General features: G+C 64.0%; 54 protein-coding genes (1 of these 54 only partly in view). 18 read left to right on the top strand and 36 right to left on the bottom strand.

The features are described 5' to 3' along the window. From PH586_RS21950 to PH586_RS21940, 3 genes are all read left to right on the top strand, one after another. Positions 1–913: the 3' portion of an ornithine carbamoyltransferase gene (locus PH586_RS21950; protein ID WP_271349937.1), read on the top strand. It extends 98 nt beyond the left edge of the window; only the last 913 of its 1011 coding nucleotides appear in the window; its start codon lies off the left edge, out of view; it ends in the stop codon at positions 911–913. A 110-nt stretch (positions 914–1023) separates the two neighbouring features. Further along, positions 1024–1953 (top strand): carbamate kinase, encoded by a 930-nt coding sequence (gene arcC / locus PH586_RS21945; RefSeq protein WP_271349936.1) that lies wholly within the window; start codon positions 1024–1026, stop codon positions 1951–1953. Positions 1954–1987: 34 nt separating this feature from the next. After that, positions 1988–2341, top strand: coding sequence for a DUF5064 family protein (locus tag PH586_RS21940; protein WP_271349935.1), 354 nt, complete (start codon positions 1988–1990; stop codon positions 2339–2341). 175 nt (positions 2342–2516) lie between these two features. Here PH586_RS21940 and PH586_RS21935 read toward each other — a convergent pair whose 3' ends face one another. The 10 genes from PH586_RS21935 to PH586_RS21890 all read right to left on the bottom strand — a co-directional run bounded on the left by PH586_RS21935 (position 2517) and on the right by PH586_RS21890 (position 11066). Further along, positions 2517–3395 (bottom strand): F0F1 ATP synthase subunit gamma, encoded by an 879-nt coding sequence (locus tag PH586_RS21935; RefSeq protein WP_271349934.1) that lies wholly within the window; start codon positions 3393–3395, stop codon positions 2517–2519. Continuing rightward, positions 3392–4987: an alternate F1F0 ATPase, F1 subunit alpha gene (locus PH586_RS21930; protein ID WP_271349933.1), complete on the bottom strand. Its 1596-nt coding sequence runs from the start codon at positions 4985–4987 to the stop codon at positions 3392–3394. The genes PH586_RS21935 and PH586_RS21930 overlap by 4 nt, the downstream gene beginning before the upstream one ends. Beyond that, on the bottom strand, positions 4984–5763 hold the full coding sequence (locus PH586_RS21925) for a F0F1 ATP synthase subunit B family protein (RefSeq protein ID WP_271349932.1): 780 nt from the start codon (positions 5761–5763) through the stop codon (positions 4984–4986). Before PH586_RS21925 ends, PH586_RS21930 begins: the two co-directional genes overlap by 4 nt. 4 nt (positions 5764–5767) lie before the next feature. After that, positions 5768–6049 (bottom strand): F0F1 ATP synthase subunit C, encoded by a 282-nt coding sequence (locus PH586_RS21920; RefSeq protein ID WP_271349931.1) that lies wholly within the window; start codon positions 6047–6049, stop codon positions 5768–5770. 29 nt (positions 6050–6078) lie between these two features. Further along, on the bottom strand, positions 6079–6768 hold the full coding sequence (locus tag PH586_RS21915) for a F0F1 ATP synthase subunit A (RefSeq protein WP_271349930.1): 690 nt from the start codon (positions 6766–6768) through the stop codon (positions 6079–6081). After that, positions 6758–7078, bottom strand: a complete 321-nt coding sequence (locus PH586_RS21910) for an N-ATPase subunit AtpR (RefSeq protein WP_271349929.1) — start codon at positions 7076–7078, stop codon at positions 6758–6760. Before PH586_RS21910 ends, PH586_RS21915 begins: the two co-directional genes overlap by 11 nt. Further along, positions 7065–7418 carry an AtpZ/AtpI family protein gene (locus PH586_RS21905; RefSeq protein WP_271349928.1) on the bottom strand — a complete coding sequence of 118 codons (354 nt, stop codon included), beginning with the start codon at positions 7416–7418 and terminating at the stop codon, positions 7065–7067. Before PH586_RS21905 ends, PH586_RS21910 begins: the two co-directional genes overlap by 14 nt. A gap of 21 nt (positions 7419–7439) precedes the next feature. Then, a complete protein-coding gene (locus tag PH586_RS21900) occupies positions 7440–7844 on the bottom strand; it encodes a F0F1 ATP synthase subunit epsilon (RefSeq protein WP_271349927.1) in 405 nt (134 codons plus the stop codon). Beyond that, positions 7819–9321, bottom strand: coding sequence for a F0F1 ATP synthase subunit beta (atpD, locus tag PH586_RS21895; RefSeq protein ID WP_271349926.1), 1503 nt, complete (start codon positions 9319–9321; stop codon positions 7819–7821). Before atpD ends, PH586_RS21900 begins: the two co-directional genes overlap by 26 nt. A 107-nt stretch (positions 9322–9428) precedes the next feature. Further along, a complete protein-coding gene (locus PH586_RS21890; RefSeq protein ID WP_271349925.1) occupies positions 9429–11066 on the bottom strand; it encodes an acyl-CoA synthetase in 1638 nt (545 codons plus the stop codon). Positions 11067–11310: 244 nt separating this feature from the next. On the opposite strand from PH586_RS21890, the gene PH586_RS21885 reads away from it, so the two are divergent. Next, entirely contained in the window at positions 11311–13221 is a 1911-nt protein-coding gene (locus tag PH586_RS21885; protein WP_271349924.1) for a beta-ketoacyl synthase, read from the top strand. Positions 13222–13378: 157 nt separating this feature from the next. Here PH586_RS21885 and PH586_RS21880 read toward each other — a convergent pair whose 3' ends face one another. Next, a complete protein-coding gene (locus tag PH586_RS21880; RefSeq protein WP_271349923.1) occupies positions 13379–14383 on the bottom strand; it encodes a DUF481 domain-containing protein in 1005 nt (334 codons plus the stop codon). A 342-nt stretch (positions 14384–14725) separates the two neighbouring features. Here PH586_RS21880 and PH586_RS21875 point away from each other — a divergent pair, with 342 nt between their 5' ends. Together PH586_RS21875 and PH586_RS21870 are read left to right on the top strand one after the other, a co-directional pair. Next, positions 14726–15118 (top strand): MGMT family protein, encoded by a 393-nt coding sequence (locus tag PH586_RS21875; protein ID WP_408637032.1) that lies wholly within the window; start codon positions 14726–14728, stop codon positions 15116–15118. A 46-nt stretch (positions 15119–15164) separates the two neighbouring features. Further along, the gene (locus tag PH586_RS21870; RefSeq protein ID WP_271349922.1) at positions 15165–16715 is read left to right on the top strand and encodes an AmpG family muropeptide MFS transporter; all 1551 of its coding nucleotides are present in this window, start codon (positions 15165–15167) and stop codon (positions 16713–16715) included. A gap of 87 nt (positions 16716–16802) precedes the next feature. On the opposite strand, the gene PH586_RS21865 is transcribed toward PH586_RS21870, so the two are convergent. From PH586_RS21865 to bioB, 10 genes are all read right to left on the bottom strand, one after another. Then, positions 16803–18581 carry an acyl-CoA dehydrogenase C-terminal domain-containing protein gene (locus tag PH586_RS21865; RefSeq protein WP_271349921.1) on the bottom strand — a complete coding sequence of 593 codons (1779 nt, stop codon included), beginning with the start codon at positions 18579–18581 and terminating at the stop codon, positions 16803–16805. Between the two features lie 167 nt (positions 18582–18748). Then, positions 18749–20545: an acyl-CoA dehydrogenase C-terminal domain-containing protein gene (locus PH586_RS21860; RefSeq protein WP_271349920.1), complete on the bottom strand. Its 1797-nt coding sequence runs from the start codon at positions 20543–20545 to the stop codon at positions 18749–18751. Positions 20546–21030: 485 nt separating this feature from the next. Next, a complete protein-coding gene (locus tag PH586_RS21855) occupies positions 21031–22836 on the bottom strand; it encodes a phenylacyl-CoA dehydrogenase (RefSeq protein WP_271349919.1) in 1806 nt (601 codons plus the stop codon). 270 nt (positions 22837–23106) lie between these two features. Then, positions 23107–23874 (bottom strand): putative metalloprotease CJM1_0395 family protein, encoded by a 768-nt coding sequence (locus PH586_RS21850; RefSeq protein WP_271349918.1) that lies wholly within the window; start codon positions 23872–23874, stop codon positions 23107–23109. A 45-nt stretch (positions 23875–23919) separates the two neighbouring features. After that, entirely contained in the window at positions 23920–24219 is a 300-nt protein-coding gene (locus PH586_RS21845) for a hypothetical protein (RefSeq protein WP_271349917.1), read from the bottom strand. Positions 24220–24315: 96 nt separating this feature from the next. Beyond that, positions 24316–25005: a dethiobiotin synthase gene (gene bioD / locus PH586_RS21840; protein ID WP_271349916.1), complete on the bottom strand. Its 690-nt coding sequence runs from the start codon at positions 25003–25005 to the stop codon at positions 24316–24318. A 1-nt stretch (position 25006) separates the two neighbouring features. Beyond that, positions 25007–25816 (bottom strand): malonyl-ACP O-methyltransferase BioC, encoded by an 810-nt coding sequence (gene bioC / locus PH586_RS21835; protein WP_271349915.1) that lies wholly within the window; start codon positions 25814–25816, stop codon positions 25007–25009. Further along, entirely contained in the window at positions 25809–26540 is a 732-nt protein-coding gene (locus tag PH586_RS21830; protein WP_271349914.1) for an alpha/beta fold hydrolase, read from the bottom strand. The genes bioC and PH586_RS21830 overlap by 8 nt, the downstream gene beginning before the upstream one ends. Continuing rightward, entirely contained in the window at positions 26533–27705 is a 1173-nt protein-coding gene (gene bioF / locus PH586_RS21825; RefSeq protein ID WP_271349913.1) for an 8-amino-7-oxononanoate synthase, read from the bottom strand. The genes PH586_RS21830 and bioF overlap by 8 nt, the downstream gene beginning before the upstream one ends. 91 nt (positions 27706–27796) lie before the next feature. Beyond that, positions 27797–28852: a biotin synthase BioB gene (gene bioB / locus PH586_RS21820; protein WP_271349912.1), complete on the bottom strand. Its 1056-nt coding sequence runs from the start codon at positions 28850–28852 to the stop codon at positions 27797–27799. Between the two features lie 79 nt (positions 28853–28931). Here bioB and PH586_RS21815 point away from each other — a divergent pair, with 79 nt between their 5' ends. The 3 genes from PH586_RS21815 (at position 28932) to rarD (ending at position 32006) form a co-directional block, all read left to right on the top strand. After that, the gene (locus PH586_RS21815) at positions 28932–29666 is read left to right on the top strand and encodes a ComF family protein (protein WP_271349911.1); all 735 of its coding nucleotides are present in this window, start codon (positions 28932–28934) and stop codon (positions 29664–29666) included. A gap of 84 nt (positions 29667–29750) precedes the next feature. Next, positions 29751–30725: a serine/threonine protein kinase gene (locus PH586_RS21810; protein WP_271349910.1), complete on the top strand. Its 975-nt coding sequence runs from the start codon at positions 29751–29753 to the stop codon at positions 30723–30725. Positions 30726–31118: 393 nt separating this feature from the next. Further along, positions 31119–32006, top strand: coding sequence for an EamA family transporter RarD (gene rarD / locus PH586_RS21805; protein WP_271349909.1), 888 nt, complete (start codon positions 31119–31121; stop codon positions 32004–32006). A 336-nt stretch (positions 32007–32342) separates the two neighbouring features. Here the strand turns inward: rarD and PH586_RS21800 are convergent, their stop codons facing one another. Together PH586_RS21800 and PH586_RS21795 are read right to left on the bottom strand one after the other, a co-directional pair. Then, the gene (locus PH586_RS21800) at positions 32343–32861 is read right to left on the bottom strand and encodes a glycine cleavage system protein R (protein ID WP_271349908.1); all 519 of its coding nucleotides are present in this window, start codon (positions 32859–32861) and stop codon (positions 32343–32345) included. Positions 32862–32929: 68 nt separating this feature from the next. Further along, the gene (locus tag PH586_RS21795; protein WP_271349907.1) at positions 32930–33391 is read right to left on the bottom strand and encodes a GNAT family N-acetyltransferase; all 462 of its coding nucleotides are present in this window, start codon (positions 33389–33391) and stop codon (positions 32930–32932) included. 364 nt (positions 33392–33755) lie between these two features. Here PH586_RS21795 and PH586_RS21790 point away from each other — a divergent pair, with 364 nt between their 5' ends. Beyond that, positions 33756–35933, top strand: a complete 2178-nt coding sequence (locus PH586_RS21790; RefSeq protein WP_271349906.1) for a malate synthase G — start codon at positions 33756–33758, stop codon at positions 35931–35933. A gap of 131 nt (positions 35934–36064) precedes the next feature. Here the strand turns inward: PH586_RS21790 and PH586_RS21785 are convergent, their stop codons facing one another. Next, positions 36065–36814, bottom strand: coding sequence for a glutathione S-transferase family protein (locus PH586_RS21785; protein ID WP_271349905.1), 750 nt, complete (start codon positions 36812–36814; stop codon positions 36065–36067). Between the two features lie 180 nt (positions 36815–36994). Here PH586_RS21785 and PH586_RS21780 point away from each other — a divergent pair, with 180 nt between their 5' ends. Then, a complete protein-coding gene (locus PH586_RS21780) occupies positions 36995–38926 on the top strand; it encodes a putative nucleotidyltransferase substrate binding domain-containing protein (protein WP_271349904.1) in 1932 nt (643 codons plus the stop codon). Beyond that, positions 38923–39642 carry a 3'-5' exonuclease gene (locus PH586_RS21775; protein ID WP_271349903.1) on the top strand — a complete coding sequence of 240 codons (720 nt, stop codon included), beginning with the start codon at positions 38923–38925 and terminating at the stop codon, positions 39640–39642. Before PH586_RS21780 ends, PH586_RS21775 begins: the two co-directional genes overlap by 4 nt. A 60-nt stretch (positions 39643–39702) precedes the next feature. On the opposite strand, the gene trhP is transcribed toward PH586_RS21775, so the two are convergent. The 3 genes from trhP to PH586_RS21760 all read right to left on the bottom strand — a co-directional run bounded on the left by trhP (position 39703) and on the right by PH586_RS21760 (position 43214). Beyond that, a complete protein-coding gene (gene trhP, locus PH586_RS21770) occupies positions 39703–41019 on the bottom strand; it encodes a prephenate-dependent tRNA uridine(34) hydroxylase TrhP (protein ID WP_271349902.1) in 1317 nt (438 codons plus the stop codon). A gap of 151 nt (positions 41020–41170) precedes the next feature. Then, on the bottom strand, positions 41171–42937 hold the full coding sequence (locus PH586_RS21765) for a sodium:solute symporter family protein (RefSeq protein ID WP_271349901.1): 1767 nt from the start codon (positions 42935–42937) through the stop codon (positions 41171–41173). Positions 42938–42947: 10 nt separating this feature from the next. Then, on the bottom strand, positions 42948–43214 hold the full coding sequence (locus PH586_RS21760; RefSeq protein ID WP_271349900.1) for a DUF4212 domain-containing protein: 267 nt from the start codon (positions 43212–43214) through the stop codon (positions 42948–42950). A gap of 421 nt (positions 43215–43635) precedes the next feature. Here PH586_RS21760 and PH586_RS21755 point away from each other — a divergent pair, with 421 nt between their 5' ends. Then, the gene (locus PH586_RS21755; protein ID WP_271349899.1) at positions 43636–44265 is read left to right on the top strand and encodes a glutathione S-transferase; all 630 of its coding nucleotides are present in this window, start codon (positions 43636–43638) and stop codon (positions 44263–44265) included. Between the two features lie 377 nt (positions 44266–44642). Here the strand turns inward: PH586_RS21755 and PH586_RS21750 are convergent, their stop codons facing one another. From PH586_RS21750 to PH586_RS21740, 3 genes are all read right to left on the bottom strand, one after another. Continuing rightward, positions 44643–44948 (bottom strand): hypothetical protein, encoded by a 306-nt coding sequence (locus tag PH586_RS21750; protein ID WP_408637030.1) that lies wholly within the window; start codon positions 44946–44948, stop codon positions 44643–44645. Between the two features lie 45 nt (positions 44949–44993). Further along, the gene (gene creD, locus PH586_RS21745) at positions 44994–46352 is read right to left on the bottom strand and encodes a cell envelope integrity protein CreD (protein ID WP_271349898.1); all 1359 of its coding nucleotides are present in this window, start codon (positions 46350–46352) and stop codon (positions 44994–44996) included. Between the two features lie 245 nt (positions 46353–46597). Then, positions 46598–46801 (bottom strand): hypothetical protein, encoded by a 204-nt coding sequence (locus PH586_RS21740; RefSeq protein ID WP_271349897.1) that lies wholly within the window; start codon positions 46799–46801, stop codon positions 46598–46600. A gap of 306 nt (positions 46802–47107) precedes the next feature. Between PH586_RS21740 and PH586_RS21735 the strand changes: the two genes are divergently transcribed. Together PH586_RS21735 and PH586_RS21730 are read left to right on the top strand one after the other, a co-directional pair. Further along, positions 47108–47578, top strand: a complete 471-nt coding sequence (locus PH586_RS21735; protein ID WP_271349896.1) for an OsmC family protein — start codon at positions 47108–47110, stop codon at positions 47576–47578. Between the two features lie 47 nt (positions 47579–47625). Further along, complete coding sequence (locus PH586_RS21730) at positions 47626–47952, top strand: DUF2834 domain-containing protein (RefSeq protein ID WP_271349895.1); 327 nt, start codon at positions 47626–47628, stop codon at positions 47950–47952. On the opposite strand, the gene PH586_RS21725 is transcribed toward PH586_RS21730, so the two are convergent. Further along, positions 47949–48101, bottom strand: coding sequence for a DUF3096 domain-containing protein (locus PH586_RS21725; protein ID WP_271349894.1), 153 nt, complete (start codon positions 48099–48101; stop codon positions 47949–47951). The genes PH586_RS21730 and PH586_RS21725 overlap by 4 nt on opposite strands. 127 nt (positions 48102–48228) lie before the next feature. On the opposite strand from PH586_RS21725, the gene PH586_RS21720 reads away from it, so the two are divergent. The 3 genes from PH586_RS21720 to PH586_RS21710 are packed head-to-tail and all read left to right on the top strand — an operon-like array spanning position 48229 to position 49582. Beyond that, positions 48229–48837: a DinB family protein gene (locus PH586_RS21720; RefSeq protein ID WP_271349893.1), complete on the top strand. Its 609-nt coding sequence runs from the start codon at positions 48229–48231 to the stop codon at positions 48835–48837. Next, complete coding sequence (locus tag PH586_RS21715) at positions 48815–49411, top strand: DUF6151 family protein (RefSeq protein WP_271349892.1); 597 nt, start codon at positions 48815–48817, stop codon at positions 49409–49411. Before PH586_RS21720 ends, PH586_RS21715 begins: the two co-directional genes overlap by 23 nt. Positions 49412–49426: 15 nt before the next feature. Next, a complete protein-coding gene (locus PH586_RS21710) occupies positions 49427–49582 on the top strand; it encodes a hypothetical protein (protein ID WP_271349891.1) in 156 nt (51 codons plus the stop codon). A 77-nt stretch (positions 49583–49659) separates the two neighbouring features. On the opposite strand, the gene creC is transcribed toward PH586_RS21710, so the two are convergent. The 5 genes from creC to PH586_RS21685 form a co-directional block, all read right to left on the bottom strand. Further along, positions 49660–51084 carry a two-component system sensor histidine kinase CreC gene (gene creC, locus PH586_RS21705; protein ID WP_271349890.1) on the bottom strand — a complete coding sequence of 475 codons (1425 nt, stop codon included), beginning with the start codon at positions 51082–51084 and terminating at the stop codon, positions 49660–49662. Further along, on the bottom strand, positions 51084–51767 hold the full coding sequence (gene creB, locus PH586_RS21700; protein WP_271349889.1) for a two-component system response regulator CreB: 684 nt from the start codon (positions 51765–51767) through the stop codon (positions 51084–51086). Before creB ends, creC begins: the two co-directional genes overlap by 1 nt. Positions 51768–51953: 186 nt before the next feature. After that, positions 51954–53984, bottom strand: a complete 2031-nt coding sequence (locus tag PH586_RS21695; protein WP_271349888.1) for a methyl-accepting chemotaxis protein — start codon at positions 53982–53984, stop codon at positions 51954–51956. 193 nt (positions 53985–54177) lie between these two features. Continuing rightward, positions 54178–54678: a retropepsin-like aspartic peptidase RloA2 gene (gene rloA2, locus PH586_RS21690; protein ID WP_271349887.1), complete on the bottom strand. Its 501-nt coding sequence runs from the start codon at positions 54676–54678 to the stop codon at positions 54178–54180. A gap of 88 nt (positions 54679–54766) precedes the next feature. Beyond that, positions 54767–55987: an HD-GYP domain-containing protein gene (locus PH586_RS21685; protein ID WP_271349965.1), complete on the bottom strand. Its 1221-nt coding sequence runs from the start codon at positions 55985–55987 to the stop codon at positions 54767–54769. Between the last annotated feature and the right edge of the window lie 179 nt (positions 55988–56166).

Genomic DNA, 56166 nt, shown 5'->3' with positions numbered 1-56166 from the left:
CGCCAAGTACACCGGCACCGAGCAACAGCACCTCCAGCGCAAGAACATCGCCCTGATCTTCGAAAAGAGTTCGACCCGCACCCGCTGCGCCTTCGAGGTCGCGGCCCATGACCAGGGCGCCCATGTCACCCTGATAGAACCGGGCTCCTCGCAGATCGGCCACAAGGAAAGCATGAAGGACACCGCCCGCGTATTGGGGCGCATGTTCGACGCCATCGAGTACCGTGGTTTCGGCCAGGAAATAGTCGAGGAGCTGGCCAAGTACGCCGGCGTGCCGGTGTTCAATGGCCTGACGGCAGAATTCCACCCGACCCAGATGATTGCCGACGTGCTGACCATGCGCGAGCACAGCGACAAACCGCTGCATGACATCAGCTACGCCTACCTCGGCGATGCCCGCTACAACATGGGCAACTCGCTGCTGATGGTCGGCGCCAAGCTGGGCATGGACGTGCGTATCGGCGCGCCCAAGGAGCTCTGGCCGGCGCCCGAGTTCATCGCCCAATGCCAAGCCTTTGCCGACGCCAGTGGCGCGCGCCTGACCCTCACCGATGACCCCAGGGAAGCGGTCAAGGACGTTGATTTCATCCATACCGATGTCTGGGTCTCCATGGGCGAACCCGCCGAGGTATGGGATCAGCGCATCGCCCAGCTGCTGCCCTACCAGGTGAATGCGCAGATGATGAAAGCCGCGGGCAATCCCCGGGTGAAATTCATGCATTGCCTGCCAGCCTTTCATAACAGCGAGACCGAAGTGGGCAAGGCGCTGGCCGAGCGCCACCCGAACCTGGCAAACGGCGTGGAAGTCACCGAAGAGGTGTTCGAATCGCCGGCCAATATTGCCTTCGATCAGGCGGAAAACCGCATGCACACCATCAAGGCCATTCTGGTTTCGGCTCTGGCTGATATCTGACCGCTGATGCGCCCGCGTGGCTGGCGCTGGCCAGCCACGCCGCACGGTGCACGCTGCTGGCCAGTCAGTCGCTGGCAGGCAAAAGCCATCACCTCTAGGGGACATGCACTATGCGTATCGTCGTCGCACTGGGCGGCAACGCCCTCCTTCGCCGCGGTCAACCCATGACGGCGGACAATCAACGGATCAATATCCGTATCGCCGCCGAACAGCTGGCCAAAATAGCCCCGGGTGTCGAGCTGGTCGTGGCGCACGGCAACGGCCCTCAGGTCGGCCTGCTCTCCTTGCAGGCCGCCGCTTACACCTCGCTCAACCCCTATCCGCTGGATGTGCTGGGCGCCGAAACCGAAGGCATGATCGGCTACATGATCGAACAGGAACTGGGCAACCTGCTGCCCGTCGAGGTGCCTTTCGCCACCCTGCTGACCCAGGTGGAAGTCGACCCGGCCGACCCGGCCTTTCAACACCCGAGCAAACCGATTGGCCCGGTCTACAGCAAGGCCGAGGCCGAGCGCCTGGCCGCCGAAAACGGCTGGAGCATCGCCGCCGATGGCGAGCAGTTTCGCCGCGTGGTCGCCAGCCCGCGGCCGACCCGGATCTTCGAAATCCGCCCGATCACCTGGCTGCTGGAGAAAGGCTGCATCGTCATCTGCGCCGGCGGCGGCGGTATCCCCACGTTGTACGGCACAGACGGCAAGCTCAAGGGCGTGGAAGCGGTGATCGACAAGGACCTGTGCTCGGCGCTACTGGCCGAACAACTGGACAGCGATCTGCTGGTGATTGCCACCGATGTCAGCGCGGTGTTTAGCGACTGGGGCCAGGCGACGCAAAAATCCATCAGCGTCGCCCACCCGGACGCACTGGCCGAGTTCGACTTTGCCGCCGGTTCCATGGGGCCCAAGGTCCAGGCCGCCTGCGAATTCGCCCGCCATACCGGCAAAGTCGCGGTGATCGGCTCATTGGCGGATATCCAAGCCATTGTTCAAGGCAAGGCCGGCACCCGGATCAGCACCGCGCAACCGGGCATTCATTATCACTGACATCCCCATGCCCACACTGACAGGAGCCTCACCCATGAGCGAACCCGGCCATCTGCATATCACCCGTGCGCCCTTGCAACCCAACGACTTTGGCTACGACATCCACGTCGAGTATCAGGTGGTCAATGCCCCCGCGACGGGTACAGCCATGCACTTCAGCATGCACGGTGAAATCAACGGCACAACCTTTACCGAGGCGTTCGAACTGCCCAGGGACATGGCGTGCAACTTTGCCAGCAACTGTTTCCACCTGGCGCAGAAACACGGCCTGCCGAAAACGGCGAATATCATTTCAATGCACCACAAATACGACGCCATGTTCGAAGACATCCGCCAGCGCCTCGACCTCAAGTCCGGTGAGGCGGTGCAACCCGAGCACCTGGCATAAGCGCCGGTGCCTAGCAGCCTGTCGGACTTAACACTGTCCTACTGCGGAAAAGCCGGATTTGGTCATTTTCTGCGCTCTTTTTCGTTAAATAGAGCGACTATTCGCCTCAAAAGAGCCCAAAAACTGCCTCAAACCGGACTTTCCCTCGCTACGGACGGTCAAGTCCGGCAGGCTGCTAGCGCGATGTCAGCGACTCGTACCCGGAGATCACCTCGAACAGCTCGGCATCGATGCTGCTCTGGCGCAGGCGGTTGAAGTCACTGTGCAGCTGTTCCAGCAACTCCTCGATATTTTTATCCGCCCGCTGCATCGCCGCCAGGCGGCTGGCGTTCTCGCTGGCCAGCGACTCGGCGCAGGCGCGAAACAGCGAAATGAACAGGTATTCGCGAATCAGCGCGCGCAGGGTTTGCCCGGCGTCATGAAGAATTTCCGGCAGCGCGCCGCTGGGCCAGGAAATGTGCGCCAGATCCTGCTGCCATTGCCGGTCCAGGGGCAACAGTCGCTGACTGACAGGTGCGTAGCTCATGCCGACCTGCGGACGATTATGAAACACATAAAAACGCGCCCGCTCATTGGTCAGGTGCGCCTCGCTGTCCAGCTGAATCTGCCCCACCAGCGGCGCAATGCCCTTTACCGAACTGGGCACGCGGAACAACCCCTTGAGCGGCAGACCGGCCTGCTCCAGGCAGCCATGCACACGCTCGCCCACCGCCCAGACCTGCAGGTCGCCGGGGATATCGGCGAGGGCCTGGATAGCGAACTCGGCCACCCGCTCATTGAACTGGCCCACCAGCCCCTGATCGGAGCCAAACACGATAGCGCCGATGGCGTCCTTCGCTGCGGGCGCGGGCTCGATGGCCCGGCGCGCCTGGGGCTGGCGCAGACACAGACTCAGGCCCAGCTCGACGCTGCGATAGTACTCGGCCAGGGCCAGCACCGATTGCTCATACTGGCCGATGCTGGCGCCAGCCAGGGCTTTCATCGACCGCACCACCGACTGCAGATCGCCAGCGCTGGCGATGCTGCGGCGCAGGCTGGCCGAGGTATCGCTCATGGCCGGCTCTCCACGCGGCTGTCCGGCTCAGCCGCCACCTGAGTGGCGGCCGCGGGTGCGCTCTCGGCCTGCAAGGCCCGTAGCGCCTGACGAGCGGCCGCGATAATGGCCTCGCGGTCGTCCTCACGCAGTTTGCCCGCTGCCTGCAGGCGCTCGCGCAGTTCCTCAGGCAAGCGTTCCGCCGCGGCGGCGACCGCCGCGCCTGCCGCGCGCATCCGCGCCAGGGCAATGTCATCGAACAACCCGCCGCTCAGGGCCAGCAAGGTGGCGATTTGCGCCGACACCGGCACCGGGGCGAACTCCGCCTGTTTCAGGCAGGCGCGAATCCGCCGGCCGTGCTCGATAACCAACTGGCTGTCGGCATCCAGGCGCGCACCGAAGCGGGCAAAGGTCTCCAGTTCTTCGAACTGCGCATACGCCAGTTTCAGATCGCCCGACACCGCGCGATACGCCGGCCGCTGCGCCTTGCCGCCGACCCGCGACACCGACTTGCCGACATCCACGGCGGGCAATACGCCCAGCTCGAACAGCACCGGCGACAGGTAGATCTGGCCGTCGGTAATAGAGATCAAGTTGGTCGGAATATAGGCGGAGATGTCCTGGGCTTCGGTCTCGATGACCGGTAGCGCGGTCAGCGAGCCCGCGCCGCGTGCCGGGTTCAGGTGGGTGGCACGCTCCAGCAGACGCGAGTGGATATAGAAGATGTCGCCGGGAAATGCCTCACGCCCCGGCGGCCGGCGCAGCAACAGGGACAGCTCGCGGTAGGCGCGGGCATGCTGGGTCAGGTCGTCGTAGACGATCAGCACATCGCGCCCGGCCTGCATAAAGTATTCGGCGATGCTGGTCGCCGCATAAGGTGCGATATAGGCCAGGCCAGGGGCCGCGTTGCCCTCGGTGACCAGCACCACGGTGTAGGCCAGCGCGCCTTTTGCGCGCAGGATCGTCACGGCCTTGGCCACCGCCGAGGCGCGCTGGCCGATGGCGCAATAGACACAGAGCACGTTCTGATCGTGCTGATTGAGAATGGTATCCAGGGCGATGGCGCTCTTGCCCGTCTGCCGGTCGCCGAGAATCAACTCGCGCTGACCGCGACCGATGGGAATCAGCGCATCGATGACCTTGAGGCCGGTCTGCAGTGGCTGGCTGACCGGCGCCCGGTCCATGATCGGCGCCGCCGGCCGCTCGATCGGCAGGCGCGCGCTGCAGGTCAGCGGCCCTAGACCATCCAGGGGCTGCCCCAGGGGATCGATGACCCGCCCAAGCAGCGCCTCGCCCACTGCCACATCCATCACCCGACCGGTGCGTTGGACCTGATCGCCGGCGTGCAGGTGGGCGTAATCGCCCAGCAGCACCACGCCTATTTCAGTTTCGTCGAGGTTGAAGACGATGCCGAACACGCCGCCGGGGAAACTCAGCAACTCCTCAAAGCCGGCGCCGGGCAGACCACTGACAGTGGCGATGCCGGTGGACACCTGGGTAATGGTGCCGACCTCGCTTAGCCGCAGCCGGGGCTGGAAGGCCTGGCGGGTCTGGCCGATACCGTTCAGGGTGCGCTCGAGCACCTGCTGCAGCGCTTCCAGCGGGGCATTCATGGCTGGGTCGCAGCGGTGGGTTGGGCCTGCAGCAGTTCGTCGACACCCTGCTGCAGCGCCTGCAGGTAGTCGCTGATGCTCCAGGCCAGGCGCTGGCCATTGCAGCTCAGCTCGATCCCGCCCAGCAGCTCGGCCTTGCGTTCGAAACGCAGGGCAATCTCGCCGGCAAAGCAGTGATTCAACGCGTCTTGCAGCAGCCGGCGTTGCGCGGCCGGCAACTCGAAGGCGCTGCGCAGCAGCACCGGCTCGGTACCGAGCGCAATGGCTTCGGCCAGTTGCTGCTGCGCCGACGCCTCGAGGCCCTGCAACTGCTCGATAAACACCGCGACCAGGCGCTCCTCCAGGCTGCAGTCGGCCAGGTCGGCCAGGGCCTTGCGGGCGATGGCGAAGACCTCGTGCTGGACCCGCTGCGCCAGGGCCTGATTAAGCTTGTCGGCGTCATTGCGCAGCGCTTGCTGGTGCTTGGCGCTCATGGTCGCGGCCGCTTGGCGCGCGCTTTCCAGCAGGCGCTGGCGCTCAAGCTGCACCTGCGCCACGGCCTCGCTGAGCAGTGAGGCACGTTGCGCCTCGAAGGCCTGATTCTTTGCCTCGAACTCGGCGCGCTCGCGTTGCGCTTCGGCCTTTTGCCCGGCGGCAGCGGCCAGCTGCGCGGCAATCAGCTGCTCGCGGGCGGCGATGGCACGCAGAATCGGCCGGTAGAGAAAGCGCTTCATCAACCAGACCAGCACGACGAAGTTGAGCACCTGGGCCGCGACGGTAAACCAGTCGATCAGCATGACGTCACTGACCCGCGGCCTGGGCGATGGCGGTGTTCCAGAAGGGGTTGGCAAACAGCAGGATCATCGACACCACGAAGCAGTAAATGGCGGTGGACTCGATCATCGCCAGGCCGACAAACAGGGTGCGGGTGATAGTCGCCGAGGCATCCGGCTGCTGGGCCAGGGAGGTCATGGCTGCCCCCACCGCGCGGCCTTCGGCCAGTGCCGGGCCCATGGTGCCGAAACCGGTGGTGAGCCCGGCCATGACAATTGAAACCAGGGCGATCAGGGTCATGCTGTCCATGGAGATTCCTCACTGAAGTGGAAAAAGCCTCAAGTCGAAGACTGTGGTCGCAGCTTGCGGGTCCGGGTGGCGGCGGCGATGTAGACCGCGGCGAGGATGCTGAAGATGTACGCCTGGACCATGCCGGTCAGCAGGCCGAGCAAGGTCATGACGATGGGAAACAGAAACGGGGTAATCGCCAGCAGAATGCCGATGATCATCGCCCCGCTCATCATGTTGCCAAACAGCCGGACGGCCAGGGCCAGGGTGCGCGAAACCTCGCTGATCAGGTTGAACGGCAGCATGATCCAGGTCGGTTCGAGGTAGGTCTGCAGGTAGCCGCGCAGGCCCTGATCACGGATGCCATACATGGGCACCGCCACCATTACGCAGGCAGCCAGCGCGACGGTGGTGGAGAGCGAGCCGGTGGGCGCTTCGAAGCCCGGAATCACCGTACTCAGGGTGGCCGCGGCGACGAACAGGAACAGCGTGCCGATAAAGCCCAGGTAACGCTGTGGGTGTGCCAGACCAATTTCGCCGAGCTGTTTTTCCATCATACACACGATGATTTCCAGCAGGTTCTGCCACGCCGAGCGCCGGTGACCGCCGGACAGGCGGGCGGTGATCAGTCGCGAGCCCAGCACCAGGACCAGCATCAGCGCCCAGGTATAGACGATGGTGGCATTCAGCTTGAACAGGCCGAATTGCCAGAAAATGATGTCATCCGGGCTAAGGTGCATGGCTCACCTCCCCGGGAGAAATACCCGCAGGGGGGTGTGCCGGACGAGTCAGCCGGGTCACCAGCAGGCGGGCCAGCAAGAAGCCCAGCAGACAGGCCAGCAAGCGCCGCCAGTCGTCGCCGGCCACCCAGTAGAAGCCGGCCAGGGTCAGGCTCAGACGCAGCAGCAGACTGCTGAAAAACCACAACGCCGGACGACTGGAGGCCAGGCCGCGGCGCAACGTCCACCACAGGCCGGCGAAAAACACTGCGCCGAGCACGCTGCCGGCAACCCCCGCCAGCGCCATGAAGATGATCTCATTCATGCTCATCGTGCTTGTCCTCCCGCTCTTCGCGCATGGCGCGGTCTTCCTTGGTCACCCAGTGCCAGGCATTGAAGCAGCCGAGCAGCAGCCCGGCCACCAGCAGCGCCAGGGTCCAGGAACGCGGCCCCGGATAATGGCGATCCAACCACAGGCCCAGCGCCGCGCCCAGCAGCGTCGGCACCACCACCGACCAACCGATCAAGCCCATCATGCCCAAGCCGAACCAGACACCCGGCGTAGCATTGCGCCGCGCCTTGAGTTTGCGCGCCGCCTTGCGCCCGACCTGCTCGGGAAAATCTGCCGGCGGCTTGCGCGGTGCTTCTGGTGGGTGGTCTTCTTCGCTCATTTTCAGGGTAGTTGATCTGGGTTATCTGTCTTGGAAGGTTGCGAAGCGGCGCAAAAAACCGCTTTCCAGCTTGGCCATCAAGGAACGCAAGACTTGCTCATTCTCATCCAGGGTCAGAAACTCCTGCTCCACCGCCTCGCGCAACCGACCGAGGTCGCTGCCACGCAGGGCCCGGCGCACGGAAATCAGCACCTGGTCACCGGTCTTGACCAGCACCCCTTCATCCACCGCGACGAACACCTCGCCGTCGGCGGCGGTTTCGTAGATCAGAATGCCCGGCGGCAACGCCGCCACGCAGTCGAGGCGCTGCGGCAGCAGGCCGAACGAGCCACCATGGGTCTCTGCCACCAGGCGCGACACGTCCCTGACGTCGGCGAAGATCTGGAACGGCAGCAACAGCTTAAGGTGCATGCTGGTCGCTGCCATTTTCCACCTCCCCTGATGCCTGCTGCTGTGGCGAGGCTGAGCGGCTGGGCGTGGCCGTAGCGCCACGCTGTTTGGCGTAGGCTTCATCGACCGCGCCGATCATATAGAGCGCACTTTCGGGAAGCGCCTTGAATTCGTCGGTGAGGATCCGCTCGCAGCCGTCCAGGGCATCCTCCAGGCTGACCAGCTTGCCGGCCAGGCCGGTGAACTGTTCGGTGGTGAAAAACGGCTGGGTGAGAAAGCGCTCCAGCCGCCGGGCCCGGGCCACCACATTGCGGTCCTCCTGGGACAGCTGCTCGATACCGAGCATGGCAATGATGTCCTTCAGCTGGGCGTATTGCGCCAGGGTGCGGCGGATCGCCTGGGCCAACAGATAGTGGCGCTCGCCGACGATAGCCGGGGTGGCCATCTTCGAGATGGATTGCAGCGGGTCGATCGCCGGGTACAGGCCTTCGCTGGCCCGTTTGCGCGACAGCACGATGGACGCCGAGAGGTGACTGAAGGTGTGTACCGCGGCCGGGTCGGTGAAGTCATCGGCAGGCACATAGACCGCCTGAATCGAGGTGATGGCGCCGTTGTCGGTGTTGGCGATGCGCTCTTCCAGCCCGGCCAGCTCGGTGCCCATGGTCGGCTGGTAGCCCAGGCGCGAGGGCATCTGCCCTAGCAGTCCGGAGACCTCGGAGCCGGCTTGAATAAAGCGGAAGATATTGTCGATCAGCAGCAGGACATCGCGGTGCTGGTCGTCGCGAAAATACTCGGCCATGGTCAGGGCCGCATGGCCGATGCGAAAGCGCGCCCCGGGCGGCTCGTTCATCTGCCCGAAGAGCATCACCATATTGGGCAGCACGCCAGCGGCTTTCATGTCGCGGTACAGCTCTTCGCCTTCGCGGGAACGCTCGCCAATGCCGCAGAAGATGCTGACGCCCTGCTGATGGCTGACCATGTTGTGGATCATTTCCGTCAGCAGCACGGTCTTGCCCACCCCGGCGCCACCAAACAGGCCGGCCTTGCCGCCCCGCTCCAGGGGCGACAGCACATCAATGACCTTGATGCCAGTGACGAAGATTTCCGCCTGGGTAGAGCGCTGGGTCAGGAGCGGCGGTGCCCGGTGCACGGAGCGCCACTGCATATCGTTCAAGGGTGGCTCGCCGTCGATGGTGTTGCCGAACACATCAAAGATGCGCGAGACAATGGCCTTGCCCACCGGGGCCTTGAGCGGCCCGCCGGTGTTTTCCACGCGCATGCCACGGGCCAGGCCCTGGGTCGGGGTCAGGGCGATTCCGCGGACATGCTGGGCATCGCGCTGCACCAGCACTTCTATCACGACCTGCCCGCTCGGCCCGGTACGCAGCAGCGCGTAGATAGGCGGCAAGCCGTCGGTAAAGCGCATGTCCACCACACTGCCGCGCACGGCCACCACCACACCCGATCTCGCTTCAAGGGCTTTGGCATCAGGCGCTGCAGGCCGGCTGTTCATGGGCTCGACTCGGTGGACATGGATGAACACTGTCTACTCGACGATAGCACAAGCAGCCACGGCCTCCCGCCCCTGCGCCCGGGACCGCAGCGGCGACCGGCAGACCGTTATGGCGCGGCCATTCCCCTGGCCTGCTCGCGCAGCACGAACTTCTGCACCTTGCCGGTAGCGGTTTTCGGCAGGGCGGTGAACACCACGCAACCGGGCACCTTGAAACGCGCCATGCGCTGTTGGCAGAAGGCAATCACCGCGGCCTCGGTCAGTTCGACTCCCGGCTTGGCGGTGACGAAGGCGCAGGGTGTTTCGCCCCACTTGTCGCTGGGCATGGCCACCACCGCCGCTTCCAAAATAAGCGGGTGGCGATACAGCACGTCCTCCACTTCGATCGAGGAGATGTTCTCGCCACCGGAGATGATGATGTCCTTGGAGCGATCCTTGATCTCGATGTAACCATCGGCGTGCCACACCGCCAGGTCGCCGGAGTGGAACCAGCCGCCGGCGAAGGCTTCGGCGGTGGCCGTGGGGTTTTTCAGGTAGCCCTTCATCACCACATTGCCGCGCATCATGATCTCGCCGATGCTCTGACCGTCCTTGGGCACCGGCTGCAGGCTGTCCGGGTCGGCCACCATCAGGCCGTCGAGCAAGGGCGCACGCACGCCCTGACGGGATTTCAGGCGGGCGCGCTGCTCGGGGGTTTCGCTGTCCCACTCGGCCTTCCACTCACAAGCCACGCTGGGGCCATAGGTTTCGGTCAGGCCGTAGACATGGGTGACGCGGAACTCCAGGGCTTCCATGGCCTCGATCACCGCGGCGGGTGGTGCGGCGCCGGCAGTCAGCACCTTGACCGGGCGGGTCTTCAGCGCCTTCAGCTCATCGGCGGCATTGGCCAGCATGTTCAGCACGATCGGCGCACCGCAGAAGTGGTCGACACCATGCTCGGCAATCGCCGGGTAGATGGCCTCGGCGCGCACATGGCGCAGGCACACATTGACCCCGACATAGGCCGCCAGGGCCCAGGGGAAGCACCAGCCGTTGCAGTGGAACATCGGCAGGGTCCACAGGTACACCGGGAAGCGGCTCATGTCCCAGCACATGGCATTGGACAGGGCATTCAGGTGCGCGCCGCGGTGGTGATAGACCACGCCCTTGGGGTTGCCGGTGGTACCGGAAGTGTAGTTGAGCGAAATGGCCTGCCACTCATCGGCGGGCATCTGCCAGGCGTAGTCGGCGTCGCCTTCGGCCAGCAGCGCCTCGTAGTCGAACTGGCCGATCAGCTGGCCGTCCTGATACTCCGGGTCGTCGATGCCGATGATCAGCGGACGGTTGGGCAGGTGACTGGTGGCGCGCTGCACCAGTTCGCCGAATTCCTTGTCGACCAGCAGCACCTTGGCTTCGCCATGCTGCAGGATGAAGGCGATGGCTTCGGCATCCAGCCGGGTGTTGATGGCGTTGAGCACGGCGCCGCACATGGGCACGCCGAAGTGCGCCTCGAACATCGCCGGGCCGTTCGGCGCGATCACCGCCACCGTATCGCCCAGGCCAATGCCGCGTTGCGCCAGGGCCGAGGCCAGGCGAATGCAGCGGCTGTAGGTCTCGCCCCAGGTCTGGCGCAGGCTACCGTTGATCAGTGCCGTGCGCTGCGGGTAGACACTCGCGGCGCGCTCGAGAAAACTCAAGGGACTGAGTGCCTGGAAGTTCGCCGCATCGCGCGGCATGCCATATTCGTAGGGGTTGAGGCTGTGCATTATTGTTCTCCAGCGGAACCTTGGACTGAAGAAACCTTAGCAGGAGTATGGTCTTGCCGAAGCGCTACCTTGGTCGAAGCAGTGACTCACAAGTCATAAATCACGTCAGCATAATCACCCGAACAATCGAGCCACTGCTCGCCCCATTGAATGTCCCCCGTGTTTTCGGGTTCCCTGGCGAGCGACAAGCAGGTATCGCTTCATCTGAGCTTGTCCGGCGTATTTATTTGAAGGAGTTTCCCGCGTGAAGTCTCGCTTACCCGTGATTGTTGGTTTTGGTGGTTACAACGCAGCCGGCCGCAGCTCCTTTCACCACGGTTTCCGCCGTACCGTGATCGAGTCGATGGACCTGCGCGCACGTCAGGAAACCCTCGCCGGCTTGGCCGTGATGATGAAACTGCTGCAGGTACTCGACGGCAGCTACCAGACCACCGATGGCACGGTGCTGAGCCTGGCGGAGATCGACAGCCGTTTTGCCGAACAGATTCTCGCCTCGACCCTGGTACGCCGTATCGAAAAGCAGCACCTGGACGTCGACGCGGCCCATTGGCAGAAGAACATCAGCGTCAGCGCTACGCCTGACACCCCGCTGAGCTTCATCAGCAACCGCAAGCAACTGCCCGAGCCACTGCCGGCCAACTGGTCGGTGGAAGAACTCAATGCCACCGAGGTGCGCGTCAGCCTGCACGACAGCTGCGATTTCAAGGTCGACAGTTACCGCGCCTTGCCGGTGAAGTCCGCCGGCCAGCTGCCTAGCGGTTTCGAGCCGAGCGAACACTACAACTCGCGTTTCCACCCGCGCGGCCTGAGCATGGCCATCGTCGGGGTGACCGATGCCCTGCGCTCGACCGGCCTGCCCTGGCAGTCGATCGTCGATCGGGTACAACCGGACGAAGTGGCGGTGTTCGCCAGCTGCATCATGAGCCAGCTCGACGAAAACGGCTTCGGCGGCATGATGCAATCGCGCCTCAAGGGCGGCCGGGTCACCGCCAAGCAGCTGGCGCTGGGCCTCAACAGCATGCCGGCGGACTTCATCAACGCCTACGTGCTCGGCAGTGTCGGCAGCACCGGCGCCATCACCGGCGCCTGCGCCACCTTCCTCTACAACCTGCAGAAGGGCATCGAGCAGATCGGCTCCGGCAAGGCCCGGGTGGTGATCGTCGGCAGCAGTGAAGCACCGGTCAACCAGGAGTGCATCGAGGGTTACGGCGCCATGGGCGCCCTGGCCACCGAAGAGGGCCTGCGCCAGATCGAAGGCCAGCAACAGGTGGACTTCCGCCGCGCCAGCCGCCCGTTCGGCGACAACTGCGGCTTCACCCTGGCCGAGGCCTGCCAGTTCGTGGTGCTGATGGACGACGAACTGGCCCTGGAACTGGGAGCCGACATCCACGGCGCGGTGCCGGATGTCTTCGTCAACGCCGATGGCTTCAAGAAATCCATCTCCGCGCCCGGCCCCGGTAATTACCTGACCGTGTCCAAGGCCGTGGCCAGCGCCGTGCAACTGCTCGGCCTCGATGCCGTACGCCAGCGCAGCTTCGTCCACGCCCACGGTTCCAGCACCCCGGCCAACCGCACCACCGAATCGGAACTGCTCGATCGCATCGCCGCCGCCTTCGCCATCGAGCAATGGCCGGTGACCGCGGTCAAGGCCTTCGTCGGCCACTCCCTGGCCACCGCCAGCGGCGACCAGGTGATCTCCGCGCTGGGCAGCTTCAAGTACGGCATCATCCCCGGGGTCAAGACCATCGACGCGGTCGCCGACGACGTGTTCCAGCAGCACCTGAACATCGCCACCGAGGATCGCCAGCTCGGCCAGCAGGCGCTGGACGTGTGCTTCATCAACTCCAAGGGCTTCGGCGGCAACAACGCCAGCGCCGTGATCCTGGCCCCCCACGTGGTCGACAAGATGCTGCGCAAGCGTCATGGCGCAGTGGCCTTCGAGGCCTATTGCGCACGCCGCGAACAGACCCGCGTCGCCGCCCGCGCCTATGACGAACAGGCCATGCAGGGCCAACTGGAAATCATCTACAACTTCGGCCGCGACCTGATCGACGACAAGGCCATCGAACTGGGCACCGACCAGATCAAGGTGCCGGGCTTCGCTCAGCCGCTGGTGTTCAAACAGGATGATCGCTTCGCCGACATGCTTGACTGACAACCCACCTCGGGGTTGCGGGCCTGCCCGGATCGCTCTTGGGGCTGTCGATTCATACCTTTGCCTACCAATAAAAATGCCGCTCACCTGATTCAGGTGAGCGGCATTGCGGCATATGGCCGGCGCGGATTAATTGCAGCGGAGGTGTCGCAATGGCTTACCAGCCGACACCAAAGCCCAGGCTGTAGTGGGTTTCGTCTTTGTCGCCTTCCGAGCCACTGACTATGTCTTTCTCGGCCTTCATGTTCAGCGAAGCCCAGTCGGTGACCTTGTAGCGTAGGCCCACCTCGGCATCCAGGGTGTATTCGGCGACATTGGCCAGCGGCTTGCCGACCTCACCGCTGCTGAACAGCTCGAAGCTCTTGCCAACCAGGTAGCGGTTGTAGTCCCACTTCGTGCTCACGGCATAGAAGTTGTCTTTCTCGCCATTGGCATACAGGTAGTCGGTGCGGTTGAGCAACCCGGTAACGGACAAGGCGCCTAATTCGTTATCCCAGAACTGGTAACCCGGACCGGTACCGACCGTGCGCTGGCGCCGTAGCTCTTCGATCAGATCGCGCTTGTATTCGAGACGCCCTTCCCAGAACCAGTGCTCATCGAGGAAACGATCGAGGGCATACTCGGCGCCCCAGTTATCGGTGGCCACTACGCCGTCCTGAAACTCGCGGTTGTAATCGGCCGCGGCATTGTGCCGCCAGAGCCCGTGACGCATCTGGGTCTTCAGGTCGACATCATAATCATCGGTATCAGTTTCGGCGCGCTTGTAGTCCAGCGCCGCGTCGATATTGCCCTTCCAGGTCAGGTCCTCGACCAGGGGCTTGGGCTTCATGATCCGCTCGATACTCGCCAGCTCGATGGTTCTCGGCCCTTCGCCATTGGCCAGGGTGACCTTGCCCTGCTCGGCAGCCAGCAGGGCCTTGGCCCGCTCACCGGTCAGCTTGCCTTCCTTGATCAGCAACTCCTGGTCGCTTTCGAGGGTGGCGATTTTCTTCCAGTCCAGCGCAATCGAACCCGCGTAATCGGTTTGCAGGAGCAGTTTTTTCCCTTCAAAGAATTTGATCGTACCGCTCAGCCGATCACCGTTTTTCAACCACACGGTATCGGCCAGCAGAGGACTGGCAACTGCCGAAAGGGCCAGGCATAACAGGGTTCTGAAAATCATAAGAATGCTTGAAAAGCTCTGATTGAATAAACGCCGGGCATTATGCGCAAGCCCAGACTCTGAGCAATGACTGACCGTCGGAATTAATCGGAGTTCAAGCCAGGCGACCGATGCCATCGGTGGCTCGAGCCGACCAGCCCACCCCGAGCCCCGCAGATAATGGCGCTCGCTGGGGATACGCCCCAGGCCACGGACGTGCTGCCGCCCCTCCGGCAGCGGCAGCGGGCCCAGCGGTTTGTTGCGCTGCTGGCTGGGCGACGCCATTATTCAGCCAGACCCTGCCCGCCTTACACTGGCATGGCCTAACCGACCAACGCAGATGACCACAGGGGGCGCAGCCGCATGATCGGTCGACTACCGCCACCTCAGGATGAAGCCGCCAGGCGAGCCGCTTCGCCCGGGTTAGCAGCCAGCCAGGAGGCACGACGCGAGGCGCTGTATATGGCGCTCGCACAGGTTCCTCCGGGCAGGGTGGTCAGCTATGGCCAACTGGCCGAGCTGGCGGGCCTTGGCCGTGCCGCACGCTGGGTCGGACGCAGCCTCAGCCAGCTGCCGCAGGGCACCACGCTGCCCTGGCATCGGGTGATCGCCGCCAGCGGACGCCTGAGCCTGCCGGCGGGCAGTGTTTCCGGCGCGGAGCAACGGCAGCGCTTGCGGGCCGAAGGGGTGCTGGTCATCCATGATCGCGTGGATATCCGACGGCACGGCTGGCGCCCGATGGAGCACAGCGGTTAGAGTGCGCCCAGAATCCTTTTTCTCTTTGCAGACAGATACCCGCTCAATGCCCCGTAAAAGCTGGCGCGAAGCCATCGCCGCCTACTCAAGCCCCTCCACGCTGGTGCTGTTGCTCCTCGGGTTCGCCGCCGGCCTGCCCTATATGCTGGTGTTCTCCACGCTGTCGGTGTGGTTGCGCGAAGCGGGCGTGGCGCGTGAAACCATCGGTTTCGCCAGCCTGATCGGCCTGGCCTATGCCTTCAAATGGGTCTGGTCGCCACTGCTCGACCAGTGGCGCCTGCCGCTGCTCGGCAGGCTCGGCCGGCGCCGCTCCTGGCTGGTACTGGCCCAGGTGCTGATTGCCATTGGCCTGGCCGGCATGGCGTTGTGTGACCCGCAGACCAAACTGACCTGGCTGATCTCCCTGGCGGTGCTGGTGGCCTTCGCCTCCGCCACCCAGGACATCGCCGTGGACGCCTATCGCCTGGAGATCGTCGAGGACACCCGCCAGGCGGCTCTGGCCGCCAGCTATATGGCCGGCTACCGGGTCGCGGCACTGCTGGCCACCGCCGGCGCGTTGTATGTTGCCGAAGGCTTCGGTTCCACCGTGCAGCTCTACCAGCACAGCGCCTGGTCCGGTACCTACCTGGTGTTTGCCCTGCTGATGCTGCCGGGCCTGCTGACCAGCCTGTGGATGCGCGAACCGGCGGTACCACTGCAAACCCAGTTGGCCGCGGCGCGCTACGGCTTCAGCCATCAGATCGTCTCGGTGCTGGTGTTGATCGTGATGCTGGTCTCGGTGCCGGCGATGTTCACCCAATTCTATTACACCGACTTTGCCAGCCTGGTGCGGGGCGAAATCAGCCTGTTCGATCTGCTTCTCGTGGATCGCGCCTTTCTGCGCGCCTTGCTCTACACCATCCTCACCACGCTGTGCCTGTCGAGCATGGGCCGCCGCGGCCTGGCACCGGTGCTGACCCCGATCAACGACTTCATCGTGCGTTATCGCTGGCAGGCCTTGCTGCTGCTCGGACTGATCGCGACCTATCGCATGTCGGATACCGTGATGGGCGTGATGGCCAACGTGTTCTACATCGACCAGGGCTTTACCAAGGATCAGATCGCCAGCGTCAGCAAACTGTTCGGCCTGGTCATGACCCTGCTCGGCGCCGGTTTTGGCGGCCTGCTGATCGTGCGCTTCGGCATCCTGCCGATCCTGTTCATCGGCGGCCTGGCCTCGGCCGCGACCAACCTGCTGTTCCTCATGCTCGCCGGCATGGGCGCCGACCTGCAGATGCTGATCGTCACCATCTCCGCCGACAACTTCAGCGCCGGCCTGGCCACGGCGGCGTTCGTCGCCTACCTGTCGAGCCTGACCAACCTGCAGTTCTCGGCCACCCAGTACGCCCTGCTCAGCTCGATCATGCTGCTGTTGCCGCGGCTGATCGGTGGCTATTCCGGCGTGCTGGTGGAGAACCTCGGCTATGCCGAGTTCTTCCTGATCACCGCCCTGCTGGGGATTCCGACCCTGATTCTGATCGCCCTGCAATGGCAGCGCGAACGCCCGCAGGCCAATGGCTCGACGCCAGCCGAAGCGCTCGACAGCCCGCCGCTGTAGAGCGAAGCCAACCACTAGCAGCCCAGCGCCAATAGATGTAAAAAAGCCCCGGTACAAGACCGGGGCTTTGGCGTTGCAGGGTGTGGCTTAGAACTGCGCCGCATCCAGCAGGTACAGGCTGTCGCTGCCGGCCTTGACCGACGCGGTCAGCGAGTGGATCCGCGGCAACAGGCGGGCGAAGAAGAAACGCGCGGTGCCCAGCTTGCTGACGTAGAAGTCGTCCTGATCCTGCTTGGCCAGCGCGGCCCGTGCCATCAACGCCCACATATAGGCATAGGCGGTGTAGCCGAACACCTGCAGGTACTCGACCGAGGCGGCACCGACTTCGTTGGGATTGGCCTTGGCGCGCGCCAGCAGGTCGCTGGTCATCAGCTCCAGGTTGGCGATGGCGTCTTTCAACGGCTCGGTGAACTCTGCCAGGGAGGCATCGGCCGAATCGGTGAACGCCTTTATCTCGTCGGCGAAGTGCTGGTAGAAGGCACCGCCGCTGCCGACCACTTTGCGCCCGACCAGATCCAGGGCTTGGATGCCGTTGGTGCCTTCGTAGATCTGGGTGATGCGGCAGTCGCGGATCAGCTGCTCCTGGCCCCACTCGCGGATAAAGCCATGACCGCCGAAAATCTGCTGGCCGTGCACCGTGGTTTCCAGCGCCATGTCGGTGAGGAAGGCCTTGGCCACCGGTGTCAACAGGGCCACCAGCTCTTCGGCGCGCTTGCGCACGGTCGGTTCTTCGCTGAACTTGGCGGTATCGAGCTGCATGGCCACGTAGCTGGAGAAGGCACGACCGCCTTCGTTCAGCGCCTTCATGGTCAGCAACATGCGGCGCACGTCCGGGTGCACGATGATCGGGTCGGCGGCTTTGTCCTTGGCCTGCGGGCCGGTCGGCGCACGGCTCTGGATACGCTCCCGAGCGTATTCGACGGCATTCTGGTAGGAGCGCTCGCCCAGGGACAGGCCCTGGATGCCAACGCCCAGGCGCTCGTAGTTCATCATGGTGAACATGGCCGCCAGGCCCTTGTTCGGCGCATCGACGATCCAGCCGGTGGCGCCATCGAAGTTCATCACGCAGGTGGCCGAGGCCTTGATGCCCATCTTGTGCTCGATCGAGCCGCAGGACAGCGCATTGTGCTCGCCCAGCGAGCCGTCGGCGCCCACCATCAACTTGGGCACCAGGAACAGCGAGATGCCCTTGGGTCCGGCCGGCGCATCCGGCAACTTGGCCAGCACCAGGTGAATGATGTTCTCGCTCAGGTCGTGCTCGCCGCCGGTGATGAAGATCTTGGTGCCACTGATCTTGTAGCTGCCATCGGCCTGCGGTTCGGCCTTGGTGCGGATGATGCCCAGGTCGGTGCCGGCGTGCGGCTCGGTCAGGCACATGGAGCCGGCCCAGGTGCCGGCGTACATGTTCGGCAGGTACTGCTCTTTCAGCGCTTCACTGGCGTGGGCGTTGATCGACAGGCAGGCGCCAGCGGTGAGCATCGGGTAGAGGCCGAATGACAGGTTGGCCGAGTTGACCATCTCTTCCACTTGCGCGGAGATCACCTTGGGCATGCCCATGCCGCCGAACAGCGGGTCACCACCGACTCCCACCCAGCCGCCTTCGGCGTAGGTCTTGTAGGCTTCGGGAAAGCCGGCCGGGGTCTTCACCGCGCCATTGCTCCAGGAACAGCCTTCCTCATCGCCGCTGCGATTGAGCGGGGCAATGATGCCCGCGGTGACCTTGCCGGCTTCTTCGAGAATGGCGCTGGCGGTGTCTTCATCCACCACGTCGGCCAGGGCAGGTAATTGGGCCCACAGCGTGGAGACGTCGAACACTTCATTGAGCACGAAGCGCATGTCGCGCAGGGGAGCTTTGTAGTCAGCCATGGAAAATCCTCGAGCGGAGCAACAGGGTTAAATCGGCCTTGGGAGTTTAACCGAGCAACGACATAGACACGTAGCGTCATGTTGTGACCATAAATTCACAAAAGGTCCGCATTCGCTTGAAATGCAAAGACCCGCCAGCGGCGGGTCTTTTTTCACACTACCGCTCGTCAGAGCGCGAAATGCTCGGCTGGCAGACTCATCATGCACTCGCTGCCGGCCTCGGCCGCCGCCAGGTGGGCGGCCGTACGCGGCAGCAGGCGCTGGAAGTAGAACGCGCAGGTGGCCAGCTTGGCCTGGTAGAAGGCCGCATCGCCGGCACCGGCGTCGAGCTTCTCCTGGGCCACCAGCGCCATGCGCAGCCAGAAGTAGGCCAGGATCACGTAGCCGGAGTACATCAGGTAGTCCACCGAGGCGGCGCCTACCTCGTCGGGATTCTTCATCGCCGCCAGACCGATCTTCTGGGTCAGTCCGCCCCACTGGGTGTTCAGCGTCGCCAGCTGCGCCACGTAGCCCTTGAGCTGCGGATGCTCGGCCTGGGCCTCACAGAACTTGTGCACGATCTTGGTGAAGCCGCTCAGCAGCTTGCCCTGACTGCCGAGCACCTTGCGCCCGAGCAGGTCCAGGGCCTGGATACCGTTGGTGCCTTCGTAGATCGGTGCAATCCGGCAATCGCGAACCAGCTGCTCCATGCCCCACTCGCGGATATAGCCATGGCCGCCGAAGATCTGCATGCCGTGATTGGTCACCTCCAGCCCGGTGTCGGTCATGAAGGCCTTGCAGATCGGGGTGAGGAAGGCCAGCAGGTTTTCCGCTTCCTCACGCTGCTCGGTGGTTTCGCTGAGGTGCGCGACATCCAGCAGCTGGGCGGTGAAGTAAGCCAGGGCACGATTGCCCTCGTTGAGCGCCTTCATGGTCAGCAGCATGCGCCGCACATCGGGGTGCACGATGATCGGGTCGGCCGGCTTATCCGGCGCCTTGGGCCCGGTCAGTGCGCGCATCTGCAAGCGTTCGTTGGCGTACTTGATCGCCCCCTGGAAGCTCGCTTCACCGAGGCACAGCCCCTGCATGCCAGTGCCCAGACGCGCATGGTTCATCATGGTGAACATGCAGTTGAGGCCTTTATTGGCCTCGCCAATCAGAAACCCTTTGGCGCTGTCGAAATTGATCACGCAGGTGGCCGAGGCCTTGATACCCATCTTGTGCTCGATCGAGCCGCAGCTGACCGCGTTGCGCTCACCGGCCTGGCCGGAAGCGTCGGGGAGGAACTTGGGCACGATAAACAGCGAAATGCCTTTGGTTCCGGCGGGCGCATCGGGCAGCTTGGCCAGCACCAGATGAACGATGTTCTCGCTCATGTCGTGCTCGCCGGCGGAGATGAAGATCTTGCTGCCGGTGAGCGCATAGCTGCCGTCGGCCTGGGGCACGGCACGGGTCTTGATGATGCCCAGGTCGGTGCCGCAATGCGCTTCGGTCAGGCACATGGTGCCGGTCCAGAGCCCCTCGGTCATGCGGGTCAGGTAGGTCTGCTTCTGCTCTTCGCTGCCGTGGGCATGGATCGCCGACATGGCGCCATGGGTCAACCCCGGGTACATGCCCCATGAGGTGTTGCTGGCGCCGACCATTTCACTGTTGAGCAAACCCAGCGAATGCGGCAGGCCCTGACCACCGTAGGCCGGGTCGGCGGCCAAGCCCATCCATCCGCCCTCGGCATACTGGGCAAACGCTTCCTTGAAACCTTTGGGCGTGGTCACCACACCGTTATCGAACTGACACTCTTCTTCGTCACCGGAACGGTTCAACGGCGCCAGCACCTGCTCGCAGAACTTGGCACCTTCTTCGAGGATTGCACCGACCATGTCCGGCGTCGCGTCACTGGCGCTGAGTGCGGCGTAGCTGGTGTGGAAGTCGAAGACATCGTCGATCAAGAAGCGCATGTCGCGCAGGGGAGCCTTGTACTCGGGCATGGTCGTTCTCCGTCAGCAGGCGCGCGAGGCGCGGGTCAATTGCCCTAAGCTACCGCCGAAGTCGGCTGATTCACAACAACCGTACGCCCGCTGAATGCGCCGTCATAAATGACCGGGCCGCAGCCTGCGACGCAGTGGCGACGGCCGCGGCAAGCCGGTAAATAGGGGCAATACCCCTTATGTGTCGCACCTGGCTTTTGTAAGGTGGGGGCGAGCCGCGCAGGTTAGCGGCGCCAACCTCCGAGCGATCAGGCGCCGCCATCGTGGCGCGCCGCGTAACCCACTGAGCGATATCCCTCGTTGCGCCGATGGCGGGTTACGCCGCAACGGATCTTGCTGGATCTTCGCTGTCGGCAGTGTGCGCCTAGCCCACCCGAAAGGCCGCTTGACCGCAGGTCGATCTGTGACGCGACACTGCCCTCATACGAAAAAAAGCCGCTACCCCGAGAGGTAGCGGCTTTCTTGAGACGGAGTCGCGGGACGGCTTAGTAGCCCAGCGCGAAATCGTCTTCGTGCATGTCCATCAGGTTGCCGGCGCCGGACAACATGGTGGCCACGTGGGTGCGGGTCCGCGGCAGGATACGGGCGAAGTAGAAGCGCGCGGTCTGCAGCTTGGCCTTGTAGAAGGCTTCGTCGGCAGTGCCGGCAGCGATCTTCTCGGCGGCCAGGCGCGCCATATCGGCCCAGAAATAAGCCAGGCAGACGTAACCGGAGTACATCAGGTAGTCCACCGACGCAGCGCCGACTTCCTCGCGATCCTTCATCGCCGCCATGCCGACCTTCATGGTCAACTCGCCCCACTCCTTGTTCAGCTGGGCCAAAGGCTCGACGAAGGCCTTGACCGCCTCGTTGCCCTCGTTGGCCTGGCAGAACTTGTGCACGATCTTGGTGAAGCCTTTCAGCGCCTCGCCTTGGGTCTGCAGTACCTTGCGGCCGAGCAGGTCGAGCGCCTGGATGCCAGTGGTGCCTTCGTACAGCATGGAGATACGGCTGTCGCGAACATTCTGCTCCATGCCCCACTCGGCGATGAAGCCGTGGCCGCCATAGATCTGCACGCCATGGTTGGCCGCTTCGAAGCCGACTTCGGTCATGAACGCCTTGGCGATCGGCGTCAGGAAGGCCAGCAGTGCGTCGGCCTGCTTCTTCTCGGCTTCGTCCTGGCTGTACTTGACGATGTCGACCTGCTTGGCGGTGAAGTAGACCATGGCGCGATTGCCTTCGGCGAAGGCCTTCATGGTCAGCAACATGCGGCGCACGTCGGGGTGCACGATGATCGGGTCGGCAGCTTTTTCCGGCGCTTTCGGGCCAGTCAGGGAACGCATCTGTAGACGTTCGCGAGCGTACTTGAGGCCGCCCTGGAAGCCGATTTCAGCGTGAGCCAGGCCTTGCAGTGCGGTACCCAGGCGAGCGGTATTCATAAAGGTGAACATACAGTTCAGACCTTTGTTCGCCGCGCCGATCAGGTAACCGGTGGCACCATCGAAGTTCATCACGCAGGTGGCGTTACCGTGGATGCCCATCTTGTGCTCGAGCGAGCCGCAAGTTACGGCGTTACGCGCGCCAGCAGTACCGTCCTCGCTCACCGTGAACTTAGGCACGATAAACAGCGAGATACCCTTGGTGCCTTGCGGCGCGTCGGGCAGGCGGGCCAGCACGATATGGACGATGTTGTCGGCCATGTCATGTTCACCGGCCGAGATGAAGATCTTGGTGCCGGAAACCTTGTAGCTGCCATCGGCCTGGGGCTCGGCCTTGGTGCGCAGCATGCCCAGATCGGTGCCGCAATGCGGCTCGGTCAGGCACATGGTGCCGGTCCACTCGCCGGAAACCAGCTTGGTCAGATAAGCATGCTTCTGCTCGTCGGTGCCGTGCTCGGCAATGGTGTTCATCGCGCCATGGGACAGGCCGGGGTACATGCCCCAAGACCAGTTGGCGGTACCGACCAATTCGCTGACCACCAGACCCAGCGACTCCGGCAAGCCTTGGCCGCCGTGGTCGACGTCATGGGCCAGGCTCGGCCAGCCACCTTCGACGTACTGCTTGTAGGCTTCCTTGAAGCCGGTCGGTGTCTTAACGCCGGACTCGCTCCAGGTGCAACCTTCGGTGTCACCCACACGGTTCAGCGGCGCCAGTACCTGCTCACAGAACTTGGCGCCCTCTTCGAGGATGGCGTCAACCATGTCCGGGGTAGCGTCTTGGCAGCCGGGCAGGCTCTGATAATGCGCTTCGTAGCCGAGCAGTTCGTCACGGACGAAGCGAATGTCACGCAAGGGGGCCTTGTAGTCAGGCATAGCGGATAACCTCTGCGGTGGACTCATAGTGTGTTTGGGTGACCGAATACATGGTCGCTTGGGGGATCACTCCCGACTGCACGGCGACGTCTTGGCCACCCAGCAATCAAACAAGTGTTTGAAACATACGTTTACCCCAGAACCTTGTCAAGCACTGTGGCAATTGCCGCCTGTCGGATTCGGCCGTGCGCCGCGAAAAAAATCCGCGCGCAAGCTCAGGAATCGGGCTGGAGGCTTTGACGAAAAAGCAGGAAGGGCTTGAGCCGGTGATCAGCCAAGCAGGTCGATCAGTGGCGCGGAGTCCGGCAACCCGGCGGTGCGCCGATACAGCTCGAGTTCGGCTGCTGACGAACGTGACGGCTGAGGTGACGCGGCAGGATCGCCATCGCGCTCCGCCGGTTCCGCCGCCTCGCTCGATTGCGCGCGTTCGGCTTGCGCCTCAGCGGCCTCGTTGCGCTGCAGCTCGGCCAGGTCGACTCGTGCCTGGACCATCTGCGCCTGGGCTTGCGCTGCCACACGCAGATCCTGAGCGGAGGGCTCGGCCGGCGACAGGGCTGCACGCACCACGATCTCCATCTTGCTCAGGGTCGCTTGCGGGTCGCCCGCCACCGCGCCGGTGTCGATACTGACCTCCCCTGCGACGGCATAGCGCTGGCCATCCGGACCTCGGGTATAGGTAAAACTTGGTGCGCCGGCATAGCCGCCGCCAACTGCCGCGTGGGCCTGTTCGTGGCTGCGGACTTCGCGATCACGCGTGGCCAGTTCGGCGATTTCCAGTTGTTCGAGGCGTTGTTGCTGCGGGCTGGGTTCGCTCTTGTCCTGCTTGTCGGCGGACGGGGTCGACTGCTCGGCGGGCTGATCCGCTTCTTCGCGGGCAGACGCGCGCTGTTCATCGCTCAGGGCGGGAGACGGGGTAGCCGGCGCCTGGGCGGCGCGGGTCAGGTCAGGGGAAACATCGGCCGAGGCGGCCGGCGCTATTGGGCGCGCCGGCAATGATGGTGCCGGTGAAGGATACGTTGGCGTAGCGCCGATGTGCATGCCGTACCTCTTGCTCGCGCATGTGTACTGGTCGCGGCAGCGACCTCAGGCTTTGGTGTCGATCAGCGTGCCCAGCACTTCATCGGCAGTGCGCACGACCCGCGCACCGGCTTGTGCCTCGTTCTGGCCGACACGCAACGCGACCAGGCTTTCGGCCAGGTCCGCAGGTTTTTGCCCGGCCGCCTCTGCTGACCGGTTGACCTGATTGAGTGCGGGGGTTTGCGCGGCCTGCTGGGGGACTGCGCTGGCGCTGCCGGCGATTTCGGCGGCAGCCTGATCGACCCGACGCTGCCCCGACTGAAGGCTGCTGAGGCCCGAACTGAAGGCGTTAGTGGTGATTTGCATGAACCAGCTCCCGCAGGTGTACTACATGAATGCACTGCATTGAAGCAGATAAGGGGTCGGCCGCGTACTGGCAAATAGCTATGGCAACCGGCCTGCTTATAGCTCCACCTCCAGCAGCGCCAGATCGAGACACTCGGCCACCGCCGCCGGCGTCGCCTTGGCCAGGCGCGGCACCCGCCCCAGGCAAGGCGCCGGCAAGCGCTCGGCGAGGGTCGCCAGATTCTCCTCCAGGCGCGACGTCTTGGGGTCGACCACATTGGCCACCCAACCGGCCAGGGTCAGGCCGTCGCGGGCAATCGCCTCGGCGGTCAGCACCGCATGATTGATGCATCCCAGGCGCACCCCGACCACCAGAATCACCGGTAAATCCAGGTTGATCGCCAGATCCGACAGCGCCGCCTGGCCGGCCAGCGGTACACGCCAACCGCCGGCGCCTTCGACCACGGTGAAATCCGCGCCCTTGTCGAGAATCTGCTGCACCGGCCCCTGCAGGGCCTCCACATCCAGTTGCACGCCAGCTTCGCGGGCCGCCAGATGCGGAGCGATGGGCGGGGCAAAGGCCAGCGGATTGACCTCCTCATAACGCAACGCCAGGCTGCATTCGCCGAGCAAGGCCAGGGCATCGTCGTTGCGCAGACCGGCGGCGGTCTTGCTGCACCCGGAGGCGACCGGCTTGGCGGCGGCGGTCGACAGCCCGGCCATGCGCGCGGCGTGGAGCAAGCCGGCGGCAATGGTGGTCTTGCCGACTTCGGTGTCGGTGCCGGTGATGAAGAAGGCTGCAGTCATCTCAATTCTCTTTGCGTAAAAGGCCGTAGACCACCTGATAGCTCGCCGGCAGGCCTTGCGGCTGGCGGAACTGCTCATAGGCGGCGATCAGCGCCAGCATGCGGGCGCGCCCGGTCAGGCCACCCGGGCGACCGGGGTTGAGGTTGTGGGCGCCCAAGGCCTTGAGTTCATGGGTCAGGCTGCGCAGGTCGGGGTAGTGCAGCACCTCGGCCTGGGTTTCCAGGCCGAGCAGCTGCAGGCCGCTGCCCGCACAGAGCTGCTGGTAATCGGCGAAACGACGGAAGCGGTTGACGTGGACGAAACCGTCCACCGCCTGCCAGCTATCACGCAACTCCCGCAAGGTGCCGACGCACAGGCTGCTGAAGGCCAGCACACCGCCGGGGCGCAACACGCGCCGGGACTCGCTGAGCACCGCGGCAAAATTCGCACACCATTGCAGCGCCAGGCTGGAAAACAGCAGATCGCAGGACGCGTCGCGCAGCGGCAGGCGCTCGGCATCGCCGGCGACAAACTGCTGCGCGCCGCCCAGTGGCTGGGCGTGGCGCAGCATGCCCTCGGCAATATCCAGGGCCACCCCCTCGGCAGCGCCGTAGCGCTCACCCAGGGCACGACTGAAGTAGCCGGTGCCACAGCCCAGGTCGAGCCAGCGTTGCGGGCTCAGATTGGCCGGCATGCGCGCCAGCAACTCGCCGCCCACCTTGCGCTGCAGGGCCGCGACGCTGTCGTAGCTGTCGGCGGCGCGGGAAAAGGACGCCGCCACCTGACGCTTGTCCGGCAGGCCGCTCAGCGGGTCTTGGGTCCACTCAGTCATCGCCGGCCTCGTGCAGAAAGGCCTGGATGGCCGCGGCGATCTCGTGGGGGCGCTCCAGGGCGAAGGCATGGCTGGCCGCATCGACCAGGCCGATCTCGACGTCCGGCAGCAACGCCAGCAGCGCGGCCGCCGCATGCGCTGGCACCAGCGCATCGCGGCCGGCGAACAGGTGCAGTTGCGGGCCGACGAAGGCCTGCACGGCGCTGCGGGTGTCCAGCGCGGCCAGCACATCCAGCCCGGCCAGCAGACTCTCCGCACCCGTCTGCGGCGCCGCGCCCAGCAGCAGCCGCGACAGGCCACGCGGGTCCGCAGCGCCCTGGGCACAGAGCAGGGCGAAACGCTTCAGGGTGGCCCGTGCATCCGCCGCGCAGCCCTGACGAAATACGCCGAAGGTTTCAGCCGCCATCGCGCTGGGCCAGGTCGGCTCGGCGACGAAGCGCAGGTTGCTGGCCAGGGTCAGCAGGCCGGCGCAGCGCTCGCCACGCCGCGCCGCCAGTTCGCCGGCGAGCATGCCGCCGAGCGACCAGCCACCGAGCCAGGTGTCCTGGGGCAGGTTGGCATCGAGTTCGTCCAGCCAGTCGGCGGGGTCGCTGGAGTCCAGTAGCGGCAAGGGTTCGATCTCGACCCGCAGGCGCGCATCGAGGCCTCGCAAGGCCTCGGCCAGCGGTTCCAGCGGCGCACTGCCGAGGCCCCAGCCGGGCAGCAGAATCAGGCGATCACGCATCGCTGCTCTCCAGTAATGTCCAGCATTCGGCCAAGGCTTCCAGCAGTCGTTCGAGCTGGGCACTGCTGTGCGCCGCCGACAAGGTGACGCGCAGGCGCGCACTGCCGGCCGGCACCGTCGGCGGGCGAATCGCGGTGACCAGCAGGCCACGCTCACGCAGCAGCTGCGACAGGCGCATGGCGCGGCCGCTGTCACCGATGAGGATCGGCTGGATCGGTGTGGCGCTGTCCATCAACTCAAGGCCAATAGACTGGGCACCTTCACGGAAGCGCTTGATCAAGGCGTTCAAGTGCTCGCGCCGCCAATACTCGTGACGCAGCAACTCCAGGCTCTTGAGGGTGGCGCAGGCCAGCGCGGGCGGCTGGCTGGTGGTGTAGATATAGGGCCGGGCGAACTGCACCAGGGTCTCGATCAGCTCCTCGCTGCCGGCGACGAAGGCCCCGGAAGTGCCGAACGCCTTGCCCAGGGTGCCGACCAGCACCTGGACATCGTCCTGGCACAGGCCGAAGTGCTCGACGATACCGCCACCGCTGGCGCCGAGCGGGCCGAAGCCATGGGCATCGTCGACCATCACCCAGGCGCCCTTGGCCTTGGCCGCCGCACACAGCGCCGGCAGGTCGGCCAGGTCGCCATCCATGCTGAACACCCCGTCGCTGACCACCAGGGTATTGCCGACGGCCTTGTCTAGGCGACCGGCCAGGCTGGCGGCGTCGTTGTGCAGGTAGCGGGAAAAGCGCGCACCGCTGAGCAAACCGGCATCCAGCAAGGAGGCGTGATTGAGGCGGTCCTCCAGCACCGTATCGCCCTGCCCCAGCAGCGCGGTGACCGCGCCGAGGTTGGCCATGTAGCCGGTGGAAAACAGCAGCGCCCGCGGTCGCCCGGTGAATTCGGCCAAGGCCTCTTCCAGTTCGTGGTGCGGCGTGCTGTGACCGATCACCAGATGCGAGGCGCCGCCGCCGACCCCCCAACGCAGGGCACCGGCGCGCCAGGCCTCGATCACCTGTGGGTGATTGGCCAGGCCGAGGTAGTCGTTGGAGCAGAAGGCCAGCAGCTCACGGCCGTCGACCCGCACCAGCGGCCCTTGCGGCGAGTCGAGCAAGGGGCGCTGCCGGTACAGGTTGGCAGCGTGGCGTTCGGCGAGGCGTGCGGCGAGATCGAAGGACATGACAAGACCCGGTGGATAACCGCAAGCGGGCTACCCAGCCTACAAAGGACTACGCAGGGTGGACGAGGCGAAGCTCATCCACCGCCTGACTTCAGACCGCGGCGTTATAGAACAGCTTGGAGTCGCGCTGCTCGACCAGGGCCTGCTCGATGGCCGCCTGGTGCACTTCGTCGCCATGCTCCTCGCGTTCTTCCGGCTTGATGCCGAGGCGGGCGAACAGCTGCATGTCCTTGCCGGCCTGCGGGTTGGCCGTGGTCAGCAGCTTCTCGCCGTAGAAGATCGAATTGGCACCGGCGAAGAACGCCAGGGCCTGCATCTGCTCGTTCATCGCCTCACGCCCGGCGGACAGGCGCACGTGCGACTGCGGCATCATGATCCGCGCCACGGCCAGCATGCGGATGAAGTCGAAGGGGTCGACGTCCTGCTCATCGGCCAGCGGCGTGCCCTTGACCTTGACCAGCATGTTGATCGGCACCGATTCCGGATGCTCCGGCAGGTTGGCCAGTTGGATCAGCAGGCCGGCGCGATCGTCGAGCGACTCGCCCAGGCCGAGAATGCCACCGGAACAGATCTTCATCCCCGAGTCGCGCACGTAGGCCAGGGTTTCCAGGCGATCGGCGTAGGTCCGGGTGGTGATGATATTGCCGTAGAACTCCGGCGAGGTGTCCAGGTTGTGGTTGTAGTAATCCAGGCCAGCCTCGGCCAGGGCGGCGGTCTGCTCCTTGTCCAGCTTGCCCAGGGTCATGCAGGTTTCCAGGCCCAGGGCGCGCACGCCTTTGACCATCTGCAGCACGTAGGGCATGTCCTTGGCCGACGGGTGCTTCCAGGCCGCGCCCATGCAGAAGCGGGTGGAGCCGATGGCCTTGGCCTCGGCAGCCGCCTCCAGCACTTTCTGTACTTCCAGCAGCTTCTCCTTCTCCAGGCCGGTGTTGTAGTGGCCGGACTGCGGGCAGTACTTGCAGTCTTCCGGGCAGGCTCCGGTCTTGATCGACAGCAGGGTCGAGACCTGCACGCGGTTCTGATCGAAATGCGCGCGGTGCACGGTCTGCGCCTGGAACAGCAGGTCGTTGAAGGGTTGTTCGAAGAGCGCCTTGACCTCGGTGAGGGTCCAATCGTGACGCATGTGGGCAGCGGTGGTGGCGCTCATCAGTAATTCCTTGTTAGTTGTAGCGGCTGCTAGAGTCAGCCAGCACGACACGGATGTCCGGCATATTTAAGGAAGCCTTATGCGCTGTCAACCAGACGACCGACTCCAGGTTTACAACTGGTTAAAAAACAAACAGCACTGCCTGCTCTGCGACGAGCCATCCGACAGCGCAAACAGCCTCTGCGTCAGCTGTGAAAGCGAACTGCCGTGGCTCGGCGCACGCTGCCAGGTCTGCGCCCTGCCGCTGCCGCACCCCGGAATGACCTGCGGCGGCTGCCTGCGACGACCGCCGCATTTCGATCGGGTCGAGGCGCCTTGGCGCTATGCCTTCCCCGTCGACAGCCTGATCAGCCGCTTCAAGCACCAGGCCAAGTGGCCATTGGGACGTCTGCTCGGCGAGCTTTTGTCACAACATCTCGTGCACAGTTTCGCTGAAGGCCTGCCCAGGCCCGACCTGCTGCTGCCCGTGCCTCTGGCCGAACGCCGGCAGCGCCAGCGCGGCTTCAACCAGGCGGCGCTGCTCGCCCAATGGCTGGGCAAACAGCTGCACCTGCCCTTGCAGCAACACTGGCTGCAACGGGTCATCGACACCCCGGCGCAGCAGCAACTGGACGCCGCCACCCGTAAACGCAACCTGCGCCGCGCCTTTGCCCTGGCGCCCAACAGCCAGGTCAGCGGCCTGCACCTGGCCCTGATCGACGACGTGCTGACCACCGGCGCCACCGCCGAGAGCCTGGCGCGCCTGCTGAAACAGGCCGGCGCGGCGCGGGTCGACATCTATTGCCTAGCGCGCACACCCAAGCCAGGCGACTGACGCCACCGCCGCCCCCATAGCATCCGGGCACCGCCCGACCATGCATAAGCGCTACACTCTTCGGCCCAGAGACCGGAGCCGATCATGTCCCACCCATTTGCCGCACTTACTCCCGACCTGGTGCTGGATGCCGTGGAAAGCCTCGGCTACCTCAGCGATGCCCGCATATTGGCGCTCAACAGCTACGAGAATCGCGTCTATCAGGTGGGCATCGAGGGTGAAACGCCGCTGATCGCCAAGTTCTACCGGCCGCAGCGCTGGACCGACGCGGCGATTCGCGAGGAGCACAGCTTTACCTTCGAACTGGCCGAGTGCGAGGTGCCGGTGGTGGCGCCACTGGTGCGCGATGGCGAGACCCTGTTCGAGCACGCCGGCTTTCGCTTCACCCTGTTCCCGCGGCGCGGCGGCCGCGCACCGGAGCCGGGCAACCTCGAACAACTCTATCGCCTCGGCCAGTTGCTCGGCCGCCTGCATGCGGTCGGCTCCTTGCGGCCCTTCGCCCACCGGGAGGCCCTGCAGGTAGAGAACTTCGGCCACGCCTCGCTGGCCACCCTGCTCGAGGGCAAGTTCATCCCGCCCAGCCTGTTGCCGGCTTACGAGTCGGTGGCCCGCGACCTGCTCAAACGCCTCGATGACTTGTTCGCCAACAACCCGGTGCAGGCGATTCGTCTGCACGGCGACTGCCACCCCGGCAACCTGCTGTGCCGCGACGACACCTTTCACATGGTCGACCTCGACGACTGCCGCATGGGCCCCGCCGTGCAGGACCTGTGGATGATGCTGGCCGGCGAGCGCCATGAGCGCCTCAGCCAGCTGTCCGAACTGATGGACGGTTACCAGGAATTCCACGACTTCAACCCGCGCGAACTGCCGCTGATCGAGGGCCTGCGCTCCCTGCGCCTGATGCACTACAGCGCCTGGCTGGCACGGCGCTGGGACGACCCGGCGTTTCCTCACAGCTTCCCCTGGTTCGGCAGCGAACGTTACTGGGGCGAGCAGGTGCTGATGCTGCGCGAGCAATTGGCCGCGCTGGATGAAGAGCCGCTGCGGCTGTTCTGATCGAGGGGCAACGGCAAGCGACCCGCGAACGCAATAGGGCCTGGCCCGCCAGGGTTCAGCGATCAGACTGGACGCACGCCGTCAGCGCGGCTTGTGCCGGCCCGGGCCAGGTCAGTCGGGGGTTGCAGCGGAACATGGAGTCTGGGCGGCGGTAAAGCTGGCCAGGCTGGAAGACGTCCTTTTCATCCACCATCGCGCGTGGTGGATGGATAAAGCCTCAGCCGCCCTACAAGGCGGCGGACTGCGCCCATGCCCACAGGGCCCAGGGCCGTAACGCCTGTGTTACGCCAATCAGCGTTTCCCCTGACAGGAAAAACCTGAACCTGCAGACAAGTGTCGCGCCGCACGACTAGAATCCAGGGCTTTCGTTAGCCGCCTAAGCAAGGATTCTGCATGGCCACCGTCAACCCGCGCCGCGGGTACATTCTCGGCCTGACCGCCTACGTCATCTGGGGCCTGTTCCCGCTCTATTTCAAAGCCATCCAGAATGTCCCCTCACTGGAAATCATCGTCCACCGCGCGCTCTGGTCGGCGGTCTTCGGTGCCGCACTGTTGCTGGTCTGGAAACACCCGGGCTGGCTGCGCGAGCTGCGCGCCAACCCCAAGCGTCTGGCGGTACTGGCGCTGAGCGGCCTGCTGATCGCCAGCAACTGGCTGGTGTATGTCTGGGCGGTGAACCACGAACGCATGCTCGAGGCCGCACTCGGCTACTACATCAACCCGCTGATCAATGTGCTGCTTGGCCTGCTGTTGCTCGGCGAACGCCTGCGCCGCCTGCAATGGCTGGCAGTCGGCCTGGCCGCCGCAGGCGTGGCGCAGCAGGTGTGGCAGCTCGGCAGCCTGCCCTGGGTGTCGCTGGTGCTGGCGCTGACCTTCGGTTTCTATGGCCTTATCCGCAAACAGGCGCCGGTCGCCGCGCTACCCGGTCTGGTGGCGGAAACCTGGCTGCTGTTGCCACTGACGATCGGCTGGCTGCTCTGGAATCCGGCCGCCATGAGCAGCCAGGGCGAATTCTGGAGCACCCCCGAGGCCCTCTGGTTGATCGCGGCCGGGCCCATCACCCTGATCCCACTGGTGTGCTTCAACGCCGCCGCGCGCCACCTGCCCTACGCCACCCTGGGCTTTCTGCAATACATCGCACCGACCCTGGTGCTGATCCTGGCGGTCGCGGTCTTCGGTGAGCGCTTCGATCCGAGCAAGCTGCTGGCCTTTATCTGCATCTGGGCCGGCCTGGCGCTCTACAGCGTCGATGCCTGGCTGACCCTGCGCAAGCGCGGCTGAGGTCCGCCGGAGGGGGCGGACGCGTCCGTCCCTCCCAACCCCCGCGCCAGCGGCTGCACAAAAAACAACCAGCCCGGCGTACGCCCCGGCGCGCCTGGGCTGCAGCCATCCATCCCAACCTTATCCACAGAAGCATCCCCGGCCTGTGTGCACAAGTTATTGAAATAGCTGCTTTTTCAACCAACTCCCGGAGAGTCGCGGGAGACTAGCAGGACAGCCGGGGCTCCCCAGCTTATCCACAGCGATACCCACGCCAGCTGGGGATATGTGCAGCCCCGTCCACAGGCCGGTTGTGCACATCTCGAGCGCCGTCGGCGAGCGTGATTGCAGCCGCGCTCAGGCATCGGTACGCAGATTGAGCTCCACCATCAGGTCATCGGCGAGGGTTTCCAGCTTGGCCTGCAACACATCCAGGGATAACTCCTGTGGCACCGCCAGCTGCGCTTCGGCATGGAACAGCAACTCGCTGCTCATGGGCGCCGGCGTCACTTCGGTGATCAGGCTTTCCAGGTTGACCCCGTGTTCAGCGAGCAAGCGGGTGATATCGCGGATGATGCCCGGGCGGTCATTGCCGATCAGGTCGAGATGAATCGGCTTCCAGCCACCGGAAGGTTCGGCGCCACCTTGCTCCAGGAGCACGCGGATACCCTCGGCACTGAGCCCCAGCAGCGCTTCGACCAGTTCGGCGTGGGCCTTGGCCGGCACCGCGACGCGCAGAATCCCGGCGAACTGGCCGGCCATGCGCGACATGCGACTCTCCTGCCAATTGCCGCCGTGGTCGGCCACGCACTGGGCGAGACGCTCGACCAGCCCCGGTTGATCCTTGGCGATGACGGTTAGTACCAGATGATCCATGACAAGCCCCTCGTTGTGGTTCAGCAATCAGCTAAGGGAGAACCGCGCGCACGGCAGCGGCTCCGTGTTCAGTCGCCGTCTGGCGGCGATAATTCCAGCCAGTAGGTATGGAACAGCTCGTCGCGCACATAGCCGAGCCGCTCGTACAGCGCCTGCCCGGCCAGATTGCTCTTTGCCGTCTGCAACTGCAAACCACAGGCGCCGGTTGATTCGGCATGGCGGCGGGCGCTGTTCATCAGCGCTGCGCCAAGCCCCTGACGCCTGGCGACTTCGCTGACATAGAGGTCGCTCAACAGCCAGGCCGGTTGCAGCGCCAGCGAAGCCTGAAACGGGTAGAGCTGGACGAAGCCAAGCGCCCTGTCCTGTGAGTCACGCGCCAGAAACAGCACCGAGTCGCCTCGGCTCAGGCGCGCCGCCAGAAACACCCGGATCGCAGCCAGCGGCTTGTCCTCCCGATAGAACTGCAAGTAGCCGGCAAACAACCGGGTCAGATCGTCGAGGTCGGCCGAACTGGCCGCGTGTATGTGCATAGCTCCATTCCTCCGCTCACCCAGATCGCACCACACCCCTGCTGGCGTGTGCGTTCGGCAAGTCAGTACCACAACCTTCTACCACGGTCGCCGCAGTATAGGCAGCCCGACGAGCAGGCAGCGCAAGGCTTGGTGTGATTAATGTGTACGGGTTTAATATTTTTATGAAACAATAATTGCCGTTTTTGAGAACATAACGTCCTCACCGTGACTGCAAAGCGTCTCTTGGTCGTACAACGACGCGCACCCACTGATTTTCCAAGAATCTTGATGTAGTATGCCGCGCCTTGGACTACAAGACTTTTTCCCCGGTCCGAAGCGGCTATCGAGTAGAGCTGAAGAGCTGAGCAGAGTGAGGCAAGTGATGACTGATCGCGTTCAAGTAGGTGGCCTGCAGGTCGCCAAAGTGCTGTTCGACTTCGTGAACAACGAAGCCATCCCTGGTACCGGCATCGCTGCCGACAAGTTCTGGTCCGGCGCCGAAGCCGTGATCAACGAACTGGCCCCGAAAAACCGTGCCCTGCTGGTCAAGCGCGACGCGATCCAGGCGCAGATCGACAGCTGGCACCAGGCCCGCGCCGGTCAGGCCCACGATGCAGTGGCTTACAAAGCCTTCCTCGAGGAAATCGGCTACCTGCTGCCGCAGCCGGCCGACTTCCAGGCCAGCACCGAGAACGTCGACGAAGAAATCGCCCGTCTGGCCGGCCCGCAGCTGGTGGTGCCGGTGATGAACGCACGCTTCGCCCTCAACGCTTCCAACGCCCGCTGGGGCTCGCTGTACGATGCCCTCTACGGCACCGACGTAATTTCCGCAGAAGGCGGCGCCGAGAAAGGCAAGGGTTACAACAAGGTGCGCGGTGACAAGGTCATCGCCTTCGCCCGCGCCTTCCTCGACCAGGCTGCCCCGCTGGCCGCCGGCTCCCACGTCGACGCCACCGGCTACCGCATCGAAGCCGGCAAACTGCTGGTCAGCCTCAAGGGCGGCAGCAACAGCGGCCTGCTCGACGACGGCCAACTGGCCGGCTTCCAGGGCGATGCCCAGGCGCCGATCGCCGTGCTGCTCAAGCACAATGGCCTGCACTTCGAAATCCAGATCGACGCCAGCACCCCGATCGGCCAGACCGACCCAGCCGGGGTCAAAGACCTGCTGATGGAAGCCGCGCTGACCACCATCATGGACTGCGAAGACTCGATCGCCGCCGTCGATGCCGATGACAAGGTGGTGGTTTACCGCAACTGGCTGGGCCTGATGAAAGGCGACCTGGCCGAGAGCGTGTCCAAGGCTGGCCAGACCTTTACCCGCACCATGAACCCGGACCGGGTCTACACCCAGGTCGATGGCGGCGAACTGACCCTGCACGGGCGCAGCCTGCTGTTCATCCGCAACGTCGGTCACCTGATGACCATCGACGCCATCGTCGACAGTCAGGGCTTCGAGGTTCCGGAAGGCATCATGGACGGTCTGCTGACCAGCCTGATCGCCATCCACAACCTGAATGGCAACACCAACCGCAAGAACACCCGCACCGGTTCGATCTACATCGTCAAGCCGAAGATGCACGGCCCGGAAGAAGTCGCCTTCACCAGCGAACTGTTCGGCCGCGTCGAGGACGTGCTCAACCTGCCGCGCAACACCCTGAAAGTCGGCATCATGGACGAAGAGCGGCGCACCACGGTCAACCTCAAGGCCTGCATCAAGGCGGCCAGCGAGCGCGTGGTGTTCATCAACACCGGTTTCCTCGACCGCACCGGCGACGAGATCCACACCTCGATGGAAGCCGGCGCCATGGTGCGCAAAGCCGCCATGAAGAGCCAGAAGTGGATCGCCGCCTACGAAGACAACAACGTCGACGCCGGCCTGGCCTGCGGCCTGCAGGGTCGTGCGCAGATCGGCAAGGGCATGTGGGCCATGCCCGACCTGATGGCGGCGATGCTCGAACAGAAGATCGCCCACCCGCTGGCCGGCGCCAATACCGCCTGGGTCCCCTCGCCGACTGCCGCCGCCCTGCACGTGCTGCACTACCACCAGGTCGACGTGTTCGCCCGTCAGGCCGAACTGACCAAACGTGCGCCGGCGGCGCTGGACGACATCCTCAGCATTCCGCTGGCCGCCGAGACCAACTGGACGCCCGAGGAAATCCAGAACGAACTGGACAACAACTCGCAGGGCATCCTCGGCTACGTGGTGCGCTGGATCGACCAGGGTGTCGGCTGCTCCAAGGTGCCGGACATCAACGACATCGGCCTGATGGAAGACCGCGCCACCCTGCGCATCTCCAGCCAGCACATGGCCAACTGGCTGCGCCACGGCGTAGTCAGCCAGGAGCAGGTGGTCGAGAGCCTCAAGCGCATGGCGCCGGTGGTCGATCGGCAGAACGCCAGCGACCCGCTGTACCGTCCGCTGGCTCCGGACTTCGACAGCAACATCGCCTTCCAGGCCGCCCTGGAACTGGTGGTCGAAGGCACCAAGCAGCCCAACGGCTACACCGAGCCGGTACTGCACCGCCGTCGCCGCGAATTCAAGGCCAAGAACGGCCTGTAATCCGCAGTTGCCGCATTGAAAAAACCGCCCTCCGGGGCGGTTTTTTTATGGGCGCGTAACCGGTTCGACTGCGGCGTGCGCAGTGCTGGCGAGGAGCCGCCCGGCTACAGCTGACGGGTCGCTGACGGGGGTCAGCGACTCATCGGCCCCAGTACCGGCTGGGCGCGGAAATGGCTGCGTGAGCTGATTGGCGCGCCGGCCTGGCGCAGGGCCTCGCGCTGTTCGGCGATGGGCGTGCGCGCGGCGATCATCTCGTAGGCGCCGAGGCGAGCAAAGGGCGGCAGCGCCAGGGCCGTATCGACCAACGCGGCCAGCTTCGGCCAGCGCGCGGCGTCGATGCGGTAGCGGGCGAACTGGGCGTTGCGCATGAAGCAGGCGATGGCAATGTCGGCGATCGACATCTCGCCGAACAGCCAGCCGTGAGCCGGCAGCCGGGCCTCCAGATAGTCGAAGATGGCCGGCAGGTCCTCGTCGTAGGTCTTCTGCAGCAGCGCCTGGTCCGGCTCGCGACCCCAGACCGCGCGGCCGATCACCAGCTGGTTAAACAGCTGCCAGATGACCACCTGGCCCATGCGGCTGTCGGCGTACTCCTCCAGCCAGCGGGCCTGCGCACGCTGGGCCAGGTCCGCCGGGTACAGGCGCGGCTCGGGGTAGCGCTCCTCCAGGTACTGGCAGATCACCGAAGAGTCGTTGAGCACCAGGTCGCCATCCACCAGCACCGGAATCTGCCGCAGCGGGCTGAGGCGGGCGAACTCGTCGTCGCCGTAGAAGGGCACGATGGGGTCGACTTCATAGGCCACGGCTTTCAGTTCCAGCAACACCAGGGCCTTGCGCACATAGGGTGACAGGTAGGAGCCGATGATCAGCAACGGTTGCGCCATGGCAATGTCCTTGTTGTCGATAGAGAGAATGCAGTGTTGCCGCGAACCCGGCGCCTGTACAGCGAGACAGTCCAGGCCCTGCGGGTGCGTCAGGCGACAACGACTAGACTTACGTCCAATGGGCACCCTGGCCATTGCGGCCGACCATAGTCATTCACAGTTGCTTCGAGGCCGCGCGGCATGAGCAAATCGGACGCTTACACCCAGGCGGGCAAGACAGCAGTGCTGCAGAACATCCACGGCACCGTGGAGTTCCTGCAGAAATACCCCCCGTTCAACCAGATGGACATGGCCCACCTGGCCTACCTGGTGGAAAACTGCCAGCTGCGCTTCTACAGCGCAGGCGAGACCATCATCAAGCCGGCCGACGGGCCGGTCGACTACTTCTACATCGTCAAGCAGGGCCATGTGCATGGCGAGCGCCCGCACTCGGCCAAGCGCGGCACGGAAACCACCTTCGAGATCACCAGCGGTGAATGCTTTCCGCTGGCGGCGCTGATTGGCGACCGCGCCACCCGCACCGAACACCTGGCCGCCGAAGACACCTTCTGCCTGCTGCTGAGCAAGCAGGCCTTCGTCAAGCTGTTCGCGCTGTCCAACCCGTTTCGCGACTTTGCCCTGCGCGGGGTCAGCAGCCTGCTCGACCAGGTCAACCAGCAGGTGCAGATGCGTGCGGTGGAAAGCCTCGGCGCGCAGTATTCGCTGGATACCCGCCTGGGTGAACTGGCCATGCGCCAGCCGATCAGTTGCCCGCCCACCACACCGCTGCGCCAGGCCGTGCAACTGATGCACGAACAGCACGTCGGCAGCATCGTCATCGTCGATCCGGCGCACAAACCCCTGGGCATCTTCACCCTGCGCGACCTGCGCCGGGTGATCGCCGACGGCAACTCGCTGGATCAGCCGATCGACAGCCTGATGACGCCCGAACCCTTCTACCTGCCGCCCGAGGCCAGTGCCTTCGAGGCGGCAATCGCCATGACCGAGCGGCATATCGCCCACATCTGCCTGGTCGACCATGAGCGCCTGTGCGGCGTGGTTTCCGAGCGCGACCTGTTCTCCCTGCAACGGGTCGACCTGGTTCATCTGGCCCGCACCATCCGCCATGCCGGCACGGTCGCGACCCTCGCCGCGCTGCGCAGCGATATCCAGCAACTGGTCGAGCGCATGCTCGCCCACGGCGCCAGCTCGACCCAGATCACCCACATCATCACCCTGTTCAACGACCACACCGTGTGCCGGGTGATCGAACTGACCATTGAAGACCTCGGCGATCCCGGCGTGCCCTTCACCTGGCTGTGCTTCGGCAGCGAGGGTCGCCGCGAACAGACCCTGCACACCGACCAGGACAACGGCATCCTGTTCGAGGCCAGTGACGCGGTGAGCGCCGCCGACATGCGCCGACGCCTGCTGCCGCTGGCCGCCGAGATCAACCAACGCCTGGCCCTGTGCGGTTTTACCCTGTGCAAGGGCAACATCATGGCTGGCAACCCGGAGCTGTGCCTGTCGCGCCACGAATGGACGCGGCGCTTCAACAGCTTTATCGATGAAGCGACCCCGGAGAACCTGCTCAGATCGAGCATCTACTTCGACCTGCGCGTGGTCTGGGGCGATCCCCACGGCTGTGACCTGGTGCGCCAGGGCCTGCTCAAGCAGGTCGCGGGCAACAGCCTGTTCCAGCGCATGATGGCCGAGAACGCCTTGCGCCAGCGCCCACCGGTTGGGCGTTTCCGCGATTTCGTGGTGGCCCGCAAGGGCGTCGAGAAGGACACCCTCGATCTCAAGGTGCAGGGCCTGACCCCCTTCGTCGATGGCGCCCGCCTGCTCGCCCTGGCCCATGGCATCGAAGCCTGCAACACCCTGGAACGCCTGCGCGAGCTGATCGCCAAGGGGGTGATCGAAGCGCTCGATGGCGCGGCCTATGAAGAGGCCTACCACTTCATCCAGCAGACGCGCATGCAGCAACATCAGCTGCAAGCCCAGCAGGATCGGCCCTACTCCAACCGCATCGATCCCGACAGCCTCAACCAGCTCGACCGGCGCATCCTGCGCGAGGCCTTCCGCCAGGCCCAGCGCCTGCAAAGCAGCCTGGCCCTGAGGTACCAGCTATGAGTCAGTTCACCTGGTTCACGGGGCGCGGCCCCGCCCTGCTTGAAGCGCAACTGGACCGGCGCATCGGCCTGGCCGAGCCGGCCGCCCTCGACCACCGGCCGCTGCACGAACAGCGCCTGGTGGTCCTCGACCTGGAAACCAGTGGCCTCGACACCAGGCGCGACCAGCTGCTGTCGATTGGCGCGGTGGTGATCGAAGGCGGCGCCATCGACCTTGGCCAGCAGTTCGAATGCACCTTGCAGCGCCGCGACCACAAGGTCGGCCCCAGCGTGCTGATCCACGGCCTGGCGCCCAGCGACATCGCCGCCGGAATCGAGCCGGCCGAAGCCCTGCTGGATTTCATGGCGTTCCTCGGCGACAGCCCGCTGCTGGCCTTCCATGCCGGTTTCGACCAGCGCATGCTCGCCCGCGCCCTCAAGCAGAGCCTGGGCTACCGTCTACGCCACGAGTTCTTCGATGTCGCCGAACTGGCGCCACTGCTCTGCCCGCAGGCGAAGATCCCGCACGGCGGCCTGGACGACTGGACCGGCTATTTCGGCCTGCAGGCGCAGCAGCGCCATCACGCCAGCGCCGACGCCCTGGTCACCGCCGAGCTGGCCCTGATCCTGTTCAGCAAGGCGCGCCGCCAGCAACTGGACAGCCTGCTGGCCCTGCAGCAGCGCCTGGCCGGCTGGCGCCGACGCCAGCGCGCACATTCGCTGCATCGTCAGCACTAGAAGAACCTTGTAGCCATCTGTAGGAGCGGCCTTGGCCGCGATTGGGGGTAACCCATCCCTTTACAGATCGCGCATCAATAATCCGTACTCCAGCTGCACCTCGGCCGGCAGCGGCAGGTAGACCACGTGGCCGTCGCCCGGCGCCACACTGATTGCCCGGCCCTGGCGATCTTCCAGGCGCTCGAGGCGCAGGCGCAGGTTGCCCTGGGGCGTCATCAGTTCCAGGCCATCGCCCAGAGCGAAGCGGTTCTTCACCCGCACTTCGGCCAGCTCGCCACGGCGTTCGCCGGTCAGCTCGCCAACGAATTGCTGCTGCTCGGACACCGAACTGCCGCGTTGGTAATTCTGGTATTCGTCGTGCACATGCCGGCGCAGAAACCCCTCGGTGTAGCCGCGATGGGCCAGGGACTCCAGGGTGCCCAGCAACGACTGATCGAACGGTCGGCCGGCCACGGCATCGTCGATGGCCTTGCGGTACACCTGGGCGGTGCGCGCCACGTAGTAATGGGACTTGGTCCGGCCCTCGATCTTCAGCGAGTGCACGCCCATCTGCACCAGGCGCTCGACGTGCTGCACCGCACGCAGATCCTTGGAGTTCATGATGTAGGTGCCGTGCTCATCCTCGTAGGCGGCCATCTGCTCGCCAGGGCGACTGCCGTCCTCCAGGAGGAATACCTGCTCGGTCGGTGCACCGGCGCCCAGGGTCGGCTCGACCAGTTTGACGATATCGCCCAGCTCGTTCTCCTGGCCGACCTCGGCCTTGTACTGCCAGCGGCAGGCATTGGTGCAGCTGCCCTGGTTGGGGTCGCGCTTGTTGATGTAGCCGGACAGCAGGCAGCGTCCGGAATAGGCCATGCACAGCGCGCCATGGACGAATACTTCCAGCTGCATAGCCGGCACCTGCTCGCGGATCTCGGCGATCTCCTCCAGCGACAGCTCACGGGACAGGATCACTCGGCTCAGGCCCTGCTGCTGCCAGAATTTGACGCTGGCCCAGTTCACCGCATTGGCCTGCACCGACAGGTGGATCGGCATCTGCGGGAAATGCTCGCGCACCAGCATGATCAAACCGGGGTCGGACATGATCAGTGCATCCGGGCCCATCTCGATCACCGGCTGCAAGTCCTTGAGGAAGGTCTTCAGCTTGGCGTTGTGCGGCGCGATGTTGACCACCACGTAGAACTGCTTGCCCTGGGCATGCGCCTCGGCGATACCCAGGGCCAGGTTGGCGTGATCGAACTCGTTGTTGCGCACCCGCAGGCTGTAGCGCGGCTGCCCGGCATACACCGCATCGGCGCCATAGGCGAAGGCGTAGCGCATGTTCTTCAGGGTGCCGGCCGGGGACAGCAGTTCGGGATGACGGGGTGAGGAGGCCATATGCCGCGCGCTCGAAAATCCAGGGGGCCGCGATTCTAGGGGCACAGCTACCGCTCGGCCTTGATCTGCATCTATAAAAAGGGCGAATCGCACAGACAGCAAAACGCCCCGTTGCCGGGGCGTTCTGTTTACCGCTTTAGCGCTTTAGCACTCAGTGCTCGATCGCAGCACCTGCACCACGGGGGATGCGGATGTCTTCGATGATGTGCTGGATATGCTCCGGCGGTGCAGCAGTTACCTGAGCCACTACGACTGCAGCGACGAAGTTGAAGATCATGCCCAGGGTACCGATGCCTTCAGGCGAGATACCGAACCACCAGTCAGCCGGCCCGGCAGTCGGGAAGATGAACTTGTAGTAGACGATATAGCTGAAGGTGAAGACCAGACCAACCACCATGCCGGCAATCGCGCCTTCCTTGTTCATCCGCTTGGAGAAAATCCCCATGACGATGGCCGGGAAGAACGAGGCTGCCGCCAGACCGAAGGCAAACGCCACCACCTGCGCCACGAAGGCCGGCGGGTAGATACCGAACAGACCAGCCACCAGTACCGCTACACCTGCGGCCAGACGGGCTGCGAGCAGCTCCTTCTTCTCGCTGATGTTAGGCATCAGATTGCTCTTCAGCAGGTCATGCGAGATCGAGGTCGAAATCACCAACAACAAGCCTGCAGCAGTCGACAGTGCAGCCGCCAGACCACCCGCAGCGATCAAGGCGATGACCCAGCCCGGCAAACCGGCGATTTCCGGGTTAGCCAGAACCATGATGTCGCGATCCACGTAGAACTCGGTGGCGGCCGGTGTAGCAGCGTTAGTGACTACACGCTCGCCATTCACCCCAAGTTCTGCGGAGAAGGTCGGCGCACCCACGAATGGAGCACCTGGGCCGTACTGGATCTTGCCGTCACCGTTCTTGTCCATCCAGGCGATAAGACCGGACTTCTCCCAGTTTTTCACCCACTGCGGCGCTTCGCTGTATTGCAGCTCGGGAATGCTGGTCAACAGGTTGATCCGGGCAAAGGCTGCGATAGCAGGAGCGGTGGTGTAGAGAATGGCAATGAACAGCAGAGCATAACCGGCAGACTGACGAGCAGCGCGCACGGTCGGGGTGGTGAAGAAGCGCACGATTACGTGCGGCAGACCGGCAGTACCGACCATCAACGCCATGGTGATGAAGAACACGTCGATAGTCGACTTGCTGCCATCGGTGTAGGTGTTGAAGCCCAGTTCGGTGCTCAGGCCATTCAGACGCTCGAGTACCGAGGTGCTGGTGCCGATCACGTCACTGCCGAAGCCCAGCTGTGGGATCGGGTTACCGGTGATCATCATCGAGATGTAAATCGCCGGGACCATGTAGGCGAAGATCATCACGCAGTATTGCGCCACCTGGGTGTAGGTGATGCCCTTCATGCCGCCGAGCACGGAGTAGAAGAACACGATGCACATGCCGATCACTACGCCGGTGTTGATGTCCACTTCCAGGTAGCGGGAGAAGACGATACCGACGCCGCGCATCTGCCCGGCCACGTAGGTGAAGGAGATGAAGATCACGCAAACCACAGCGACCAGACGCGCAGTCTGCGAGTAGTAACGCTCGCCGATGAAGTCCGGCACGGTGAACTTGCCGAACTTGCGCAGGTAAGGTGCCAGGCACATGGCCAGGAGCACGTAGCCGCCGGTCCAGCCCATCAGGTACACGCTACCATCGAGGCCGACGAAGGAGATGATCCCCGCCATGGAGATGAACGACGCCGCCGACATCCAGTCAGCGCCGGTGGCCATGCCGTTGAGGATCGGGTGTACGCCCTTGCTGGCGATGTAGTACTCGCTGGTGGAACCCGCACGGGTCCAGATGGCGATGCCGATATACAGCGCAAAGGTCGCGCCGACGAACAGATAGATCAGGGTTTGGGTATCCATGTTCGGCGCCTTATTCTTCGTGGACGTCGTGTTTGCGGTCGTACTGATTCATCTTCCACACGTAGAAGAAAATCATCGCCACGAACACATAGATTGATCCCTGCTGGGCAAACCAGAAGCCCAGAGGGAACCCGAAGAACTGAATGGTATTGAGTTGGTCGACGAACAGAATCCCGGCGCCGAATGACACTGAGAACCAGACGGCCAACAGGATCAACATCAGTCGCAGGTTATCTTTCCAGTAGGCCTTGGCGGCCTCTTGCTTGGATACGGACATGTGAGGGACTCCTCGTTTTTGTTGTTTTGACCCTTGCAACTTAGCAGCCCCAGTGGCGGCCGCCAGTGAGACTTTGGTCGAGTGCCCGCATTCAACCCCTTGCATAAGGCATACAAGCCCCCACTGGCGCGGCTTTCAGGTTCAGAGCCCGAGCTCGCGGAGACGGCTGCCCCTACCAAGGTCGAATGCGCGAGCACCGCTCTAGTCCGGGATTCACGGACCAACCGGCGATTGTCGCAGTGCCTGTGGCGGCAATCGGTAACCTTCGGCCGGTGTTACGCCCCAGAGCGCTATGCCCCAGGCCCTGGCAGCGAGTCGGCAACCGAGCGGCTGCGGGTTATTCATGACTGAGTCATGCAGCCGTGGGGCGAACGCAGTAGTCTTTCCACGAGTGCGCTCAACAGCCTGTTAAGGAGGCCGTATGTCCAGCCCCAGCATGACCCTGTTCTACTCGTCCACCTCACCCTTCGTGCGCAAGGTCATGGTGCTGCTGCACGAAACCGGTCAACTCGACCGTGTGGCCTTGCACCAGGTCCAGGCCACCCCGACCACGGCCGACGCCGAACTCAACCGGCTCAATCCGGCGGGCAAGATCCCGGCATTGCGCCTGGCCGACGGCAATGTGCTGCACGACAGCCGGGTGATCCTCGACTACCTCGACCAGCAACATGTCGGTGACCCGCTGATCCCGCTGCAGGGGCCTTCGCGCTGGCGGCGCCTGACCCTGGCCTCCCTGGCCGACGCGATCCTCGACGCCGCCATACTGATCCGCTACGAGACCTTTCTGCGCCCCCCGGACAAACGCTGGGAGCTGTGGCAGCAAGGCCAGCAGGCGAAGATTGAGCGTGCCCTGCAACAGTTCGAAGATGAGGCCATTGCCGAGCTGACCTGCCACTTCGATATCGCCGCGATCGGCGTCGCCTGCGCCCTCGGCTACCTGGATTTCCGCCAGCCGCAACTGGGCTGGCGCGAACGCTTTCCGCAACTGGCCGGCTGGTATGCCGAGATCAGCCAGCGGCCGTCGATGCAGGCCACCCAGCCACCGGCCTGACATCAACCTGCGCAGGTGGCGTTCCGCCGCCTTTGACGCTGCGCTGTCGCGCAGCCAACTGGAGACAAGCGCGCCGGTCGGCCTGTAAACACCTGTAGCGAAGGGGCGCCAAGTCTTCATTCGCGAAGCCCTTGCTCGCGCGAGGGTTTTCGCGGGTAGATTCGCGCCCAGACAAAGCGCTACAACCCACTTAAATCAAAGACATACGGGGTGCTGGATAAGAGCCAGGGGGGCACCGGGTCCTTGCTGGCTCCTGCCATCTTTGCGACTCGTCTCCTCCACCGGCGCTTGGCCCTGCGCCGGGGCAAATAACCGGGCGATCCGCCACGCCAGCAGCTGCCCGGCACGCGCCTCCTCGCGCAAGCCGATATGCCCACTCATCGCCAGTACCACAGACGCATGAAGCCACCAGCCAGCAGCAGAGCGACCTGTCCGAACCCCGCGCACAGACTGAGAAAGGACTGCAGCGCAGGGCTCTGCGTGGCGTCTTCCAGACCGGTCAGGCCATGCCAGAACGACTCGGGGAGCAACAGCAAACTCAAGTGGGCCAGCGGCTTACCCGTCAGCTGCAGGCCTTTGATCAAGTCGAACTGTCCGCAGAACATCAGGCCCAGCAGCACCAGCAGGGCGACCACCAGGCCGAGGGCGAAACAGGCGGAAAATTGCAGCAATAAACGCAGCATAATTGGCGCTCCATCTGGGCGCAGCCAAGGCTGCGCCCGTGCCTATCAAAGGCCGTTTGCAGGGTTGTTCAGCGTGGCTTTACCGACGCCATACCAGTCGAGTTTGCGCGTCAGCACCATCACCCCGGCGAGTACGCCGAACACCAGTACCGAGCCCATCAGCAGGGCGTAGTCCTCGGCACCGAGCAGGCCGAAAAGCATGGCGTAGAGCAGCGCCAGCAACCCGGCAAAACCGGCGCCGCGCGCGGCACTGTGCAGCACGTAACTGACGTAGAAGCCGATGAGCGCGACGCAGGCGGTCGCCGAAATGCTGTAAGCCGTGGCGAAGCTCAGGTGTTCGGAGAGTGACAGCAGCAACAGGTAGAACAGCGCCAGAGACATGCCCACCAGGGCGTACTGCACCGGGTGTACCGCCATGCGCTTGAGCACTTCAAAGAGGAAGAACACGGCGAAGGTCAGGCCGATAAACAGCAGGGCATATTTGATCGCCCGCTCGGTTTTCAGGTACTGATCCACCGGGTCGATAAAATTCACCCCAAAGTTGCGCGCGCTCAGCGCGCCGCAGCTGTCCTCTCGCACACAGTCACGCAGGGCCTCTTCCAGATTGGTGGCGAAAAAACTGGTCTGCCAGTGCGCCTTGAAACCGCTCGCAGACACCTCGCGACTGCTCGGTAGGTATTCACCGATAAAGCTCGGGTGCGGCCAATCGGAAGTCAGTTCAACCCGGCTGTCACGACCGACCGGGGTAATGCCCAACTGCTCGGTACCTTGCAGTTTCAAATCAAAGGCGAACTCCAGCATCTGCCCACCCTGGCTATCGAGTTTCGGCAGGGGGGCATGCACACCCGCGCCGAAACGCTCATCCCCCGAGCCTGGCGCAAAATCGAGGTTGCCGCCGTTGAAGCGTAACTTCAGGTCGTTGCTGATACCGCGAATATCGCTGATCCCAACCGAGAGGAATGGCGTGGCGAAGTGATACAGGCCGAGGTCATCGCCCAAGCCCAGGCGCGCCGGCAGCTTGAAGGCGCCGCTGATCTGGTTGTCACTGCGGTAGAGCAACGCTTTGTAGATGCCCCGGGCCCGCTCCTCGGTGGTCACAGTGCCATTGAGTACAAAGCGCTCCGGCAGGAAGTACAAACGACCGCTGCGTTGCTGCTCCTCCAGGTAACGCTCGCCCGTCTTGGCGTGGGTTTTCCACTGGTTCCACACCTTGGTGTATGGCATCACCAGAATCGGCCCGGTGAGCTGCTGGCGGTAGCTGGAACTGCGCGCAATATCCTGCAGCACCTTGCTGCGCTGATACTGCCGCTCGCCCACCAGCCCGCCGATCATCGACAACGGCACCAGCAATAACAAAATCAGCAAGGCAATAGCGCCCAGCTTGAAACCCAGAATACGACTCATGGTGCACCTCCCCGGTACGGTTTAAGTAGGCCGAGTCTGGGCAGCGCGCGTGGTGGCTGTATGGCGGGAAGATGGAGAGTGTGTGGAGAATCTGGGGCGTAACCTTGGGTGGCGACGCGGAGGCCTAGACCGAGGTGAAGAATTCTTCTGCCCGCGTATGACGACAAAGGCACCCTAAGTGGGCGCCTTCAGTCGGTGCAGTAAGGCATAGGCTGCGCTCGGCGAGTCAAGCCCATTGAGGGCGCTTAAACAGTACGGTTGGCTGCGGTGCGCTCGGCGCCACCTTCTGCAACACGGTTAACACCCGTACGATCTGCACCCCCTTCGCTGTAAAGGCGAGCGGTTTTATCGACTTGACCTATATCCTGCGGCAAGACGAAAGCGCTGACGGAAAGGCTAGCAAGCAACAAGCCGGCAAGAGTGAGGCTGGCGAGAATTGGCTTTTTCATATTGGGTTCCGGGGAAGTGGCTAGTGGGTACGGAGCCCATGCTATCCAGATGCCGGAGAGGCGGAAGTGGACACGACGCATACCGATAATCAACCATATCGATACTTATAAATACTCATATAAATCATATGCCTAGCAAATGAAACCCCCCTTAAGCGCAACACAACTACCCACACGGCTCATGCCTATAGCCACGGCCCTCACTCGCGGTGCTGGTCACATTCAATGCGCCTACCTGCTACAACGCGTACAACAGCATCTGTCCCGCGCGCAGCGCTGCAACTCAACAGGGCATGGAGAAATGACATGACTGAATACATCGCCGAGGTAATCTGGCAACGTGGCGAGCAGGACTTTCTCGGTAACCGCTATAGCCGCAAGCATCTGCTGCGTTTTGATGGCGGCCTGGAGGTCGCCGGTTCGTCCTCGCCGCATGTGGTGCCACTGCCGATGTCGGATGAATGCGCAGTCGACCCCGAGGAAGCCTTTGTCGCCTCGCTCGCCAGCTGCCATATGCTGTGGTTTCTCTCCGTCGCCGCCAAGCGCCGCTTTTGCGTGGATGATTACCGTGACAGTGCCAGCGGGTTGATGCAGGCGAACCAGGCCGGCAAGCTATTTATCGCCCAGGTGACCTTACGCCCTGCGGTCAGCTTCTCCGGTGAGCGCATGCCCACGCGCGAACAGATCGAGCAGATGCACCACCAGGCTCATGAGGAATGCTTTATCGCCAACTCGGTAAAATCCGAGATACGTTGTCAACCGCGCTTTGCCGAGTAACGCCACAGGCGCCAGCGACGCACCTCACAGCAGCCAAGGACGGCACCATGAAAAAACTCGCACTGCCCCTGATTACCCTGCTGGCGTTTAGTGCCTACAGCCTCTATGTGATGCTGCATGCAGAGCAGTCACTGCTGCAACTCGGCATGCAGTTGCTGTCCAGTGCCGACACCGCCCAGGTGCTGATCGACCTCTACATACTCGCAGCCCTGGCCTGTATCTGGATGTACCGCGACGGCCGTGCACGGGGCAAATCACTGGCCTACCTGCTGCCGTTCTTTGCCCTGACAGCGCTATTTGTCTCGGTCGGCCCGCTGCTCTATCTGGTGCTCAAGGCCATGGATCCAGACAGCAGCACGCCGCACGCTGCTTAAAAGCTCAGATTGAAATTGCCCGTGCCGAATATGCCGACCAGGCCAATCACGATCAGATAAATCGCCACGATGTAATTCAGCAAACGCGGCACCACCAGAATCAGAATACCGGCGATCAAGGAAATCAGCGGGGTAAGGGCAAGGGTCATGGTTATTACCTGATGGGTTATTGAAGCGCCAGTATGCACGCCACGCCCAAACCACACAGCACTATCCATCTACCGAGTCGTAACGCATACACATCCCGTCAGACCACCCGCGTATTGAAGGCCATCTATGAGCAGCGCCAGCCTATTAACCTCATTGCTGCAGTACAACGCCTGGGCCAATCAGGAACTCTTCAGCGAGTTGCGCCACCTTGATCCAGTCGCCCACCCAGCGGAGTTGCACGCCGCCCTGCGCATTCTCAATCACATCCTTGTGGTCGAGCGGATCTTTGTCGCCAACCTGCAAGGCATCAGCCACGGTTACAGCGCCACCAACACCCAAGCGACGCCCACGCTGGAGGCGCTCTATCAGGCCGTACAGGACACGGATCGCTGGTACTTGGAGTATGTCGCGGGGCTAAGTCCCGAGCAGCTGGCCGAGCGCCTGCACTTGCGCTTTGTCGATGGCGATGCCGGCTGCATGAGCCGCGAGGAAATGCTCGCGCATATTGTCAGCCACGGTGGCTATCACCGCGGTGCTGTCGGCCGGATCATGGCGCAGCTGGCGCTTGCCCCGCCGCGCGATATCTACACCCGCTTTCTCCATCAGGCCGAGCCCGAGCGCCGCCAGGTAAGCCCGGGCGGCAGCCATGCAGCAGCCGCAACGCGACCTGAACAGTTGACCGCCAGCCTTGATGAAGAAGATGAGGTCCCCCATGACTCACCCAATACGCTGTAGTTGCGGCAAGCTCGAAGGCACCCTCGCCCGCACCCACAAAGAGAATCGCGGCATCTGTTATTGCACGGACTGCCAGGCCTTTGCCCGCTACTTAGGCCGCGCCGGGGAGATACTCGATCGCAGCGGCGGCACCGATATCATTCAAACCACACCGCAGAACGTCACCTTTACCCAAGGCATCGAGCACCTGGCCTGCATGCGTCTCACGCCGAACGGCCTGCTGCGCTGGTATGCCAGTTGTTGCAACACCCCCATCGGCAACACCCTGGCCAACTACAAGCTGTCCTTCGTTGGCCTGGTGCATACCTGCCTGGAATCCACGCCGCTATCGCTGGACGAGGCCTTCGGGCCAATCCGCATGCAGGTGAAGACCCACTCCGCCCTGGGCGAACCCAAGCCCGAAGCGTTTGGCTTCGCGCGCGGCGCCTTGCGCATTGCCGGCATGCTGCTCAAGGCGCGCCTGGATGGCAGCTACAAGCGCACGCCGTTCTTTATCCCCGGCTCAAGCACACCCATCGTCGAGCCCAAGGTGCTCAGCCCGCAGGCAAGGAAAGCGTTGATGCAGCCACTCTGACCGGCGGTTACTCCCATGCAAGCCACGATTAAAGCCCTGGAAATAGACGGCCAGGCGCAGCGCTGCTACCACCTGAGCGAACGCGCGACGGCACCCCTGGCGATTGCCGCGACCCGGCAGTTCAACGGGTTCTGCCCGTCGAGCGCCGCGTTTATGCGCAAACGCTTGTAGCAGTGGCCCATGGCCGCGATGGATTTCGCGGCCATGAGGTCGCAGACCTTGAAGATGAACCCGGAATTCACGGGCGGCTACGCACGGCCAACGACCAGGCGCACCTGCACCCCGCCCTCGACATTGCCCACCTGCAGCTCGCCGCCATGCAGCTGCACCACCTCCTGCACGAAGTTCAGCCCCAGGCCGGTGCTCTTGCGCCCGCCGCCGGGGCGCGGCAGGGAGTAGAAGCGCTCGCACAGGCGCGTCAGGGCGTAGTCGGGAATCGCTGCGCCCTGGTTGAACAGCAGCAGTTCGATCCGGCTGCCCGTGGCCTTGGCGCTGAAGCGGATCAGCCCAGCGGACGGGGTGAAATCGAGGGCGTTGTCGAGCAGATTGGCCAGGGCCTGGCGCAGCAGGAAGACCTCGCCGCGGGCACACAACTCGGCATCGATCAGGTTGTCGATACGCAAGCCCGCCGCCTCGATACGCGCCATCTGCGCCTGCAGCAGGGCTTCGACCAGCGCCCGCAGCGGCACCGCCACCTGCTCTTCCAGGACCTGGCGCTGCTCCACCTGGGCCAGGTGCAGCAGGCGTTCGATCAGCTGCTGGATGCGCGCGCTCTCCTGGCCGATATTGGCCACGAAGCGCTGGCGCTGCTCGCCCGGCATCTCGCCGTCGAGCAGTTCGGCGGCGCCGCGGATGGCCGCCAGGGGGCTTTTCAGTTCGTGGGTCAGGGTGTGCACATAGCGCTCGACATAGGCCTTGCCTTCCAGCTCGGTACGCATGCGCTCGATGGCCTCGGCCAGTTGCGCCAGCTCACCACCGCGCACGCTGGGCAGCTCGGCGCGCTCGCCGGCGCTGACCGCCTGGGCATAGCGGGTCAGTTTGCGCAGTGCGACGCTGAGCCACCAGGACAGCAGTGCGCCGACCAACAGGCCAAGCACGATCAGGCCGCCACCGAGCCAGGCCAGACGCTGCTCGGAACGTTCAATATAGGGCTGCAGGGTGCGGTTGGGCTTGGCCACCGAGACCACGCCGATGATCCGCGCGCCATCCATGATCGGCGCCGCCACGTACATGACCGATGAGTCGGGGTCGTTCGGGTCTTCCTTGGTCGAGCGCGCGCCGTATTCGCCGCGCAGGGTCAGCAGCACATCGTTCCAACGCGAATAGTCCTGGCCCACTGCTGCCCCCGTGGAGTCGAGCAGCACCATGCCCTTGGCGTCGGTGACATAGATGCGGTGGTTGACCTGGGTTTTCGTCACGCCCCAGATGCTCGCCTGCGGCTGGCGCTGGCCATACGCCTGGAGCATGGCGGGCAGGCGACTCTGCTGCAGGCGGCCGGCCTTGACCTCATCGCGGAGGATCTCCGCCAGCAGGTTGGCGGTGTCCACCAGGGTTTCCTCGGTGGACTGACGCACGCCGGGGCGGATTTCGTCCATCACCGTGCTCAGTACAAACCAGCCAGCGAGGCCGACGAAAAGGAAATAGACCAGGAAAATGCGCACGCCCAACGGCATCAGGCGTGCCTCGGCGAGTAGCTATAACCCAGGCCGCGATGGGTCTGAATCGGCTCGGCTGCGGCGGCCACCTGGCGCAGCTTGGCGCGCAGGCTTTTGACATGGCTGTCGATGCTGCGCTCGTACCCCACATCAGCGGCCACCCCCAAACCGTCGAGCAACTGCTCGCGGGAGAACACCCGTTCGGGCTGCGCCAGCAGGTTCTGTAGCAAGCGGAATTCGTGGCGCGTCAGGCTCAGTAGCTGACCGTGGTAGTGGATCTGTACCCGTTCGCTGTCCACCTGAAAAGGGCCACTCGGCGCAGACGCGGCAGACTCACGCGGAGCCGTGCGCTTGAGAATGGCCTTGACCCGCGCCGCTACTTCACGCGGGCTGAAAGGCTTGACCACATAATCGTCGGCACCGATCTCCAGCCCCACCACCCGGTCGATCTCCTCGCTACGGGCGGTGAGGAAGATCACCGGCACCTCGGAGAAACGGCGCAGGCGCTTGCAGACTTCGAAACCACCGATATCTGGCAGGCCTACATCGAGAATCACCAGGTCGAACGGCTCGCCAGCCAAGCGCTCCAGCGCCACGCCACCCAGGCCCAACCAGCAGGTGGTGAAACCCTCGGCCTGCAGCGCGTAGACCAGGGTGTCGGCAATCGCGGCTTCATCTTCGACGATCAGAATGTACGGCATGGGCGTCCTGCACAGGGGCGGTCACGGCCGGCAGCCTGCGGCAGGGCGGGCGCAGCGTCAAGCCGTGCGCCTGCAACAGTCGGGTGGGTTACGGTGCGTGCATATCCGCGTAACCCAGGCGCCCAACCCGACAGCATGGGTATCGCTGCGCTCAACCCATCCTACGACAGCCCTTCATCAGGCCTATCAACCCAACTGGAAGCGCCCGGTGTTCTGCGCCAGCACCTGGCTGCCGCGGCGCAGTTGCTCGGCCGCCTCGCTCACCGCCTGCGCGCCGTCGAGCATGGCGCTGGCGCCCTGATCGACCTGTTGGATATTGCCGCTGACTTCGTCCGCGGTGGCCGCCTGTTGTTCGGCGGCGGTGGCGATCTGCGCCAGGCGGTCGCTGACCCGCTGCACCGACTCGACTATCCCGGCCAGATCCTCGCCCATGGCCAGCACGCTGCCGACATCGCCCTCGGCCTGCTGCACGGCCTCCTCCATCTGGCTGACCGACTGGCCGACCACCCGGTGCAGGTCGGCGACGGTCTGGGCGATTTCCGCGGTGGAGTTCTGCGTGCGTTGCGACAGCGAACGCACCTCGTCGGCGACCACGGCGAAGCCGCGGCCTTGTTCGCCGGCACGCGCCGCCTCGATGGCCGCGTTGAGCGCCAGCAGGTTGGTCTGTTCGGCGATGCCCTTGATCACATCGACCACCCGGGTGATCTGCTCGGTCTGCACGCGCAGCTGCTGCAGGGTCGCGGCACTGTCGCCCAGGCGACTGCTGAGCTGACGCATGCTGGCGCCGGTACGCACGCTGCGCTGGTTGCTCTGGTTGGCGATTTCACGGGTCTGCCCGGCTTCCACCGAGGCCTCTTCGCAGCTTTGCGCAACGCTTTGCGCGGTGGCCGCCATCTGCGTGGCGGCGGTGGCGATCTGGCTCATCTGCCCCTGTTGCTGTTCCACTGACGTCAGCGCGCTCTGCGCCTGGCTGCTGAGCAACTGCACGGTGCCGCCGAGGCTCTGGCTTTCCTGATCGACGCCCTGCAACGAACCACGCAACTGAGCGACCGCGGCATTCAGCGCGCTGGCGATACTCGCCAGGTCGTCTTCGCCATGCACCTGCATGTGCACGCGCAAATCGCCGTCACGCAGGCCCTGCGCGGCCTCGATGATGCCGGCGGTGCTGCGCCGAATCGAGGCATTCAGGCAGAACAGCACGTAGAGCGCCAACAGGGTCAGCACCCCGAACACGGCAATCACCTGCCACATTTCGCGCTGCCCCTGCTGCCGGTAGTCACCCAGGCTCTGGGAAAACTGCTGGTACAACGCCTGCTGCAGGCCGGTCAGCTGGGCCTGCAAGACGTCGACCCGCTCGATGAACTGCTGCGGACTCAAGGCCATGGGGTTGGCCTCGAACATATCGCGGTCGATCTCGAGGAGGAAGGTGTCGAAGCCTTGCTCGGCCGCGACGAATGCCGCCTGCAAATCGACCATCGGCCGCGCTGACTGCTGGCCGAGGGTCGCACGTGCCTTGATCAACTGGCCGCGCGACTCTTCCAGGGTGTGGCGCAAATCGCGGATCTTGACCCGACTTTGCAGGGTGAAATGCTCCGAGAACACCGCCCCATAACCCTGGCTGGCGAAGCTGCCGAGGCTTTCCTGCAGGCGCGGCAGGGTAAAGGTCAGCTGCTCCATCATCAGGTAGGTGTCGAGATGCGGGTCGAGAATCAACCCGCTGTCGGTGGCCACCTGCTCGCGCAGCGCCATCAGTTGCAACAGGGTCTTTTGGTAACGCTCCAGGGCGTCCGGTAGCGCCATCTTGCCCAGCACCGCCACACTCAGTTCGGCGCGCAGCGCTTGCAGGGCCGCCAGTTGCTCACGTGCCTGCACGCTCGACGGGGTACTCGCCAGCTGCGTCGCGGCCTGCTCCAACGCCTGATCGAGGCCGCTTGCGCGTTGTTGCAACAGCGCCTCGGCCGGCTCGTCGGTGCCCTTCCAGCGCGCCAGCAAGGTGCGCTGGGCGATCATCTCGCGCTGCACCTCGCCCAGGGCCTGCACCCCGCGCACGCCATCCAGCTCATGGTCGATCAGCGTCAGGCGGGCCAGATGGTCGCTGGTGATCCCCCACAGCGCATAGCCCAGCGGCAGGGCGAATAATACAAACAGCAGCTGAAATTTACGCGCGAAGCTGAAACGCTCCAATACACGTATACCCGGCTTGAGTACTCCAGTCATAACGACACCTCAACGAGCCCATCCACACCTGGCAACAAGTGTGGCAAAGAACATCATCTAGCAAGAATTACGCCGGGCTACTCGCGTCAGCGCTTGTGAAAAAATCGAGCGCAGGCGGCGCGCCGTTTTTTCACAAGCGCTCGGGTCAGGCAAGCAGCGCGGACGGCTGCTCGCAGCATAGGTCAATTGCGTGTCAGCACTGCGGCTTATTGGCGGCGTAGCGTTGCGCCGGGTTGATCGCCACGCCGAAATCACGCAAGGCACTGGTGCCGATCAGCAACGGATAATCGAAGTGGCTGCGGTCGGTGAGGTTGACCTCGACGGTGCGCAATTGCTTACCCAGGCAGAGCTGCATATCGACCACCGGACGCTTGACCACCGCTGGAGCGCTGGCGTCACCGCGCTCTTCGGCACGGCTCTTGATCTTGCTGACCCGCGCCAGGGGCTGCTCGAACTGGGTGTCGTCGGCACTCGCGGTGGCCAGGCGGAAACGCACCCAATCCTGACCGTCACGCTGGAACTGCTCGATGTCCCTGGCCGACAGCGAGGCCGTCACCGCGCCGGTGTCCATCTTGGCTTTCAGGGTTTGCCCGACTTGCGGCAACTCGATGTATTCGTAGCGCCCGTAGAGCGCCGGTTGATTGGCCATCGCCGGCAACGCGACCAAGGCCAAGAGTGCAGCAACAATCTTCATAAGCAGTCAGGATTCCTTAAAAACGTCAGGAACTCCGACCGGCTCAGCGGCGGATGGTTCGCCCGGCTGTCGGCGCGCTAGGCGCCAGTTATCTGGCGGGCAAGCCTGTCCATAATTCATCGAGGTGGCGAAATCCCCATTCGGCGGCGGATTCGCGGCTGACGATCTTGTCGCGGCCGACCCATTCGGCGAGGTCGACGATGACCTGACGAATCGGGGTTTTCGTGGAGGCGGAGAAGAACACCTTGACCCTGGGCATCAGCAACGACGTGGCATGCTGTTCCAGCACCACCCCGAGACGGCCGCTCTGCAGGCGTACCAGCGAACCGGTCGGGTAGATGCCGACGGCCCGGACAAACGACTGGAACACGCGCTCATCGAAATGCCCCTTGCTCCACTCCGCCATCTTGCGGATCGACTCAGCCGGCCCCCAGCCGGCTTTGTAAGGACGGTTCGAGGTGATCGCGTCATATACGTCGCAGACCGCGCCCATCCGGGCAAACAGGCTGATCTGCTCACCGACCAGGTGATGCGGATAGCCACTGCCATCGACCTTTTCATGGTGATGCAGGCACACATCCAGCACCAGCGCGCTGACCTGCCGGCTGTCGAGCAGAATCCGCGCGCCCTCCGTGGGATGACTGCGCATCGTGGCAAACTCGCTATCGCTCAATTTGCTCGGCTTGTTCAGCAGCGCCGACGGTATGCGCATCTTGCCGATGTCATGCAGCAGTCCAGCCATGCCCGCCTCGCGCACCTTGGCCTCAGGCAGGTCGAGTTGGCGCGCCAGGGCGATCATCAGCGCGCAGACCGCCACCGAATGCATATAGGTGTATTCGTCGGCGCGCTTGAGGCGCGCCAGGCTGATCAGGGCACTGGGCTGACGCAATACCGAGGCGGAGATTTCATCGACCAGCTCGGTCACATGGGCGACGTCAATTGCCCGGCCCATGCGGGCATCGCCGAACATCTGCATCACCGCCTCCTTGGCGGTGTCGCAGAGCTTGGCGGCACGGCTAACCTCTTCATCCAAGGCGCAGCGCCGACGCTCCAGCAACGGCTCGACGGCCTGCAATACCGCCTCGGCTTCCTCCTCCACCTGTTCCAGCGTCTGCCCGCTCGGCAGGTCCAGCCCCTTGCTGGTGTCGATCCACAGCTCGCGGATACCGCTGTCGCGGATACGCTGCAGGTCCTTGGGGTCGTTCAGGAGAAAGCGGGGCTTCCAGAACGGATGCTCCATCCATGACCCGCACAGCTCATGGATGTACATCCCCTCAAGCAACTCGGTGACGGAAATGCGCTTAAGCACGGCGGCCCCATGGTGACAATGGATGATCGCAGTAAGCATATGCCATCCACGACAATATCAAACTGACATCATTCAGCTATTTTCCGTCACCCGTGCTCAGCGGCGCTGAAACTGCCGAGCACCGCTGATCCGCGCAAAATGTAGGGCGGTCCGGCCGGCGATCCGTTCGGAGGTAGGGC

The organism is Pseudomonas aestuarii (assembly GCF_027988105.1).
Classification (GTDB): Bacteria; Pseudomonadota; Gammaproteobacteria; order Pseudomonadales; family Pseudomonadaceae; genus Aquipseudomonas; species Aquipseudomonas aestuarii.
This window is presented reverse-complemented; position numbering and strand designations above follow the sequence as displayed.

Excerpts from the sequence above, each read along its gene's own strand:
- arcC (WP_271349936.1), top strand. The coding sequence starts at position 1,024 with ATGCGTATCGTCGTCGCACTGGGCGGCAACGCCCTCCTTCGCCGCGGT.
- PH586_RS21940 (WP_271349935.1), top strand. The coding sequence starts at position 1,988 with ATGAGCGAACCCGGCCATCTGCATATCACCCGTGCGCCCTTGCAACCC.
- PH586_RS21935 (WP_271349934.1), bottom strand. The coding sequence starts at position 3,395 with ATGAGCGATACCTCGGCCAGCCTGCGCCGCAGCATCGCCAGCGCTGGC.
- PH586_RS21930 (WP_271349933.1), bottom strand. The coding sequence starts at position 4,987 with ATGAATGCCCCGCTGGAAGCGCTGCAGCAGGTGCTCGAGCGCACCCTG.
- PH586_RS21925 (WP_271349932.1), bottom strand. The coding sequence starts at position 5,763 with ATGCTGATCGACTGGTTTACCGTCGCGGCCCAGGTGCTCAACTTCGTC.
- PH586_RS21920 (WP_271349931.1), bottom strand. The coding sequence starts at position 6,049 with ATGGACAGCATGACCCTGATCGCCCTGGTTTCAATTGTCATGGCCGGG.
- PH586_RS21915 (WP_271349930.1), bottom strand. The coding sequence starts at position 6,768 with ATGCACCTTAGCCCGGATGACATCATTTTCTGGCAATTCGGCCTGTTC.
- PH586_RS21910 (WP_271349929.1), bottom strand. The coding sequence starts at position 7,078 with ATGAGCATGAATGAGATCATCTTCATGGCGCTGGCGGGGGTTGCCGGC.
- PH586_RS21905 (WP_271349928.1), bottom strand. The coding sequence starts at position 7,418 with ATGAGCGAAGAAGACCACCCACCAGAAGCACCGCGCAAGCCGCCGGCA.
- PH586_RS21900 (WP_271349927.1), bottom strand. The coding sequence starts at position 7,844 with ATGGCAGCGACCAGCATGCACCTTAAGCTGTTGCTGCCGTTCCAGATC.
- atpD (WP_271349926.1), bottom strand. The coding sequence starts at position 9,321 with ATGAACAGCCGGCCTGCAGCGCCTGATGCCAAAGCCCTTGAAGCGAGA.
- PH586_RS21890 (WP_271349925.1), bottom strand. The coding sequence starts at position 11,066 with ATGCACAGCCTCAACCCCTACGAATATGGCATGCCGCGCGATGCGGCG.
- PH586_RS21880 (WP_271349923.1), bottom strand. The coding sequence starts at position 14,383 with ATGATTTTCAGAACCCTGTTATGCCTGGCCCTTTCGGCAGTTGCCAGT.
- PH586_RS21875 (WP_408637032.1), top strand. The coding sequence starts at position 14,726 with ATGATCGGTCGACTACCGCCACCTCAGGATGAAGCCGCCAGGCGAGCC.
- PH586_RS21870 (WP_271349922.1), top strand. The coding sequence starts at position 15,165 with ATGCCCCGTAAAAGCTGGCGCGAAGCCATCGCCGCCTACTCAAGCCCC.
- PH586_RS21865 (WP_271349921.1), bottom strand. The coding sequence starts at position 18,581 with ATGGCTGACTACAAAGCTCCCCTGCGCGACATGCGCTTCGTGCTCAAT.
- PH586_RS21860 (WP_271349920.1), bottom strand. The coding sequence starts at position 20,545 with ATGCCCGAGTACAAGGCTCCCCTGCGCGACATGCGCTTCTTGATCGAC.
- PH586_RS21855 (WP_271349919.1), bottom strand. The coding sequence starts at position 22,836 with ATGCCTGACTACAAGGCCCCCTTGCGTGACATTCGCTTCGTCCGTGAC.
- PH586_RS21850 (WP_271349918.1), bottom strand. The coding sequence starts at position 23,874 with ATGCACATCGGCGCTACGCCAACGTATCCTTCACCGGCACCATCATTG.
- PH586_RS21845 (WP_271349917.1), bottom strand. The coding sequence starts at position 24,219 with ATGCAAATCACCACTAACGCCTTCAGTTCGGGCCTCAGCAGCCTTCAG.
- bioD (WP_271349916.1), bottom strand. The coding sequence starts at position 25,005 with ATGACTGCAGCCTTCTTCATCACCGGCACCGACACCGAAGTCGGCAAG.
- bioC (WP_271349915.1), bottom strand. The coding sequence starts at position 25,816 with ATGACTGAGTGGACCCAAGACCCGCTGAGCGGCCTGCCGGACAAGCGT.
- PH586_RS21830 (WP_271349914.1), bottom strand. The coding sequence starts at position 26,540 with ATGCGTGATCGCCTGATTCTGCTGCCCGGCTGGGGCCTCGGCAGTGCG.
- bioF (WP_271349913.1), bottom strand. The coding sequence starts at position 27,705 with ATGTCCTTCGATCTCGCCGCACGCCTCGCCGAACGCCACGCTGCCAAC.
- bioB (WP_271349912.1), bottom strand. The coding sequence starts at position 28,852 with ATGAGCGCCACCACCGCTGCCCACATGCGTCACGATTGGACCCTCACC.
- PH586_RS21815 (WP_271349911.1), top strand. The coding sequence starts at position 28,932 with ATGCGCTGTCAACCAGACGACCGACTCCAGGTTTACAACTGGTTAAAA.
- PH586_RS21810 (WP_271349910.1), top strand. The coding sequence starts at position 29,751 with ATGTCCCACCCATTTGCCGCACTTACTCCCGACCTGGTGCTGGATGCC.
- rarD (WP_271349909.1), top strand. The coding sequence starts at position 31,119 with ATGGCCACCGTCAACCCGCGCCGCGGGTACATTCTCGGCCTGACCGCC.
- PH586_RS21800 (WP_271349908.1), bottom strand. The coding sequence starts at position 32,861 with ATGGATCATCTGGTACTAACCGTCATCGCCAAGGATCAACCGGGGCTG.
- PH586_RS21795 (WP_271349907.1), bottom strand. The coding sequence starts at position 33,391 with ATGCACATACACGCGGCCAGTTCGGCCGACCTCGACGATCTGACCCGG.
- PH586_RS21790 (WP_271349906.1), top strand. The coding sequence starts at position 33,756 with ATGACTGATCGCGTTCAAGTAGGTGGCCTGCAGGTCGCCAAAGTGCTG.
- PH586_RS21785 (WP_271349905.1), bottom strand. The coding sequence starts at position 36,814 with ATGGCGCAACCGTTGCTGATCATCGGCTCCTACCTGTCACCCTATGTG.
- PH586_RS21780 (WP_271349904.1), top strand. The coding sequence starts at position 36,995 with ATGAGCAAATCGGACGCTTACACCCAGGCGGGCAAGACAGCAGTGCTG.
- PH586_RS21775 (WP_271349903.1), top strand. The coding sequence starts at position 38,923 with ATGAGTCAGTTCACCTGGTTCACGGGGCGCGGCCCCGCCCTGCTTGAA.
- trhP (WP_271349902.1), bottom strand. The coding sequence starts at position 41,019 with ATGGCCTCCTCACCCCGTCATCCCGAACTGCTGTCCCCGGCCGGCACC.
- PH586_RS21765 (WP_271349901.1), bottom strand. The coding sequence starts at position 42,937 with ATGGATACCCAAACCCTGATCTATCTGTTCGTCGGCGCGACCTTTGCG.
- PH586_RS21760 (WP_271349900.1), bottom strand. The coding sequence starts at position 43,214 with ATGTCCGTATCCAAGCAAGAGGCCGCCAAGGCCTACTGGAAAGATAAC.
- PH586_RS21755 (WP_271349899.1), top strand. The coding sequence starts at position 43,636 with ATGTCCAGCCCCAGCATGACCCTGTTCTACTCGTCCACCTCACCCTTC.
- PH586_RS21750 (WP_408637030.1), bottom strand. The coding sequence starts at position 44,948 with ATGCTGCGTTTATTGCTGCAATTTTCCGCCTGTTTCGCCCTCGGCCTG.
- creD (WP_271349898.1), bottom strand. The coding sequence starts at position 46,352 with ATGAGTCGTATTCTGGGTTTCAAGCTGGGCGCTATTGCCTTGCTGATT.
- PH586_RS21740 (WP_271349897.1), bottom strand. The coding sequence starts at position 46,801 with ATGAAAAAGCCAATTCTCGCCAGCCTCACTCTTGCCGGCTTGTTGCTT.
- PH586_RS21735 (WP_271349896.1), top strand. The coding sequence starts at position 47,108 with ATGACTGAATACATCGCCGAGGTAATCTGGCAACGTGGCGAGCAGGAC.
- PH586_RS21730 (WP_271349895.1), top strand. The coding sequence starts at position 47,626 with ATGAAAAAACTCGCACTGCCCCTGATTACCCTGCTGGCGTTTAGTGCC.
- PH586_RS21725 (WP_271349894.1), bottom strand. The coding sequence starts at position 48,101 with ATGACCCTTGCCCTTACCCCGCTGATTTCCTTGATCGCCGGTATTCTG.
- PH586_RS21720 (WP_271349893.1), top strand. The coding sequence starts at position 48,229 with ATGAGCAGCGCCAGCCTATTAACCTCATTGCTGCAGTACAACGCCTGG.
- PH586_RS21715 (WP_271349892.1), top strand. The coding sequence starts at position 48,815 with ATGACTCACCCAATACGCTGTAGTTGCGGCAAGCTCGAAGGCACCCTC.
- PH586_RS21710 (WP_271349891.1), top strand. The coding sequence starts at position 49,427 with ATGCAAGCCACGATTAAAGCCCTGGAAATAGACGGCCAGGCGCAGCGC.
- creC (WP_271349890.1), bottom strand. The coding sequence starts at position 51,084 with ATGCCGTTGGGCGTGCGCATTTTCCTGGTCTATTTCCTTTTCGTCGGC.
- creB (WP_271349889.1), bottom strand. The coding sequence starts at position 51,767 with ATGCCGTACATTCTGATCGTCGAAGATGAAGCCGCGATTGCCGACACC.
- PH586_RS21695 (WP_271349888.1), bottom strand. The coding sequence starts at position 53,984 with ATGACTGGAGTACTCAAGCCGGGTATACGTGTATTGGAGCGTTTCAGC.
- rloA2 (WP_271349887.1), bottom strand. The coding sequence starts at position 54,678 with ATGAAGATTGTTGCTGCACTCTTGGCCTTGGTCGCGTTGCCGGCGATG.